This is a genomic window from Mycobacterium montefiorense (assembly GCF_003112775.1).
Classification (GTDB): Bacteria; Actinomycetota; Actinomycetes; order Mycobacteriales; family Mycobacteriaceae; genus Mycobacterium; species Mycobacterium montefiorense.
Genome location: NZ_BFCH01000018.1, coordinates 1187077 through 1244747 on the forward strand (window position 1 = coordinate 1187077; position 57671 = coordinate 1244747).

49 protein-coding genes, 1 pseudogene and 1 riboswitch (1 of these 51 running past the window's edge) are annotated in these 57671 nt (G+C 65.0%); of the genes and pseudogenes, 23 read left to right on the plus strand and 27 right to left on the minus strand.

Annotated elements, in window-relative coordinates:
- Nucleotides 1-389, minus strand: partial view of an FxsA family protein gene (locus DB708_RS18025; RefSeq protein ID WP_108924055.1) — the 5' portion only. It extends 145 nt beyond the left edge of the window; 389 of the gene's 534 nt are visible here — the first part of the coding sequence; its start codon is at nucleotides 387-389; its stop codon lies beyond the left edge, outside the window.
- Nucleotides 390-462: 73 nt separating this feature from the next.
- Here DB708_RS18025 and DB708_RS18030 point away from each other — a divergent pair, with 73 nt between their 5' ends.
- The 3 genes from DB708_RS18030 to DB708_RS18040 all read left to right on the plus strand — a co-directional run bounded on the left by DB708_RS18030 (nucleotide 463) and on the right by DB708_RS18040 (nucleotide 4452).
- Nucleotides 463-1155 carry a dienelactone hydrolase family protein gene (locus DB708_RS18030; RefSeq protein ID WP_108924057.1) on the plus strand — a complete coding sequence of 231 codons (693 nt, stop codon included), beginning with the start codon at nucleotides 463-465 and terminating at the stop codon, nucleotides 1153-1155.
- Between the two features lie 325 nt (nucleotides 1156-1480).
- Complete coding sequence (locus DB708_RS18035) at nucleotides 1481-2707, plus strand: PPE family protein (RefSeq protein ID WP_108924059.1); 1227 nt, start codon at nucleotides 1481-1483, stop codon at nucleotides 2705-2707.
- 347 nt (nucleotides 2708-3054) lie between these two features.
- Nucleotides 3055-4452 (plus strand): PPE family protein, encoded by a 1398-nt coding sequence (locus tag DB708_RS18040; RefSeq protein WP_108924397.1) that lies wholly within the window; start codon nucleotides 3055-3057, stop codon nucleotides 4450-4452.
- A gap of 99 nt (nucleotides 4453-4551) precedes the next feature.
- Here DB708_RS18040 and DB708_RS18045 read toward each other — a convergent pair whose 3' ends face one another.
- Together DB708_RS18045 and DB708_RS18050 are read right to left on the minus strand one after the other, a co-directional pair.
- Nucleotides 4552-5421, minus strand: a complete 870-nt coding sequence (locus tag DB708_RS18045) for a type 1 glutamine amidotransferase domain-containing protein (RefSeq protein WP_108924061.1) — start codon at nucleotides 5419-5421, stop codon at nucleotides 4552-4554.
- A 22-nt stretch (nucleotides 5422-5443) separates the two neighbouring features.
- A complete protein-coding gene (locus tag DB708_RS18050; protein WP_108924063.1) occupies nucleotides 5444-5839 on the minus strand; it encodes a PPOX class F420-dependent oxidoreductase in 396 nt (131 codons plus the stop codon).
- 145 nt (nucleotides 5840-5984) lie between these two features.
- Here DB708_RS18050 and DB708_RS18055 point away from each other — a divergent pair, with 145 nt between their 5' ends.
- From DB708_RS18055 to DB708_RS18070, 4 genes are read left to right on the plus strand one after another with little or no spacing between them, the layout of a single operon-like run.
- Nucleotides 5985-7184, plus strand: coding sequence for a hypothetical protein (locus DB708_RS18055; protein WP_108924398.1), 1200 nt, complete (start codon nucleotides 5985-5987; stop codon nucleotides 7182-7184).
- The gene (locus DB708_RS18060; protein WP_108924065.1) at nucleotides 7184-8338 is read left to right on the plus strand and encodes a sulfotransferase family protein; all 1155 of its coding nucleotides are present in this window, start codon (nucleotides 7184-7186) and stop codon (nucleotides 8336-8338) included. The genes DB708_RS18055 and DB708_RS18060 overlap by 1 nt, the downstream gene beginning before the upstream one ends.
- Nucleotides 8335-8985 (plus strand): TetR/AcrR family transcriptional regulator, encoded by a 651-nt coding sequence (locus DB708_RS18065; RefSeq protein ID WP_108924067.1) that lies wholly within the window; start codon nucleotides 8335-8337, stop codon nucleotides 8983-8985. Before DB708_RS18060 ends, DB708_RS18065 begins: the two co-directional genes overlap by 4 nt.
- 14 nt (nucleotides 8986-8999) lie before the next feature.
- Complete coding sequence (locus DB708_RS18070; protein ID WP_108924069.1) at nucleotides 9000-9803, plus strand: SDR family NAD(P)-dependent oxidoreductase; 804 nt, start codon at nucleotides 9000-9002, stop codon at nucleotides 9801-9803.
- Nucleotides 9804-9811: 8 nt separating this feature from the next.
- On the opposite strand, the gene cobN is transcribed toward DB708_RS18070, so the two are convergent.
- Nucleotides 9812-13411, minus strand: coding sequence for a cobaltochelatase subunit CobN (gene cobN / locus DB708_RS18075; protein ID WP_108924071.1), 3600 nt, complete (start codon nucleotides 13409-13411; stop codon nucleotides 9812-9814).
- 164 nt (nucleotides 13412-13575) lie between these two features.
- Here cobN and DB708_RS18080 point away from each other — a divergent pair, with 164 nt between their 5' ends.
- Nucleotides 13576-15030, plus strand: a complete 1455-nt coding sequence (locus DB708_RS18080; RefSeq protein WP_108924073.1) for an EspA/EspE family type VII secretion system effector — start codon at nucleotides 13576-13578, stop codon at nucleotides 15028-15030.
- On the opposite strand, the gene DB708_RS18085 is transcribed toward DB708_RS18080, so the two are convergent.
- Nucleotides 15009-15374 carry a hypothetical protein gene (locus DB708_RS18085; protein ID WP_235616811.1) on the minus strand — a complete coding sequence of 122 codons (366 nt, stop codon included), beginning with the start codon at nucleotides 15372-15374 and terminating at the stop codon, nucleotides 15009-15011. The genes DB708_RS18080 and DB708_RS18085 overlap by 22 nt on opposite strands.
- A gap of 101 nt (nucleotides 15375-15475) precedes the next feature.
- Nucleotides 15476-16933 carry a flavin-containing monooxygenase gene (locus DB708_RS18090; protein WP_165839855.1) on the minus strand — a complete coding sequence of 486 codons (1458 nt, stop codon included), beginning with the start codon at nucleotides 16931-16933 and terminating at the stop codon, nucleotides 15476-15478.
- 121 nt (nucleotides 16934-17054) lie between these two features.
- On the opposite strand from DB708_RS18090, the gene cobG reads away from it, so the two are divergent.
- From cobG to DB708_RS18105, 3 genes are read left to right on the plus strand one after another with little or no spacing between them, the layout of a single operon-like run.
- Nucleotides 17055-18182, plus strand: coding sequence for a precorrin-3B synthase (gene cobG, locus DB708_RS18095; RefSeq protein WP_108924079.1), 1128 nt, complete (start codon nucleotides 17055-17057; stop codon nucleotides 18180-18182).
- 4 nt (nucleotides 18183-18186) lie between these two features.
- Nucleotides 18187-18813, plus strand: coding sequence for a precorrin-8X methylmutase (locus DB708_RS18100; RefSeq protein WP_108924081.1), 627 nt, complete (start codon nucleotides 18187-18189; stop codon nucleotides 18811-18813).
- On the plus strand, nucleotides 18810-20297 hold the full coding sequence (locus DB708_RS18105; RefSeq protein WP_108924083.1) for a precorrin-2 C(20)-methyltransferase: 1488 nt from the start codon (nucleotides 18810-18812) through the stop codon (nucleotides 20295-20297). The genes DB708_RS18100 and DB708_RS18105 overlap by 4 nt, the downstream gene beginning before the upstream one ends.
- A 4-nt stretch (nucleotides 20298-20301) precedes the next feature.
- On the opposite strand, the gene DB708_RS18110 is transcribed toward DB708_RS18105, so the two are convergent.
- Complete coding sequence (locus DB708_RS18110; RefSeq protein ID WP_108924085.1) at nucleotides 20302-21873, minus strand: PPE family protein; 1572 nt, start codon at nucleotides 21871-21873, stop codon at nucleotides 20302-20304.
- Between the two features lie 172 nt (nucleotides 21874-22045).
- On the opposite strand from DB708_RS18110, the pseudogene DB708_RS27765 reads away from it, so the two are divergent.
- Nucleotides 22046-22666: pseudogene (locus DB708_RS27765) on the plus strand (DUF2275 domain-containing protein); the annotation flags it as partial.
- Nucleotides 22667-22849: 183 nt separating this feature from the next.
- Nucleotides 22850-23404: an RNA polymerase sigma factor SigC gene (gene sigC, locus DB708_RS27770; protein ID WP_235616845.1), complete on the plus strand. Its 555-nt coding sequence runs from the start codon at nucleotides 22850-22852 to the stop codon at nucleotides 23402-23404.
- Here the strand turns inward: sigC and DB708_RS18120 are convergent.
- From DB708_RS18120 to DB708_RS18135, 4 genes are read right to left on the minus strand one after another with little or no spacing between them, the layout of a single operon-like run.
- Nucleotides 23401-24126, minus strand: a complete 726-nt coding sequence (locus tag DB708_RS18120; protein ID WP_108924087.1) for a cobalt-precorrin-6A reductase — start codon at nucleotides 24124-24126, stop codon at nucleotides 23401-23403. The two genes, sigC and DB708_RS18120, sit on opposite strands and share 4 nt — an antisense overlap.
- Nucleotides 24126-24881 (minus strand): precorrin-4 C(11)-methyltransferase, encoded by a 756-nt coding sequence (gene cobM, locus DB708_RS18125; protein ID WP_108924400.1) that lies wholly within the window; start codon nucleotides 24879-24881, stop codon nucleotides 24126-24128. The genes DB708_RS18120 and cobM overlap by 1 nt, the downstream gene beginning before the upstream one ends.
- Nucleotides 24878-26059, minus strand: a complete 1182-nt coding sequence (gene cbiE / locus DB708_RS18130; protein WP_108924089.1) for a precorrin-6y C5,15-methyltransferase (decarboxylating) subunit CbiE — start codon at nucleotides 26057-26059, stop codon at nucleotides 24878-24880. Before cbiE ends, cobM begins: the two co-directional genes overlap by 4 nt.
- Nucleotides 26056-26805: an SDR family NAD(P)-dependent oxidoreductase gene (locus tag DB708_RS18135; RefSeq protein ID WP_108924091.1), complete on the minus strand. Its 750-nt coding sequence runs from the start codon at nucleotides 26803-26805 to the stop codon at nucleotides 26056-26058. The genes cbiE and DB708_RS18135 overlap by 4 nt, the downstream gene beginning before the upstream one ends.
- Before the next feature lie 35 nt (nucleotides 26806-26840).
- Between DB708_RS18135 and DB708_RS18140 the strand changes: the two genes are divergently transcribed.
- The gene (locus DB708_RS18140; protein ID WP_108924093.1) at nucleotides 26841-27251 is read left to right on the plus strand and encodes a F420-dependent biliverdin reductase; all 411 of its coding nucleotides are present in this window, start codon (nucleotides 26841-26843) and stop codon (nucleotides 27249-27251) included.
- Between the two features lie 23 nt (nucleotides 27252-27274).
- On the opposite strand, the gene DB708_RS18145 is transcribed toward DB708_RS18140, so the two are convergent.
- On the minus strand, nucleotides 27275-27811 hold the full coding sequence (locus DB708_RS18145) for an Imm61 family immunity protein (protein WP_108924095.1): 537 nt from the start codon (nucleotides 27809-27811) through the stop codon (nucleotides 27275-27277).
- Entirely contained in the window at nucleotides 27808-30357 is a 2550-nt protein-coding gene (locus tag DB708_RS18150; RefSeq protein ID WP_235616846.1) for a TNT domain-containing protein, read from the minus strand. The genes DB708_RS18145 and DB708_RS18150 overlap by 4 nt, the downstream gene beginning before the upstream one ends.
- A 373-nt stretch (nucleotides 30358-30730) precedes the next feature.
- Between DB708_RS18150 and DB708_RS18155 the strand changes: the two genes are divergently transcribed.
- The 3 genes from DB708_RS18155 to DB708_RS27065 all read left to right on the plus strand — a co-directional run bounded on the left by DB708_RS18155 (nucleotide 30731) and on the right by DB708_RS27065 (nucleotide 34876).
- The gene (locus DB708_RS18155) at nucleotides 30731-32305 is read left to right on the plus strand and encodes a putative alpha/beta hydrolase (protein WP_108924099.1); all 1575 of its coding nucleotides are present in this window, start codon (nucleotides 30731-30733) and stop codon (nucleotides 32303-32305) included.
- A 915-nt stretch (nucleotides 32306-33220) separates the two neighbouring features.
- Nucleotides 33221-34147, plus strand: coding sequence for a hypothetical protein (locus DB708_RS18165; RefSeq protein WP_235616812.1), 927 nt, complete (start codon nucleotides 33221-33223; stop codon nucleotides 34145-34147).
- A 279-nt stretch (nucleotides 34148-34426) separates the two neighbouring features.
- Nucleotides 34427-34876 (plus strand): hypothetical protein, encoded by a 450-nt coding sequence (locus DB708_RS27065; RefSeq protein WP_133251023.1) that lies wholly within the window; start codon nucleotides 34427-34429, stop codon nucleotides 34874-34876.
- Between the two features lie 678 nt (nucleotides 34877-35554).
- Here DB708_RS27065 and DB708_RS18170 read toward each other — a convergent pair.
- A complete protein-coding gene (locus DB708_RS18170) occupies nucleotides 35555-35758 on the minus strand; it encodes a hypothetical protein (protein WP_108924103.1) in 204 nt (67 codons plus the stop codon).
- 1197 nt (nucleotides 35759-36955) lie between these two features.
- Here DB708_RS18170 and DB708_RS27330 point away from each other — a divergent pair.
- The 4 genes from DB708_RS27330 to DB708_RS18190 are packed head-to-tail and all read left to right on the plus strand — an operon-like array spanning nucleotide 36956 to nucleotide 40464.
- Nucleotides 36956-37690 (plus strand): DUF5631 domain-containing protein, encoded by a 735-nt coding sequence (locus tag DB708_RS27330; RefSeq protein ID WP_165839856.1) that lies wholly within the window; start codon nucleotides 36956-36958, stop codon nucleotides 37688-37690.
- A gap of 49 nt (nucleotides 37691-37739) precedes the next feature.
- Complete coding sequence (locus DB708_RS18180; protein ID WP_108924402.1) at nucleotides 37740-38054, plus strand: DUF2563 family protein; 315 nt, start codon at nucleotides 37740-37742, stop codon at nucleotides 38052-38054.
- Nucleotides 38036-39916 carry a putative alpha/beta hydrolase gene (locus DB708_RS18185; protein ID WP_108924107.1) on the plus strand — a complete coding sequence of 627 codons (1881 nt, stop codon included), beginning with the start codon at nucleotides 38036-38038 and terminating at the stop codon, nucleotides 39914-39916. The genes DB708_RS18180 and DB708_RS18185 overlap by 19 nt, the downstream gene beginning before the upstream one ends.
- 20 nt (nucleotides 39917-39936) lie before the next feature.
- Nucleotides 39937-40464, plus strand: a complete 528-nt coding sequence (locus DB708_RS18190; protein WP_201263542.1) for a hypothetical protein — start codon at nucleotides 39937-39939, stop codon at nucleotides 40462-40464.
- A gap of 5 nt (nucleotides 40465-40469) precedes the next feature.
- On the opposite strand, the gene DB708_RS18195 is transcribed toward DB708_RS18190, so the two are convergent.
- On the minus strand, nucleotides 40470-41597 hold the full coding sequence (locus DB708_RS18195; protein WP_108924111.1) for a M24 family metallopeptidase: 1128 nt from the start codon (nucleotides 41595-41597) through the stop codon (nucleotides 40470-40472).
- 48 nt (nucleotides 41598-41645) lie between these two features.
- Here DB708_RS18195 and DB708_RS18200 point away from each other — a divergent pair, with 48 nt between their 5' ends.
- Nucleotides 41646-42602 (plus strand): 5'-3' exonuclease, encoded by a 957-nt coding sequence (locus tag DB708_RS18200; RefSeq protein ID WP_108924113.1) that lies wholly within the window; start codon nucleotides 41646-41648, stop codon nucleotides 42600-42602.
- A 4-nt stretch (nucleotides 42603-42606) separates the two neighbouring features.
- On the opposite strand, the gene DB708_RS18205 is transcribed toward DB708_RS18200, so the two are convergent.
- From DB708_RS18205 to pafA, 7 genes are all read right to left on the minus strand, one after another.
- On the minus strand, nucleotides 42607-43386 hold the full coding sequence (locus tag DB708_RS18205) for a DUF4333 domain-containing protein (protein WP_108924115.1): 780 nt from the start codon (nucleotides 43384-43386) through the stop codon (nucleotides 42607-42609).
- A gap of 55 nt (nucleotides 43387-43441) precedes the next feature.
- On the minus strand, nucleotides 43442-46198 hold the full coding sequence (locus tag DB708_RS18210) for a DEAD/DEAH box helicase (RefSeq protein ID WP_108924403.1): 2757 nt from the start codon (nucleotides 46196-46198) through the stop codon (nucleotides 43442-43444).
- A 24-nt stretch (nucleotides 46199-46222) separates the two neighbouring features.
- Nucleotides 46223-47191: a twin-arginine translocase subunit TatC gene (gene tatC / locus DB708_RS18215; RefSeq protein ID WP_409347604.1), complete on the minus strand. Its 969-nt coding sequence runs from the start codon at nucleotides 47189-47191 to the stop codon at nucleotides 46223-46225.
- Nucleotides 47192-47234: 43 nt separating this feature from the next.
- Nucleotides 47235-47501, minus strand: a complete 267-nt coding sequence (gene tatA / locus DB708_RS18220) for a Sec-independent protein translocase subunit TatA (RefSeq protein WP_108924119.1) — start codon at nucleotides 47499-47501, stop codon at nucleotides 47235-47237.
- A gap of 72 nt (nucleotides 47502-47573) precedes the next feature.
- Entirely contained in the window at nucleotides 47574-48545 is a 972-nt protein-coding gene (locus DB708_RS18225) for a helix-turn-helix transcriptional regulator (RefSeq protein WP_108924121.1), read from the minus strand.
- Entirely contained in the window at nucleotides 48542-49540 is a 999-nt protein-coding gene (locus DB708_RS18230; RefSeq protein ID WP_108924123.1) for a helix-turn-helix transcriptional regulator, read from the minus strand. Before DB708_RS18230 ends, DB708_RS18225 begins: the two co-directional genes overlap by 4 nt.
- A gap of 98 nt (nucleotides 49541-49638) precedes the next feature.
- Complete coding sequence (pafA, locus tag DB708_RS18235; protein ID WP_108924125.1) at nucleotides 49639-50997, minus strand: Pup--protein ligase; 1359 nt, start codon at nucleotides 50995-50997, stop codon at nucleotides 49639-49641.
- 206 nt (nucleotides 50998-51203) lie between these two features.
- Here pafA and DB708_RS18240 point away from each other — a divergent pair, with 206 nt between their 5' ends.
- Nucleotides 51204-52151, plus strand: a complete 948-nt coding sequence (locus DB708_RS18240; RefSeq protein WP_108924127.1) for a phosphodiesterase — start codon at nucleotides 51204-51206, stop codon at nucleotides 52149-52151.
- Nucleotides 52152-52175: 24 nt separating this feature from the next.
- Here DB708_RS18240 and DB708_RS18245 read toward each other — a convergent pair whose 3' ends face one another.
- The 5 genes from DB708_RS18245 to dop all read right to left on the minus strand — a co-directional run bounded on the left by DB708_RS18245 (nucleotide 52176) and on the right by dop (nucleotide 57516).
- Nucleotides 52176-53687 carry a stealth family protein gene (locus DB708_RS18245; protein WP_108924129.1) on the minus strand — a complete coding sequence of 504 codons (1512 nt, stop codon included), beginning with the start codon at nucleotides 53685-53687 and terminating at the stop codon, nucleotides 52176-52178.
- A gap of 78 nt (nucleotides 53688-53765) precedes the next feature.
- Nucleotides 53766-53939, minus strand: a riboswitch (M-box (ykoK) riboswitch).
- A gap of 132 nt (nucleotides 53940-54071) precedes the next feature.
- Nucleotides 54072-54836, minus strand: a complete 765-nt coding sequence (prcA, locus tag DB708_RS18250) for a proteasome subunit alpha (protein WP_108924131.1) — start codon at nucleotides 54834-54836, stop codon at nucleotides 54072-54074.
- Nucleotides 54833-55714, minus strand: coding sequence for a proteasome subunit beta (gene prcB, locus DB708_RS18255; protein WP_108924133.1), 882 nt, complete (start codon nucleotides 55712-55714; stop codon nucleotides 54833-54835). The genes prcA and prcB overlap by 4 nt, the downstream gene beginning before the upstream one ends.
- The gene (locus DB708_RS18260) at nucleotides 55711-55905 is read right to left on the minus strand and encodes a ubiquitin-like protein Pup (RefSeq protein ID WP_066814536.1); all 195 of its coding nucleotides are present in this window, start codon (nucleotides 55903-55905) and stop codon (nucleotides 55711-55713) included. The genes prcB and DB708_RS18260 overlap by 4 nt, the downstream gene beginning before the upstream one ends.
- Before the next feature lie 102 nt (nucleotides 55906-56007).
- Nucleotides 56008-57516, minus strand: a complete 1509-nt coding sequence (gene dop / locus DB708_RS18265) for a pup deamidase/depupylase (protein WP_165839857.1) — start codon at nucleotides 57514-57516, stop codon at nucleotides 56008-56010.
- Nucleotides 57517-57671: the final 155 nt, after the last annotated feature.

Sequence of the window (57671 nt, forward strand, 5' to 3'; positions counted from 1 at the left end):
GTCGTCGTGTAGCTGACCAGCGGTGCGCGGCGGTGCAGACTCCGCAGTGCGATCCCAGTCAATCCCGGACCGGCGGCGGCACGCACCGGCGGAAGCAGCAGCAACGCACCCAAAACCGTGGTAACCAATCCGGGAACCAGGACCAGCCCCGTGGCCACGGTGACCAGAGCGCCGTCACCCAGCGTGCTGCGCGGCTCTTTGAGACCGGAGCGCATCTGCCCGATGTCGCGAATCAGCTGCGATCCCGCCATCGGGGCCAGCAGGCCCCATCCAAGGATGAAGGTGCCCAGCAGAGCCAGCAGGGTCCAGCCCCAGCCCACCGCCCATAGCAGCGCGAAGATCGCCGCCAACTCGACGACGGCGTACACGAGTAACAACCGGCTCACCATGCGATGTCAACGTCGGCGAGTTGCTCCCCAGTTCCCCTAGTGATCGGGATCGCGGCTGCAGTTAGATGACGATATGACCACGATTGAGATCGACACCCCGGACGGACCGATCGATGCACTGCTGAGCCTTCCGCCCGGCACAGGCCCCTGGCCGGGTGTGGTGGTGATCCACGACGCCTTCGGCTACGGCCGGGACAAGCAGCAGGTCAACGACCGCATCGCGCAGGCAGGCTATGTGGCGCTGACTCCGAACATGTATGCGCGGGGCGGGCGCATGCGTTGCATCACCCGAGTCATGCGTGAGCTGATGACACAGCGTGGCCGTGCTCTTGACGACATTCTTGCTGCGCGCGATCACTTGCTGGGCAGGCCGGACTGTTCCGGGAAGGTGGGGATCGCCGGCTTCTGCATGGGCGGACAGTTTGCACTCATTATGTCGCCCAAAGGTTTTGGAGCCTCCGCTCCGTTCTACGGCGCTCCCCTGCCGCGCCACTTGAACGAGACGCTGGAGGGGGCGTGCCCGATCGTGGCGAGCTTCGGCGCGCGCGACCCGCTGGGCAAGGGCGCACCCGAGAAGTTGCGCGAAGTGATTGCGGCCAAGCAGATCACCAATGACGTCAAGGTCTATCCGGGCGTCGGGCACAGCTTCGCGAATGCCCTTCCCGCCCAACCACTGCTTCGCGTCGCGGGTTTTGGTTACGACGACGCCGCGACCGAGGACGCCTGGAGCCGCGTCTTCTCGTTCTTCGGTGAGCACATGCGCTAGGAAGCGACAACGCGGGGGCCTTACCCAGAGTTCTTAATACGTCGCAGCGACGCCCGATGTCTTGAGCGCAAAGATGTCAACGTTCGAGCCGACCGCTGCTTGCCCTCAAAATGAGTGGTCGCAGCGCCTATTGCAGCGATGAGTGTGACGGCGGACTGTGCCGGCGCAAATGGTGACATAGTCGATAGTTGCCTATAGAAATATTCACTGCTTACAATAGTGGCATGTTGCTATGTTTCCTGGGCCGCCCCGCGGCGCCCGCGATTGAGGCGTCACTCGATGCGATCACCGACGCGTGGCGCGCGGTCTAGTTAACCGTCTAGCAATGGATTTCGGAATGTTGCCACCGGAGGTTAACTCCGGTCGGATGTATGCCGGCCCCGGTGCGGGCCCGATGCTGGCCGCCGCAGCGGGCTGGGATGGATTAGCTGCCCAGCTGCACTCCACGGCGGCGTCTTACGAGTCGACAGTCTCTAACTTGACGAGCGCATGGCTTGGTCCGTCGTCGGCCATGATGGCAGCCGCCATCACGCCTTACATGGCGTGGATGACTGCGGCAGCCGCGCAATCCGAGCAAACCGCTAACCAGGCAAGGGCGGCGGCAGCCGCCTACGAGGCCGCGTTCGTCGCAACGGTGCCACCACCAGTTATCGCCGCCAACCGTGCACAGTTGACGGCCCTGATCGCGACCAATGTTTTCGGGCAAAACACCCCGGCGATCATGGCCACCAATGCCCAATACACCGAGATGTGGGCCCAAGACGCCGCCGCAATGTACGGCTATGCCGGTTCCTCGGCGACCGCCGCGCAGGTAACGCCATTCAGCCAACCGCCGCGAACCACCAACCCCGCCGGGACAGCCGACCAGGCCGCCGCGCTCGCCCAAGCCACCGGCACAGCGCCGGCGAACGCGCAATCGACCTTGGCACAGGCAATGTCGGCAACTCCGCAAGCGCTGCAGAGTCTGACAGCGCCGGCTGCGGCCGCTGATCCGTCGCTCGCAGGACTCGACTCGTTCATCACGGGCCCGTTAGGGCCTGCCTCGTTGTTCGGCATTGGCGGCAGCCCGTATCTCCTGGGAGTAGAAAATTATCTGCTGCCCCAAAACGTGGCGAACGTGGACAGCGCCTCCCAACGGCTGTCCAAGATCCAACGCGCGGCGGTCGTGGCGCTGCCCGAAAGCGAGCTTGGTTCGGGTCCGCGTGTGGCGGGCTCACCAGGCGGGCCCGGATTGTCGGCGGGCATGGGCCGCGCCGGCTTCGTCGGAAGCCTCGCGGTGCCGCAAAGTTGGACCGCGGCCGCCCCGGCGGTCAGGTCGCTCGCCGCAGTGTTGCCGGAAACCACCCTCGGCGCCGCCCCGGCGGCGCTCGCTGCAAACGGCCAGGGAAGCCTGTTCAGCAATTTGGGTTTGTCCGGTTTGACCGGACGCGCCATGGCCGGTACCGGTGGTGCCGCTGCCCGGTCCTTCTCAGTAGGCGGCGGCGCCGGATTGGGGAGGGCGGCCACGACCGCCACCATCATCGTGATCCCCGCCGACGAGGCGGAGGAATAGCCGTTGACCTTCGACCACAACATCGACGTCGTGCCTGCACCTTTGGGCTCGGCAGCCATGGCGTCGAAAACGAAGGGGCAGGCAATCATCGCAATTTGCTTGTCGCTCAGGCGTTGCAGACATTGCGGGTTCAACAGCAGCGATTCGCATATGCCGACAGCACAACTTCCGATGCCTATGGGAACCATCGGGAGCCGACTCCGCCAGCGCGCTCGGCTCCAGCCCGGCCCACACCATGACACACGAAGGACACATGTCTGTGGTGACTACACAGAAAAAGGGCTGTCGGTAGCGACAGGGCGTGCACCCAGGCCAATGACGCGATCGCGGACAGGTGAGGGACAGTGATAGATTTTGGAGCCTTGCCGCCGGAGATCAACTCCGGTCGCATGTACGCGGGCCCCCGATCAGGGTCCATGGTGGCCGCGGCCTCGGGGTGGGACGGGTTGGCCGCCCAGCTGCGTTCGACCGCAGCCTCCTACTCCTCGGTGATCTCGGGACTAAGTGCTGAATGGCATGGTCCGTCGTCGGCGATCATGGCTGCCGCCGCCGCACCGTATGCGGCTTGGATGAGGGCCACCGCCGCGCAGGCCGAGCAGGCCGCCAGCCAAGCCAGGGCGGCCGCGACTGCCTATGACACCGCATTCTCAGCGTCGGTGCCTCCGCCGGTGATCGCCGCCAACCGCAGCCAGCTGGAGTCGCTAGTGACAACCAACGTTTTGGGCCAGAACACCGCGGCGATCGCAGCCACCGAGGCACAGTACGGGGAGATGTGGGCTCAAGACGCCGCCGCAATGTACGGCTATGCCGGTTCCTCGGCGACCGCCGCGCAGCTGACGCCATTCAGCCAACCGCCGCGAACCACCAACCCCGCCGGGACAGCCGACCAGGCCGCCGCGCTCGCCCAAGCCACCGGCACAGCGCCGGCGAACGCGCAATCGACCTTGGCACAGGCAATGTCGACAACTCCGCAAGCGCTGCAGAGCCTCGCAGCGCCCGCGGCGGCTGCCCCGACGTCGTCGCTGTCCTCATTGTCGACTTCGTTGAGCGCCCTGAATTCATCCCCTTTGGCGATGCTCGCCGCAAATATCGAGTTCGTCACCAAAAGTCTCCGCCCGTTCAACGACACAGCGCTCAGTCTGGCCATGGGCTTGGTGATAACGGCTCGGCACACCAACGATGTTGCAACAACACTCAGCAACGAGGCTGGATTACTGGCGACGGGGCTTGGGTCGAGCACGCAGGCATTGGGAACCGCCGGCCTGGCGGGCGGGGCTGCAGTATCGGCGAGTGTCGGCAGCGCGGGTTTGGCGGGAGCCCTATCGGTGCCTCCGAGCTGGGCCGCGGCCACTCCAGCCATCAGACTGGCTGCCAGCGTCTTGCAGGGCACCAGCACGGTTGCCACACCAGTGGTCATGGATACCGCGGGAGGACTTTATGGCCAGATGGCCCTGGCAAGCCTGGCCGGAGGCGCCCTGGGCGGTGCAGGTCCCCGCGCGATAGCCGGAGCGACCCGTCGAGTGGGCGGTTCCCCGCCGGGCAAGGAGAGTAAGACCGCGGACAAACTCAAGCGTGTCCTCGCCGAACTATCGCAGCAGCCTGAGTCGGTGCAGCACTGGCACACTGACGACGCGCACCTTGAGGGTGTGTTGGAGCAGCTGTCCAAGAAGCCGGGCGTCCACGCAGTGCACTTGTCTTCGAACGAAGAGTCCAATCACAGGCGAGCTAAGCCCACGTGGGGATAGCCCCCGACGGGCGTGATCGTGGACGCACCCAAATTGCGCGAAGTAACCTCGCTCACCTATCTTCGCATTCTTCGGCGAGCCGCTACGAGCGAGCGAATCCTACTGTGGTTCTAGATATTTCAGCTTCTCCGACACGACGCCGGCGAAGGTGTGCGTGTCGCCGGGCCAGCGCGCCGAGACGTAGTTGCCGTCGTCGACGACAAATGCGGGCCGCGAGTCGGTCGCTGTGTCTCGCGCCATCCCGGAGGACTTGAGGCGCCAGTGCGGCGTGCCGCGCGCGACATCGCAGAAATCCGTCGATTGTTCAAGCGCCCGAGTGACTTCCGACTGCACCGACATATAGCCGCCGGGCTCGCCGGGCTGCTCGGTGTAGGTCCGGTAATAGTCGCGATCCCAGAATCGGGTGATTCGGGTGAGCCGCCAGGCCAAGCGCTCCATGGCCCAGGTGAGCGACGTCGTCTTGCGTCCGTAGAGCACCGAGCGTCCGGTTCCAGGGTCGACGCTGCGCGCGGCCAGCAGCACACCGTGACAGATCGCACCGACGATGATTTCGCGGGCAAACGCGTCGATCACCAGGCGCTGCAGGATCTCGCTGTCGATATAGCTGCGCATTCCGCGGGCGCGATGACCGCCTGGCAGCAGCAGCGCATCTGCGCCGTCCAGCGTGGCTTGACTCCAGCTGATGGGATGCTGATACTCCTGCGAACTGACCATGGCGGTGTAAGCGTCGCGGCCATTCCTGTTGGCGCGCAACACCATTCCAATGAGCGACAGAGAGCCCAATATCGGTAGTGCAGACCAGAAGTCCAGGCCACGACCGGTCACCATGATGTCGTCGGCCATGCCGGGGGTGCCGCTTTCGGTCGTAAAGATCACGCGGTGACCGTGGTCGGTCAATACCCGCCAGCTGACCGCGACCTCGGTCGGGTCGAAGTCACGGTCGGGAATCGGAATCAGCACCGTACTCATCAAGCGCCCTCCCGGCCAAGCTCTAGCCTTGCGCCACTCGGAGTTCGAGGCCGATGTTATTTTCCATGCCGCCGCGCAGCTTGCTGAAGAAGTTGAAGACCGTGCCCACGATGCCGTAGCGCTTACCGATCGCGTCGTAGACGGCGCCCGTGTCGGACTTGGCAAGCAGGGCCGCGGTGCCCTCGACGGCCTCGCCCGTCGGGCGACCGCGCATGGTGCAAGTCGCCATCGTGACGCGGGGCGTATTGCGAATCCGCTTGACCTTCCAGGAGGTTTCCTGGGTGATCACCAGCAGCCGGTCGCCGCGCTCGGTATCCACGGCCGTCCAGATTGGGGTCGGCTTGGCTCGGCCGTCCTTGGTGAAGGTGGTCAGCAGGATGTATTGCGCCTTGGCGAGGTCGGCGAAGGTGGGCGTCACGGTCTCAACCTACTACTCGCGGACGTTGACATTCACTGCAATCGGCTGCATAGTCAAGTTGCGTTAAATGAAAACATTGTTTTCGTTTAAGCGACCTGTAGCTGCGACCGGAACGGGGAGACGCGTGGGCGATCCGAAGAACCCGATGGCCTGGCTACCGTTCTCGATCGCCGAAGCAGCGCTGACGGGATCTGGCGACGACGCGGACCTTTCCCAGGCATGGTCGTACTTGCAGGAACGGCTGCGTGACGCAGCGCAGCTCGTCGGATCGGACCCGGCTAACCGAAATCACATCGATCTCGCCGCGGGAATGCGGCATCTGTTGGTGCTACTCACCGCGGGGATCGATGAGGTGCTGCGGTTCGACACCGATCCAATCCTGTGTGTTCAGGCCACCAGCACCGACGACCTCGTGACGTGGGGAATGGAGTGTCCAGACTGCATTTACACCCGTGCCGTACTGCGCGGCGGGGAAAGTTACCGGCTGTTCGGCAATCGAGGCACCGCACGCTACGTCGGGTTGCAGACGATGAACGGCATCGCCTCAACGGCAAACGAACTGGTCGACGAGCTCGAGGTGGATGCCGACGGGAATTTCGAGGTAATGCTGTCGCCCTCCGAGCAGGCCGGCAATTGGATGCGGCTGGAAGGCGATCACCCGACGTTGACGGTGCGCCACTTCTTCTACGATTGGGATACCGAAGTGGCATCGTCGCTGCGCGTTGAGCGGCTCGGCGATGCGGCTGGCACGCAAGGCCGTTCGATCGATCCAGCCGTGGCAATGTCGCGGCAGTTGGTCGCTCTTGGCGACTTTGTCCAGGACAATCTGGCGTTTTTTCTGCAATTCGGCGCGGCGGCGCCGACGAACGGGTTCCTGCCGCCGATCGACCGCACCGATATAGGTGCGGCCGCGGAGAACCGGCCGGTGATCGGTCGATGGGAGCTACGTCCCGGCGAGGCGCTGATCGTGGAATCCGAACCGCCCGAAGGGATTTACCGGAGCTTCTCCATCGGCAACCCGTGGTGGGAAACCATTCATTACGGGCGCCATCAGTCCAGCCTCAATGCCCATCAGGCGGTGGTGGATTCCGACGGCCTGGTGCGAGTGGTGCTGTGCGCGCAGGACCCCGGCGTCGCGAATTGGCTTGACACCGCGGGCTTCAGCAATGGGCCCATCATCCTGCGCTGTGTGCGAACGAAAACGGCGCCGACCCCGTCGGCGCGCGTCGTGTCATTCGACAAGATTCATGCCCAGCTGCCCTCGGACACCGCGACGGTCACCGCCGAGCAGCGGGCGGCCGTCATTGCGGCGCGCCGCAACGCCGTACGCGAAAGGTTCGCCTGATGTCGTTCAATGCCGACGAATTGGAGAGCGGCGCCAGTGCGGCAACCGGCCTCGACGATTTCGGGTCCTCGTACTACCGCGAGGGACTCGACCACATTGTCGAAGCGCTGAACAACGAGGCGGATCTCAACGAAATCGGCCAGGTCATCCAGCACGCGACCATCAGCAATGCGCTGATTCAGCGCCTCAAGATCGAGGACGCCTACCGACAGCATCCCGAGATCGATGACGAGGAGGTCGGCGGCCCCGTCTTCGTGATCGGGCTACCCCGCACGGGCACCACGGCATTGAGCCAACTCGTGGCCGCCGATCCGCAATTCCGGTCGCTGCGGATGTGGGAATCCCAAGCCCCAACACCGCCGCCGGAGGCCGCCACCCAACACACCGACCCGCGGATCGACCAGGCTGAAGCGGGCCTGAAGATGCTCGACGACATGTTCCCGTTGATGAAGACAATGCACAACTCTGAAGCAACGGCCGCGACTGAATGCCAGGATCTGATGGGAATGAGCTTCCGCACCTTTCACTTTGACGGCGCCGTTCGTGCCCCCGGATATCTGGCGTGGCTGATGGACTGCGACATGCGCGAGACGTACACCTTTCACCGACGGGTCCTGCGGCTGTTGCAATGGCACTGCCCGCCGACGCTGTGGCATCTGAAGACCCCGGTGCACATGTTCGCCCTCGATGCGCTCGTCGAGGCCTACCCGAACGCTAGATTCCTGTGGAGCCATCGTGATCCGGCCAAGGTAATGGGCTCGGTGTGCAGCCTCATCCAGTATGTCCGCAGCTGGAGCAGCGACCGCAACGATCCCAACGAGCTGGGCACCGAGCAGGTCGACAGTTGGGTCGAAGCCGTCCGGCGGGCCATGGATTTCCGTGCCCGGATGGGCGACGACCGCTTCGCTGACGTCTCCTTCGCCGACTTGCAATCCGATCCGATACGGACGGTGCAAGCCGGCTACGAGGACCTGGGCCTGAGCTTCACCGAGGCCACCTCGGACGCGGTGAAGCAGTGGGCCGAAGGGCACAAACCCGGCTCGCGTGGTGCACACGACTACGACCTGGCCGAGTACGGTCTGACATCGGAAGGGGTCCGTGAGCGGTTCGCGGACTACCTCGCCGCCTATCAGGCAACCGCCTGGCTCCCATGAGTGCTCCTCGGACGCGGCGACGCGAAAAACTCGAACCCGATCCGGCAGTCCGCAGCGAGATCCTGGCGGCCGCGTCAACCACCCTGCGCGAGCGTGGAGTTCGTGGACTCAGCATTGCCGCGGTGCTGGACCGCGCCAAGTTGAGCACCCGCGCCTTCTACCGGCATTTCGACTCCAAGGATGAATTGGTTGCCGCGGTCTTCCTGGAGACCGCGCGCACCGAAAGGCGCCGTCTGCAGCGCCGAATGGCCATTGCCGCAACAGAGATCGAGGCCGTGGCAGCGTGGATCGACGGGCGACTCGACTTGGCGTTCGACGACAGTGTCAAGTCTGATTTGCGGCGGCTCTCGCTGGAAGCTCAATCGCAGACATTCGCCTCCCCCGGTCTGATTCAGCCCGCATACGCCGAAATGCTCAAACCGCTCAGCGAAGCGCTACAGCGCGGCCTGAAGCGCGGAGTGTTCCACCGCATCGACCCAGTGACCGACGCGGAGTTCATCCAGGGTGTGGTGTGGGCGAGCACCAACCGGCAGTGGCGGACCGGCGATTGCGATCGCGTTGAAGTGCGCGAAGACGCGCTCCGATTCTGTCTGCGCGCGTTGGGCGTGACACCCGAAGCGATCGATCAGATCTGCTCAAACGACTGACCAAGGGAGTATCCATGGACCTGGGTTTCGCCGGCTCGACAGCGGTGGTCACGGGTGGGAGCAAAGGGATGGGACTGGCCATCGCCGAAACCCTTGCGGCCGAAGGGGCCAGCGTGGCGGTGATGGCTCGGAACCGAGAAGCGCTCGACGCCGCGGTGAACTCGCTGCTAAAGGCGGGTGCTCCTGACGCGATGGGAATCAGCGTCGATATGGGCGACCCGAAGTCGATCGCCGACGGCTTCGCGGCAGTCGCCGAGCGCTGGGGTCGACTCAACAGCTTGGTCCACACGATTGGGCCGGGTGACGGCTACTTCGAGCAGATGGACGACACGCAGTGGGATGAGGCGTTCGCGCTGGGCACCATGTCGGCTGTGCGGTCGATCCGCGCCTGCCTGCCGCTGTTGCGCGCGGCGGAGTGGGCCCGCATTGTGACGCTGTCCGCACACTCCATTCAACGGCAGAACCCGCGCATCGTCGCCTACACGGCGTCAAAGGCGGCGTTGGCCAGCATCACCAAGAACCTCTCGAAAAGCCTTGCCAAGGAAGGCATTCTCGCAAACTGCGTGTGCCCGGGGACGATAGTGACCGCCAGCTTCACCGAAAACCTCAAAGACATCCTGGCGGCCGACGGCCTCGACGCCACCGACCCGCACGATGTCATGACCTGGATAGACAACAACTTTCATCAACCCTGTGACCTCGGTCGCGCCGGGCTTCCCGAAGAGATCGCGTCGATGACCGCATACCTGGCGTCCCGCCGAAACGGCTACGTCACCGGCGCCACCGTCAATGTGGACGGCGGGTCCGACTTCATCTGAGGGGTTGGTCAGCCCTCCAGGTCGCCTTCGGTTTCCAGCAGCGCCTGCCGTAACCCGTCCAGGGTTTCGGGTTGCGGCTCGGCCCACATGCCGCGACCGGCCGCCTCCAGCAGTCGTTCGGCCATGCCGTGCAACGCCCACGGATTGGATTCCGTCATGAACTTCCGGTTCTCCGGATCCAGCACGTAGCGGTCGGTGAGCTGCTCGTACATCCAGTCGGCCATCACCCCCGCGGTGGCGTCATAGCCGAAGAGGTAATCGACGGTGGCAGCCATCTCGAATGCGCCCTTGTAACCGTGCCGGCGCATCGCGGCCATCCAGCGCGGATTGACCACCCGGGCGCGGAACACCCGCGTGGTCTCCTCGGACAGCGTGCGGGTGCGGATCGCGTCGGGTCGGGTGTTGTCACCGATATAGGCGGCCGGCGCCTTGCCGGTCAGCGCTCGTACCGTGGCCACCATGCCGCCGTGGTATTGGAAGTAGTCGTCGGAGTCGGCGATATCATGTTCGCGGGTGTCGGTGTTCTTGGCCGCCACAGCAATTCGGCGGTACTGCCGGTTCATGTCGTCGACGGCCTCGCGGCCGTCCAGGTCGCGCCCGTAGGCGAATCCGCCCCAGGCGGTGTACACCTGGGCAAGGTCGGCGTCGTCGCGCCAGTTCCGGCTGTCGATCAGCTGCAGCAGCCCGGCGCCATAGGTGCCCGGCTTGGATCCGAAAATCCGTGTGGTTGCCCGCCGTTGATCGCCGTGCTGGGCCAGGTCGGCCTGCGCGTGGGCGCGGACGAAGTTGGCATCGGCGGGCTCGTCGAGTTCGGCGACCAATCGCACCGCGTCGTCGAGCATCGTGACGACGTGCGGGAACGCGTCGCGGAAGAATCCGGAGATCCGGACGGTGACGTCGATCCGTGGGCGTTGGAGCTCGGCCAGCGGAATCGGCGTCAGGCCGACGACGCGGCGTGATGCGTCGTCCCACACGGGCCGAACGCCGAGCAGCGCAAGAACTTCGGCGATGTCGTCGCCGGCGGTGCGCATCGCCGAGGTGCCCCACACCGACAGCCCCACCGATTGCGGCCATTCACCGTGGTCGCTGCGGTACCGGTCTAACAGTGAATCAGCAAGCGCGACACCGGCTTCCCAGGCCAGCCGGGAAGGTATCGCCTTGGGATCGACGGAGTAGAAATTGCGGCCGGTGGGCAGCACGTTAACCAGGCCGCGCAGCGGCGACCCCGATGGGCCCGCCGGGATGAACCGGCCGTCCAGCGCCCGGAGCACCTGGTCGATTTCGGCAGCGGTACCGGCCAGCCGCGGTACCACTTCGGTGGCCGCGAACCGCAGCACCGCGGCAACATCGGCATTGTCGGTGATCGTGTCGACGGCGTCGGGGTCCCAGCCGGTGGCCTGCAGCGACGCGACCAGCCCGCGGGCAATGGCCTCGGTTTGATCGACCTTGGTCCGCTCGTCGGTGCCGTCTTCGGCCAGGCCTAGCGCTTGTCGCAATCCCGGCAGGGCATGCTCACCGGCGAATAGCTGCCGGGCCCGCAGGATGGCCAGCACTAGGTCGAGTTCCGTCTCCCCCGTTGGCTTCTGGCCGAGGATGTGCAGGCCGTCGCGGATCTGGACGTCTTTGATTTCGCAGAGCCAGCCGTCGACGTGCAGGATCATGTCGTCGAACGAGTCTTCTTCGGGCCGTTCGGTCAAGCCGAGGTCGTGGTCCATCTTGGCGGCCCGGATCAGCGTCCAGATCTGCTGACGGATGGCGGGCAGCTTGCCAGGGTCCAGGGCGGCGACGTTGGCGTACTCATCGAGCAGCTGCTCCAAACGCGCGATGTCTCCGTAGCTTTCGGCGCGGGCCATCGGCGGGATGAGATGGTCGACGAGCACCGCGTGCGCACGTCTCTTGGCCTGGGTGCCCTCGCCGGGATCGTTGACCAAAAACGGGTAGATCAGCGGCAGGTTGCCCAGCGCGGCGTCGGATCCGCAGGCCGCCGACATGCCCAGCGTCTTTCCCGGAAGCCACTCCAGATTTCCGTGCTTGCCCAGGTGCACCACCGCGTGCGACCCGAATCCGGTGTCCAGCCAGTGGTAGGCGGCCAGGTAGTGATGGCTGGGCGGCAGGTCCGGATCGTGGTAGATGGCGACCGGATTCTCGCCGAAGCCGCGGGGTGGCTGCACCAGCAGCACCAGATTTTCGGATTGCAGTGCGGCCACGACGATCTCGCCGTCGGGGTCTTTTGTGCGATCGACGAAAAGCTCTCCGGGTGCGGGACCCCAGTGGGTTTCGACGGCGTCACGGAATTCTTCGGGCAGTGTGGCGAACCAGGCGCGGTAATCCCGTGCAGACACCCTGATCGGGTTGCCCGCCAGTTGCTCTTCGGTGAGCCAGTCAGGGTCCTGCCCGCCTCGTTCGATCAGCGCATGAATAAGGGCGTCACCGTCGTTGGCCTCGACCCCGGGAAGATCGCCCACCCGATAACCGTGGTCGCGCATCGCCCGCAGCAGCGCCACCGCGCTCGCTGGAGTGTCCAATCCGACGGCGTTGCCGATGCGGGCGTGCTTGGTGGGATACGCCGAAAACACCAGGGCCACCCGCTTGTCGGCAGGGGCGACGTGCCGCAGTTGCGCGTGCCGGATAGCCAGGCCCGCGACCCGTGCGCAGCGCTCCGGGTCGGCGACATACGAGATCAGCCCGTCGTCGTCGATCTCTTTGAACGAGAACGGGACGGTGATGATGCGCCCGTCGAACTCGGGGACCGCGACCTGACTGGCGACGTCCAGTGGGGACAGGCCGTCGTCATTTTCACGCCACTGATCGCGCGGGCTCGTCAGGCACAGACCTTGCAGAATCGGAATATCCAGGGCCGCAAGATGTTCGACGTTCCAGCTATCGTCGTCGCCGCCAGCCGACACGGTCGCGGGCTTCAGTCCCCCGGCGGCCAGCACGGTAACCACCATGGCGTCGGCGTTGCCGAGCCGTTGCAGCAGTTCGGGTTCGGCGGTGCGCAACGACGCGCAGTAGACGGGCAGCGCTCGGCCACCCGCGTCTTCAATGGCCGTACACAGCGATTCGATGTACCCGGTGTTACCGGCCAGGTGTTGCGCGCGGTAGTACAGCACCGCGATTGTCGGGCCGTCGATGTGCTGCGACTGCGCCCGCTCCAGTTCACCCCAGGTCGGGGTCACCACCGGCTCGGTGAAGCCGACGCCGGTCATCAGCACGGTGTCGGACAGGAAGGCGTGCAATTGGCGTAGGTTCTCCACGCCGCCGTGCGCCAGGTAGATGTGCGCCTGCACCGCGATGCCGGCGGCCAACGTGGACAGTCCGGTCAATTCGGCGTCGGCGGCCTGCTCGCCACTGACCAAAATCGTCGGAATGCCACTGGCGATCACGGTGTCGATGCCACTTTGCCAGGCTCGATAGCCCCCGAGGATCCGGACGACCACGATCGCCGCGTCGGCCAAGAGGTCCGACAATCCCCCGCAACCGGGAGGTGCCCCCACCTCGTCGGACAACCGCGCGGGGTTGGCCCATCGATAGTTTTTGCCGCTGGAGCGGGCACTGATCAGGTCGGTGTCGGATGTCGACAGCAACAGGATGGTCGGCTCAGCCACCCCTCATTCGTACCGTAGCGTCGCCGCGATGCAAGCGGCGACCTCGCATTCCGCCGCCCCAGTAGGAGCGCTGATGACGGAAAAATTGGTGACGGTTGCGTACCTTAACCGATGTTAGCGTTGATCAATAACAAAGAGCGACAAGCTAACCCCAGGATGCCGTTATGTCTATTTTTGCCGATGCCGCCCGCCTCCTCAGCAATTTGGCCAACGTGGGATCGCAGTTCATCGGCCTGGACGCCAATCTCATGCCATCCACGTCGGACTCGGGAGCTGGCGGCGAATATCTTGCGGGCAGCGTGACCGGCATGACCGGAGGCCTGGGAAGCTCGCTGAGCTCGGGTCAAATTCTCGGGGGGATCTTCAAGCCCGCAGACGCGCTCGCAACATGGGATCGCAATGCCAACCTAGGCAGCCAAGATCTTCGACAAAAATACAGTGCCGACATGTACTACAAACCTGCCCATCGGCTGCAGGTTGCCCGCAACGGCGAGCGAACTTCCAACGTGAAACCGGCGGGTGCGGCCGTCAACATCCTCCCGTGGACTGCCAGCGTTATCGGATATTTAGAGCTGTTGCTGGGATTCGGGCCACCGAACGAGGGTGACGATCTGGAAGTCGGCGCACAGCTTTGGAGCACATTGCGAGATGAGCTCGCGTCGGCCATTCCGAACGAGGACTGGCAGGGAGAGGCCTCGGATACCTACGCGGGTCAGGTGGCAGCAGTGCAGGACATTGCGCAGACGCTGGCCGAACTGGACGGTCAGCTGGCAGAGATCGTTGTGGAGCAAGCGGAATGGGTCACCCATATTCGTCTGGGTTTCGGGATTTTGCTCAACCTACTTACCACGGCAATCGTCATTGAAGTCGCTCTCCGAATAGCCCTGGCTATGGTCCCGGGCGGACCGGCGTGGGCAATGGGTTGGGCGATCTTGGCTTCTTCGCTAGCAATGGCTGCCGCCCTCGGCATGCTCGGCGCCTTGACCGGATTATCGGTAGAAAACGGCAAGAAAGCCCACCATGTCACCTCCGAAATCAATCGGCTGGGCGAGGCCGCGACGCAACTAGTAAATGAGTCGATGGCTCATAGCGTCGGTTCCGTAGCGCCTCAGTCGCGGGTCTCCGAATTCCAGGCTCCTCCCCAGGGCACGCCCACTACCTTCGCCGGGCCCACCGGCGGCCAGCCAACACAGCCGAAGATGACCAAGGCGAGGTCTGAATACGAGCAGTTTGGCGCAAGTGCGACACCGCATAGCCCGCAGGGTGAGGATGCCGAATGCGATGAAAAGCAGAACGTGACGATTCCGGCCCTCGATGAATCGATGCGAATGCTGAAACAGCAGGGACCCAACTACTCCGGACAAGCCCCTCGACGAGCGGGCTCGCGCAACCCGGTGATCGGAGAAAAACGCCAGCTCGACGCCGCCGAAGCCGATGGAGCGGCTGCGGGCACCGACGCTGTCGACCGTGCGCCCATCGATCGTGAACTACGTCAGGGTGTTAATGAGAAGCTGGCACAGGCCACTTCCGGATTGAACCGCGACACAGAGGCTTACGCGGATGCGACAGCGGACAGGCGCCATTCACCGGGCAGGGTCTATTCCGCCACCATCCAGTAGGTCAGAACCATCGACCGGTCGCTAGTCGGGAAGCCGACTCCCTCGAAAGCGATTTCGCCGGGCGTGGGATTGTGGTCAGCGCGGTTCCGCCAGGTCAGGCAATACATGTCGCCGACCGATTTGATATGCAAGTCGAAATCGCCGACCAACTCGTCTTCGATGCCGAAGTACTGAACATGGTAGTTACCGGGAAAGCCATTGGACGTGTCGCCAGTTGCCCGGCCCCGGCAGATCGCGCGGTCCTCCTCGACCGCGTTAGAAGAGATCCAGCGCGCATCGATGACGTCTGTTTCCTCAGTATTGAACCGATATTCGGCAACCCCGATCACCGCGGTGTGAATCATGTCGGGCATCTTATCGGTTGCGGCTGCTCACTTCTGAGCTCCAACCATTGACTACCGGCCGGGCGCCCGCGCGCGGTGCGATGATGCCCAACCCCGCCGTTCTAGGCGGTGCTCACGTCGAAGTCCGCGAGCTCGGGTCTGCGTAAGAGTGCGCTATGGGTCTCCGGCGCCCAGGGGAACAGCTCGGGCAAGCCATCCTTGCCCAGATACCAGTTGTTGCAGCCCGACGCCCAGATTGTCTGCGGCAAAGCGGCTTTCAAGGTCTCGTTGTAGTCCTTGGTCGCCGCTTCCGTCGGTGCTGCGGTATGCACCACACCATTACGGATCTGACGGATCCACCACAACGCGTAGTCGGCTTGATCCTCGGCGATGGCCATGAAGGACTGCTGACCAAGCGGCGAATGCGGCCCCATCAGCATAAAGAGATTGGGAAACCGCGGTACCGCGACCGACCGATACGCGATCGGACCGTCGGCCCAAACCTCGTCCAGGGTGATGCCACCCTCCCCGATCAGCTTCAGCGGCCGCACGTAGGCCCTGGCGTCAAACCCCGTGGCGTAGACCAACAGATCGAGTTCGTGCAGGGTGCCGTCGACGGTCACGATGCCTCGCGGCTCGATGCGCTCGATTCGATCGGTGACAACGTCGACGGTCGGATGCTGCACCGAACGGTAGAAACGTCGCGAAATCGCCAGCCGCTTGCAGCCCGGCTGGTAATTCGGGGTGAGTTTGGCGCGCAATTCCGGGTCGCGCACCGACAGCCGCAGGTTCCAACGACACGTGGCCTGCACCAGACGGCGGCGCAATCCCGAATGGATCAGGGCGCCTCCGAAGACCCGCCGGAAGAACGTTCCCCAAAACCAGTGGCCCAGAGCGTTGAAACCCGGCAAGCGCGAAACTACGTGTCTGGTCAGCGCCGAGTAGCGCGGGTTGGGCAACGGGTAGACCCACTGCGCGGTGCGCTGAAACAGCGTCAATTGGCGCACCTTGCCGCCGAGCTCCGCGATGATCTGCACACCGCTCGACCCGTTTCCGATCAGACCGATTCGCTTGTCCGGCAAAGAAATCGAGTGATCCCACCGCGACGAGTGGAATACCGCACCGGCGAAGGTCTCCCGCCCGGGGATGTCGGGATAGTTCGGTATCCGTAGCACGCCGGTTGCAACGACCATGACATCGAATGTCTCTTCACCGAATGTCGTGGTGAGATGCCATCTCCCGTCGTTGTATTCGGCTCTGGTGACGTCGCAACCGAAACGGATGTGTCGTCGGATGCCACGTTCGTCGGCTACCCGCCGGAAGTAGGCCTGCAGTTCCGGGCCTGGAGGCAGCAAACTTGTCCACTTCGGGTTGGGCGCAAACGTGTAGGAGTAGTACCGCGACGGAACATCGCAGGTAAGACCCGGATACGTGTTGTCGCGCCAGGTGCCTCCGACCTCATCGGCTTTTTCGAAAACGGTGTAGGAATCGATTCCGGCATCGGCCAACTTGGCTGCCATGCAAAGACCCGACACCCCGGCACCGATTATCGCGACTTTCACTTGACGCTGCTGCGACATGACCATCACCTACTTCCCCCGATATGACGCCGAGGGTAGTGACGCGGCGCCCGCCCGTGGTCTCGAGAAGCGGCCAGACAATACGTGTTTTCACCGCCGTGTTCTGCCTTACCGTGGACTCATGGCCCGAATCCGCGACATCGACGCCTGCCCGGGTGCGCTGCAGGTGCATCAGGCCGCTGACGGCGCACTGGTGCGCGTGCGATTGCCGGGCGGGATGATCACCGCCGCGCAGCTGGCGGCACTGGCCGCCCTGTCCAGAGACTTCGGCTCGGGAACCTTAGAGCCGACCGTGCGCGGCAATCTGCAACTGCGCGCGATCACCGACGTGACCGCGGTCGCCCAGGGAGTCGCCAAGGCCGGGCTGCTGCCGTCGGCGACGCACGAACGCGTACGCAACATCGTCGCGTCGCCGCTGTCCGGTCGCTGCGGCGGACGCGCGGACGTGCGCGCGTGGGTGGGCGCACTGGATGCGGCGATCTGCGCCGAGCCCAAGTTGGTGGAGCTGGGCGGCCGATTCTGGTTCAGCATCGACGACGGCCGCGCCGACGTGTCCGGGCTGGGCGCCGACGTCGGGATTCACGTCTGCGAGGACGGCTACGCCCTGCTACTGATGGGGCGCGACACCGGTCTGCGGATCGCGGCCGACGATGTGGTCACGACGCTGGTCGAAGTCGCTGTCCGGTTCACCGAAATTCACGGAAAAGCCTGGCGCATAAGCGAATTAGACGACTTAGACGGCCTGCTTCCCGGTGCTGATATCGCCGCCGCCCCCTTTGTCCCCGTCACCAAACCGCCGGTGGGCTGGATAGCCCAGGACTGGCCCGGGCAGGTAGACCGGGTTGCGTTGGGCGCCGCGGTGCCGCTGGGTGTGCTGCCCGCGCAAGTCGCGGAGTACCTCGCCGTGATCGAAGCACCGTTGGTGATCACGCCGTGGCGCTCGGTGCTGGTGTGCGACCTCGACGACGGTGTCGCCGACGCCGCGCTGCGAGGGCTGGCGCCGCTGGGCTTGGTGTTCGACGAGAACTCCCCCTGGCTGGACGTCAGTGCGTGCACCGGAAGCCCCGGCTGCGCCCACTCGGCCGCCGACGTGCGGGCGGACGCGGCGGATGCCGTCGGGACGGAATCCGCGGGGCGTCGCCACTTCGTTGGCTGTGAACGCGCGTGCGGCAGCCCGCCGACTGGTGAGGTGCTGGTCGCCACCGGGGACGGATACCGGCCGCTTCGCGATCGTGGGGCTTTAGGGTAGGCAGGTGCTCGACTACATCCGCGATGCGGCGGAGATCTATCGCCAGTCATTCGCGGCTATCCGCGCCGAAGCCGATTTGGCACGATTCCCCGCCGACATAGCGCAGGTCGTGGTCCGGTTGATCCACACCTGCGGGCAGGTCGACGTCGCCGAGCACATCGACTTCACCACCGACGTGGTTGCGCGGACCAGCGTCGCGCTGCGAAATGGCGCTCCCGTGCTGTGCGATTCGTCGATGGTGGCCGCCGGGATCACCAAGGCACGGCTGCCTGCCGGCAACGAGGTGGTGTCGTTGGTGGCCGACCCCCGCTCACCCGAGCTGGCCGCGCGAAGGCAGATCACCCGCTCGGCCGCGGGCGTGGAACTGTGGGCTGACCGGCTCGAGGGCGCGGTGCTGGCGATCGGCAATGCGCCCACTGCCCTGTTCCGGCTGCTCGAACTGATCGACGAGGGCGCCGCGCCGCCGGTGGCTGTGCTGGGCGGCCCGGTGGGATTCGTCGGCTCGGCGCAGTCCAAGCAGGAGCTCGTCGACAACCGACGCGGAATGTCGTATCTGGTGGTGCGGGGTCGCCGCGGGGGCAGTGCGATGGCCGCCGCCGCCGTCAACGCGATCGCGAGCGATGCCGAATGACGGACTCCCTAAACCAGAGAGGCACGCTGTGGGGGGTCGGCCTGGGGCCCGGCGACCCGGAATTGGTCACCGTCAAAGCCGCGCGGGTGATCGGCGAGGCCGACGTCGTGGCTTACCACAGCGCCCGGCACGGCCGCAGTATCGCCCGCGGCATCGCCGAACCGTATCTGCGGAACGGCCAGATCGAGGAGCACCTCGTCTATCCGGTGACCACCGAGGTGGCCGATCATCCCGGCGGCTACGCCGGTGCGATCGAGGACTTCTATGTCGAAGCCACCCAGCGCATCGCCGCCCATCTCGACGCGGGACGCAATGTGGCGCTGCTTGCCGAAGGCGATCCGCTGTTCTACAGCTCATATATGCATCTGCACACCCGACTGACGGAACGGTTCGACGCCATCATCGTGCCGGGAGTGACATCGGTGAGCGCCGCCTCGGCCGCCGTCGCGACGCCGCTGGTGGCCGGCGACGAAGTGCTGTCGGTGTTGCCGGGGACCCTGCCCGTTGCCGAGCTGACCCGGCGGCTCGCCGACTCGGACGCCGCCGTCGTGCTTAAACTCGGGCGCTCTTATCACACTGTGCGGGAAGCTCTTTCGGCATCCGGGCGGCTCGATGAAGCGTTCTATGTGGAGCGGGCCAGCACTCCCGCGCAACGGATATCGCCGGCCGCGGACGTCGACGAAGCCAGCGTGCCGTACTTCTCGCTGGCCATGTTGCCGGGCGGACGACGGTTCGAACAGCCGTCCGTCGGGGCCGTCGCGGTCGTGGGCCTGGGTCCCGGCGACAACGACTGGATGACACCGCAGAGCCGACGTGAACTGGCCGCCGCGACCGACCTGATCGGCTACGGCAACTACCTGGATCGCGTCCCCGTTCGCGACGGTCAGCAGCGTCATCCCAGTGACAACACCGACGAACCGGCACGGGCGCGGCTAGCGTGCGCGCTGGCCGAGCAGGGCCGCGCCGTGGCGGTGGTGTCGTCGGGCGATCCGGGAGTCTTCGCGATGGCCACCGCCGTCCTCGAAGAGGCCAAACAATGGCCGGGAGTGCAGATCCGGGTGATCCCGGCGATGACCGCCGCTCAGGCCGTCGCCAGCCGGGTCGGCGCTCCGCTGGGCCACGACTACGCCGTGATTTCGTTGTCAGACCGGCTCAAGCCGTGGGACGTCATCGAGACACGCCTGGCCGCCGCGGCCGCCGCCGATTTGGTGCTCGCCATCTACAACCCCGCGTCCAAGACCCGGACCTGGCAGGTCGGCGCCATGCGCGACATCCTGCTGACCCATCGCGAACCGGGAACGCCGGTGGTGATCGGCCGCAACGTGTCCGGGCCCGACGAGGATGTCCGCGTGGTGCGATTGGCCGATCTGGACCCCGCCGATATCGACATGCGCAGCCTGCTGATCGTCGGGTCTTCTCAAACCCAGTGGCACTCAGATGATTCCGGCGACAGGGTGTTCACCCCCCGGCGTTATCCAACCTGAAGGCCTACGAGTCGTGGTCCCAGCTGCTCGGCAGCATCGGCGCCGCGGGGCCATCGCTCAACCTGCTGCCGGTCAGCGTCGTCAGCCCGGCCGCGTTGTCCACACCGGATTTCGCTGCGGCCCCGGCAAATCCGATCGGCCCGGCGGCTTCGCCGGAATCTGCGACCGTCGTGATGGGCTCGTCGTCCGGTCCGGGAACCGCGTCCTCGAGGTCCATGTATTCGTAGCGGTAGGCCTTGTCCTTGACGGTTGCCCCCCGACGCCGCCGCGCCTTGAGCCGCTGCTTGGCCGATGCCGCCGCGACGGGGGCCGGGGCGGCAGCGTCGTCGGGCGCCTGCGCCTCGGATTTGCGGCGCGCGCGACTGCTGGAGCTGGCGCGCCCTGACAAGCCCGACAGACCGACGGCATAGAGCGCGTCGGACAAGCCCGCGCCGAGCCCGGTCGTACTGGTGGGTCCGAAACCAACCCCAGGGCCGCCACCGACCGGCGGGGCGCTGCCTGCGGGCGCGGCCGTCGCCGTGGCGGGTGCCGGCGCAGGTGCGCTCACGCTCGAGGTGGTCGGCACATTGCCGAATCCCGCCGGGGCCGGCGCGGCGGGCATCGGCGTAGGCACCGTTGCGGGCAATGGCGGCTGGATCGACAGGGGAACCGCGGTGCCCACAGCGATTGCCGCCACGCCGGCGGCTGCACCGGCGGCACCTGCAGCGGCAATGACCATCATGGCGGGGAGCGCGACGACGGCCAACTGAATCGCGGTCGTGATGAACGGCCAGAAGATCATCAAGGTGTGGAAGATGGCCCAACCCATGGCGGTGGCAAGGGCCGGCGACAGTCCGAGCTGCCCGAAGAATGAGGCGAGACTGTTGACCCACGGCACCGGCGGGAAAGGCCAGCCGCCGGGATTGAGCCACTTCGACACCGGCCACGCAAAGCCACTGGTGTACTGCTGCAGCCACTGGGCGAGCTGGTCCATCCAGGACGGATACTGCTGCGTCGCCGTGGTGGCTTGCTGGGTCGTGGTCGTCGTGGTGGCGGCCGCCGACATGATCTGCGGCGCTGGTGTGCTCGGCGGAACCGCGGCAAGCGCGGACTCGCTGACCGCCTCATAGGTACTCATCGTCGTGGCGGCCTGCACCCACATGCGGGCGTAGTCGGCCTCGTTGACAGCGATCGGGATGGTGTTGAGGCCGAAGAAGTTAGTCGCAACCAAGGCGCCGTGAATGGCGTGATTCGCCGCGAGTTCCCCCAGCGTGGGCATCGCGGCCAGCGCGGCCACGTAGGCGCCGGCCGCCGCCTCGTGCAGTGCGGCCGCGGCCGTGCTGTCTGCGGAGCTGGCTAGCAGCCAGGTCAGATAGGGGGCGTGGGCAGCGATGTACTGCTCTGCGCTGGGACCTTGCCAAGCGCCGGCCTGGACCGCGCTCAGCAGCCCGGTGAGTTCATCTGCGGCGTCGGCGTATTCGGTGCTCAACGCCGACCACGCCCCCGCGGCCGCCAGCAGCGGCCCGGGGCCGGGGCCGCTGGTCAGCAGCGTCGAGTGCACCTCCGGCGGAAATGCGAGCCAGATCGGGGCGGTCATTGCAGCGGGCCTCGCGGGACTGACGGCGACACGAATACCTCTTCGGTGGCCTAGTGACGGTGTGGGCTGGCGGTGCTTGTCCCTAGTGGTCGTTGCATCGCGCGGTTTAGTTCCCACCGGGTTTGTCGCCCAGGTCTTTGCGCGTGGCGCACGCATGCGCAACGATGCAGGGATGCGGTGCGACGTTGCGCGTGAGGCACTTTCCGCCAGATTGGATGGCGAGCGCCCAGAAGTGCTCGCGCAGCAGGTCGATGCCCACCTGGAGACGTGCCGCGGTTGTCGCACCTGGCTAATCGGCGCGGCCGCGCAGACTCGGCGGCTGGCCACGATCGAGCCCGGCGATGGACCAGACCTAGTCGCCCAAATCATGGCGAGCATCGACGACGAATCCACCCGGTCTCAGCGCTGGATGCGGGCGCTGAGGTCGCGGTATCGACGGTGGGGACTTATCGCGGTGGGTGCGTTCCAGGTGGCGATCGCGGCCGCTCAAATCGGCGGCGTGAATTTCGGCATGGTGTCGCACCACCAGATGCACGGGGCAATGTCCGGCGAACACCTGCTGCACGAGTCCACAGCCTGGGTGCTCGCATTAGGGGCAGCCATGATCGCGGCCGGGATCTGGCCGATCACCGCGATCGGCGTCGCGGCGATTGCCGGTGGGTATTCGCTGGCGCTGATAGGTTACGTGGCCGTTGACGTCGTGGACGGACAGGTGACCGCGACGCGCGTCGCGAGTCACGTGCCCGTGTTGCTGGGCCTGGTGTTCGCGGTGTTGGTGGTGCGCGAACGCTCGGGAGGGCGCAGGCCCCGGGAGTCCGATTTCGACGCGTTCGGTGCGGAGATGCCCGCGAGGTCTTTCGCTGATCGGCGGCGAGGCCATCTGAGGCCGATCAACCGATCCTCGGCGAACCCTGCCGCGAACTCTACGACGGCCCGTCGTAGACTCATCGAACCTGTGGAACTAAGGTGGTTGGCCATGACCGCGTCCAGCGACGACAAGGCCGTTACCGAATTGGCGTTGGCGGCGGCACGCGGGAATGAGCGAGCCCTCGAGGCATTCATCAAAGCCACTCAGCAGGACGTGTGGCGATTCGTCACATACCTGTCCGATGCGGGCAGCGCCGACGATCTGACTCAGGAAACCTTCCTACGGGCAATCGGAGCAATCGAGCGGTTCTCCGGACGCTCCAGCGCTCGCACGTGGCTGCTGTCCATCGCGCGGCGCGTCGTCGCCGATCACATTCGTCACGTCAAGTCGCGGCCGCGCACCGCCCCGGGGGCCGACCCCGAGCAGGTGCGCAACGGCGACCGGCACGCGCGTGGGTTCGAGGACCTGGTCGAGGTGACCGCAATGATCGCTAACCTCACCGCCGAACAACGCGAAGCCTTGTTGCTGACCCAGCTGCTCGGACTGCCTTACGCCGACGCCGCCGCGGTGTGCGGCTGCCCCGTGGGCACCATCCGATCCCGCGTCGCCCGCGCTCGCGACGCACTGCTGGCCGACGCCGAACTCGACGACCTGACCGGTTAGCCCAGTCCGGCAACCCAAACCGCAGCCTCACCGACGGTGCCCACCGCGTTGACTCCGGGCGGGAGCTGCGGGCGAGCCACCATCACCACCGGAATATCCAGCGCCGCAGCAGCATCCAGCTTCGCCCTGGTCATGTCACCGCCGCTGTTCTTGGTCACCAGGGCATCGATCCGGTGTTCACGCATGATGGCGATTTCGCTGTCGTAGTGATACGGCCCCCGGGATAACAACACCTGGTGATGGCGCGGCAATGATTCGGCATCCGGGTCGGTGACCGCGCGAATCAAAAACCACACGTCGCTGCCCGCGAAGGCTTTGGTTCCCGAGCGGCCGGTGGTGAGAAATACCCGCTCAAAGCAGTGCTTTGTAACGGCTTGCGCGGCTTCGACATCCGAGGCGACAACGATGGCGGCGCCGGGATCCCAGGCCGGGCGGGCCAGCACCAGGTGCGGTATGGCGAGTTCTTGACACGCCGTCGCCGCGTGCGCAGTCATGGTCGCCGCGAACGGGTGAGTCGCGTCGACGACAGCGCCGATGCTTTGCTCCTGCAGCCAGCTGCGTAGCCCTTGGATGCCGCCGAACCCCCCGATGCGCACCGGGCCGACCGGTAGCGCCGGGGCGGGCACCCGGCCGGCCAGCGAGCTGATGATGTCGACTTCTGCGTGCAGGGCTTTGGCGAGCACTCGCCCCTCGGCGGTGCCACCGAGCAGCAGCACCCGCATCAGTGTTGGCTCCCCCGGACCCGCCCGGTCGAATACAGGTAGCTATCGGTGAAACCCTCGGCGGCCAGCACGTCGCCGACCACGATGACAGCGGTCTTGGTGATATTCACCTCGTGCATTTGGTCGGCGATGTCGGCCAGCGTGCCCCGCAGGGTTATTTCTTGCGGCCAACTCGCGAAAGCCACTACTGCTGTAGGTGTTTCGGGCCCGTAGCCGCCTTGCAGCAGTTGCGGAACGATGGCGTCGATCTGGGCGGCGGCCAGATGCAGCACCAAGGTAGCGCCGGATTGGGCGAGGGTTTTCAGGTCTTCGCCGGGCGGCATGGAGGTCGACAGCGTCGACACTCGGGTCAGCGTCACGGTCTGCGCCACTCCCGGGAGGGTAAGTTCGCGATTTAGGGCGGCGGCTGCTGCGGCGAAAGCCGGTACGCCGGGCACGATTTCGTAGCCCACGCCCAGCGCGTCGAGTCGCCGGCACTGTTCGGCAAGCGCGCTGTACAACGACGGGTCACCGGAGTGCAGCCGCGCGACGTCGTGGCCTGCGGCATCGGCGCCGGCGAGTTCGGCGACGATCTGCTCGAGCGTCAACGGGCCGGTGTCGACGATTTTCGCACCGGGCGGGCAGAATGCCAGCAGGTCGTCGGGCATGATCGAACCCGCGTAGAGACATGTTTTGCATCGTTGCAGCAGTCGCTGACCACGAACGGTGATCAGGTCGGCGGCACCCGGTCCGGCACCGATGAAGTACACCGTCACTTCGTCATCGCCCACTGGGTGACTGGGTATTGCGGGCGCCAGCCGGTGAAGGCGCCCAATGGCTCGCCCTGGTAGAGCTGAAAGCGCCGCAGCTCGCCACCGAGACGCGAATATGCTTGTATCAGCAGCGATTCCGATTCGACAGTGACGGCGTTGACGACCAGACGCCCGCCAGCTGGCAGATTGTCCAGACTGGCGTTGAGCAGTCCGGTGCGGGTCAGGCCGCCGCCGATGAAAATGGCCGACGGCTCCGGGACATCGTCGAACGCTTCGGGCGCTTCGCCGCGTACCTCGATATTGACGCCGAAGGCTGCGGCGTTGAATTCGATGTTGTGGCGGCGTTGGTCGTCTTGTTCGAAGGCCACCGCGCTGCAGCCGCGCCAGCTGCGGCACCATTCGACGGCGATGCTGCCCGAGCCGGCGCCGACATCCCACAACCGCTCGCCGGGCCGTGGGGCCAGTGCGGCCAGAGTCACCGCCCGGATGCCGTGCTTGGTGATCTGGCCGTCGTGGGTGAACACGTCGTCGGGCAAGGGCGCGATGCGCTCGTCGGGCAGGTAACGAACGGCGATCACGTTGAGGTCGTCGATGTCGGCGGCGGTGTCGTCGGCCCACTGGCGCGCGGTGCCGTTGCGGCGGCGTTCGGCGGGACCGCCGAGTTGTTCGAGCACGCTGAACTCGGAATCGCCGCGCCCGTGCGTAGTGAGCAGTGCGGCCAAGACTTTTGGCGTGGACCGGCTTTGCGACAACACCACTGCCTGGCCGCCGCGGCGTACCGCGGTGCTCGGCGCCGCAGTGACCAGGCTTATCACCTCGGTGTCGTGAACGTTCCAGCCCATCCGGGCGCAAGCCAGTGTCACCGCCGACACATGCGGCAGCACTTTGACTTTTGCGGCGCCGTGGAGCCGGATCAGGGTGCCGCCGATGCCGTGCATGAGTGGGTCGCCGCTGGCGACGATGTGGATTTCGCCTGGGGCGTCGACGGGCAGTGTTTGCAGCGCTTGCAGGGCGGGCAGCATCGGCGACGGCCACTCCCGACGTTCGGCGGTCACCGTGTCGTCGAGCAAACCGATTTGTCTCTTTGCGCCGTAAATTATTGAGGCCGTTTGCAATTCATTTCGCGATGCCGCCGAGAGGCCGGCCATACCGTCGGCGCCCATACCGACCACGATGATCATCGCGGCATCCTGCGCCAGACGAACTGCGGTAGTAGCCGCATGACGAATGCTGCGGGCCCCAACGCCCAGGGGATCCACACCGTGCGCCGGCCCTTTGCCAAAGCACGCGCGGTCGCGGCGGCCACCTGCTGCGGGGTGCTGGGCAGTGGCGCCGGCGTCATGCCCTCTGTCATACGCCCAATGACGAATCCGGGACGCGAAATAAGCAACTGCACCCCGGTGCCGTGCAGCGCATCGGCCAAACCGCTGGCGAAGCCGTCCAGGCCGGCCTTCGCCGACCCGTAGACGTAGTTGGCGCGGCGCACGCGCGCACCGGCGATCGAGGAGAACACCACCAGCGATCCCCTGCCGGCCGTGCGCATGGCGGTGGCCAGATGGGTGAGCATGTTGACCTGGGCGACGTAGTCGGTATGCACGACGGCCACCGCGTGCGCGGCGTCGGACTCGGCGCGGCCCTGGTCGCCGAGGATCCCGAAGGCGAGCACCGCGGTGCCGATGGGCCCGTGGTCGGCGACGATCGAGGCGACCAGCGGACCGTGCGAGGCCAGGTCGTCGGCGTCGAATTCCCTGGTGTGCACAGCCGTCGCGCCGGCTGCCGTGACCGCGGCGACCTGCTCGTCGAGCTGATCGGCCCGGCGTGCGGCCAGCACCACCGTCGCGCCGGGCGCCAGCAGCCGCGCGAGTTCGATGCCGATCTCGCTGCGGCCACCCAGAATTACAACTGGACCTGCGCCCGTGTCGTCCACGGCTGCGATTATCACCTGCGCTAGCGTGAGCGGTAATGGGGAACACCACGACACGGCTAACCAATGACGCTTTGGCGTTTCTGTCCGAACGTCACCTGGCAATGCTGACCACGCTTCGGGCGGACAACTCGCCGCACGTGGTGGCCGTCGGTTTCACCTTCGATCCGGTGACTCATATCGCGCGGGTGATCACCACCGGGGGCTCGCAGAAGGCCGTCAACGCCGACCGGGCCGGGATGGCGGTGCTCAGTCAGGTCGACGGCGCACGCTGGCTGTCGCTTGAGGGCAGCGCCAAGGTGAACAACGACGCGGACGCCGTGCGCGACGCCGAGCTGCGGTACGCGCAGCGCTACCGCACGCCCCGGCCCAATCCCCGACGCGTGGTCATCGAAGTTCAGATCGAGCGTGTGCTGGGCTCGTCAGATCTGCTCGACCGCGGCGACTAGCTCACGCATCAGGCTATTCGAGATTATCGGAGCTCGAACAGAGGCTTTCCGTCTTCATCGAGGGCCGACGTAAAGATCTCTTCAATTGTTGCCGTCAGAAAAAACGACAGCCTTACAAGGTCCGCTGTACCCGTTATCTGATCCGTACTGCCAATAGCGACGAGAGCGCCATCTGCGGTAACCAAGGCCCAGTGCTCAGCGTCACCAAATTGTCTCACGTCGATACTGAAGGCAGGAGGTAATTCCTCTGCCGAGATCGGCACCCTTACGCGGGGCAAATTTTGCTGATTCCTAATGGCCAGACCCAGTCTCCCGATGAAGTACCGCTCGATGGTGGTCATCAAGGGTGCGGCTAATATAAACTGCTCCGGACCCAGCCGATCAGAATCCGTGATGATAAACAAGCCATTCTCACTTCGACCTATCAAGAGGCGAATCTCGCCTAAAGATGCTGAGAATACTGCTCGGCCATCAACCGTCTGCGAGCCGTGGGTAAGCGTGTAGCCGGCAAGCTTGCCCCATTCTTCTAGTTCTGGTGAGATTTCTACGCGTTCCATCATTTCAACACGCCACCGATCTCAATTAGTTCTTCGACTGTCATCGCCCTTCCCGCACTATCGAGTATTCGAACCTGAATAGAACCGCCAGGTTGGCCCATCCCGGGAGCGACCTTCGAAACTTCGATCTTCCAGCCTTCGGGAAGATTTTCGAGGACGAAAGAGTGATATGAATCAGCGAGGCTATTGACATGTAGTGAGCGTTCCTCCCAAGATGCGGGCATCCCGTCTTCCATTACTGCTAGGTACTTGCCAGAGTCGCTACCAACTCGGTCCAACAACCTGCCGTAGAACTTGGCGAACTGATCCGCGTTCGTAAAAGCAACTTTTGTACCCGGTACAGCGCCATCGTTCCCAGGAAAATTCATCCATTCGTCGCCGTAGGGACTCAAGTTATTGAAACGCTCGGCATACTGCTGCTCACTATATGCGTGTCCTAGCGGATCGCGCCCGAAAGGCGCCCCTGGATCCCTGATCAGCTTTGCAATCGACGGCAGGATGGTGTTTGGATCGGCGGGTTTACCCGCAAAGTCCCAGTGCGCCGACAAAGGCTCGCCGAAATGCGGATCAGTCGGTTGATCCGGCAACCGGTGCCATCCGTCACCCGAAGGCTCATGAGAATGCACTGGATCCTGGCGGCCGCCGCCGTCGCCAGGCGCGTCAGGTGTGCCATCGTTTGGAGACCCAGGCGGCCCACTGCTGTCCTTCGACCCTCCGTACCCGCCTCCGCCTGGTGGGCCGCCGTCCGGCGTGGCCCCACGTGGACCGCCACCCGTCGGGCCGCCCTCAGCGGGCCAGTGCCAACCATTGCCCGGCGCTGACAGTTCAGGCGGCCGACCACCAGTCGGAGCCGTGAAATGTGGAGCTGGCCCGATGGGTGCCGCCGGCGTGGAGGCGGCTTGCGATGCGCGCGCGTCGTCAACCAGTGGGTCAGTCAGTGATGCGCTAGAGGGCGCATACACCGGAACGGGTTCATGCGCAGCGGCGGTGGGCGCGGGCGACGGTTCGTGAGGTGCGAGTGTGGTGGCGGACCGACTGGGCGCCACCGACTCGTGCGACACGGTCGGCGATTCGGGTACGCGCGTGCCCGGCGGCGCGGCTTCGACGGGGTGCGGCGCGGGCTCCGCGGGCGCCTCAATTGTCCTTCCGGGCTGCCCGCCGACCGGACGGCCGCCGGGCAGCGGATCTGCTTTGGGCAGTTCCAATTTGAGACTTTCGAGGTCTTTGGTCAGACCATCGCTCGCCTTGCCGATATCGCGCAGGGCGCCGCTTGCGCGGGCAATATCTCCAAGCTCGCCGGCCCGGCCCATGGCGCCCGCCGAGTCACCGCCAGCTTCGGCAACCCGTGCGGCTCCCCTTGCGCCATCCGCCACCGCACCGGCTTCCCCACCTCCGAACAGCATCACCGCTTCAAATATGTCTCCTCCGAGCCCCAACCCCGGCCGATCACTACGCCAATCATTCAGGTGCAGAAGTGATTTGAATGATTGCAGATTGGCTTCGCCAGCCTCCTGGGGATTGATCAGCGCGTTAGCTAAACCTGTCTTGGCCATGCTGCCCCAAGGGGCTGCCGCTCCCTCAGGATCGATGAGGAACCAGCGCGGGTCGAGGTCTACCACGGATTGCAGCGCCCCGAACGCAGCCTTGACTACTCCCTCATTCCCGTTGACCAAGGTGTCGAAGACAGTCGCGACCGGATTTCCGATCTCATCACCCAAAAATTGAGTGAACTCGCCACGCATGTACTTCTCGAAGTCGACAATCGAGTCGTCGGCGCGCTGCATCAGCAGTTGTGCGCCCTGCTCGAGAGACCGGGCTTCGCGACCCAGGTTATGCAAGACAGCGTTGATGTCTTTGCCGATTCTTTTGATTTCGTCAAGCGCCTCACCATCGAAAATCGAGACCACGTCATGCCATAGGTCGGTCAGCAACTCGAGGCGATGCAACAGATCCCGAATAGCGTTCTGGGCGTGCGACAGCTCGTTGGCGAAGTCATCAAGAACGCGGGCCATTTCGGCGCATTGGGCATCCAAACGTCCTATGTCGGAACTCATTTTCGACAGGACCCGAGTTACTAGATCCCCTTCGGGGATCTGCTGTGTCCCGACCAGCGCCTGCGACGCCGAAAGCGCGCCCTGCATGCCGGTGGCCGCCGACCCGAATGCGCGCCAACAACCTGCGGCCGCATGTAATGCCGCCACATCGCCGTCAGGCCATACATCGTCGACGAACGATTGCACCAACGCCCATAGCAAGGGCGGTGGTTCTCCAGGACCCAATGTGCCTGGCGGCCCGGGTGCCTCGATTCGGGCCGGCTTGCCGGGCGCCGACAGCACACCGCCACCGCCGCCCAGCCTGGACGCCGCTTCGGCTCTCGAATAGTTCGACGCGCCAACCTGAATCGCGACGCCGTTGTAACGACAGGCGTTAACCGCCGCAGTCGCCAGCTTCAGCAGCGACTCGGCCGCCGACTGGTATCCAAGCCCGAACACCATACCGCTGGCATCCAGACCGGTGTTGGCTCCGAAGCCAGCCGTCACTACAGCCATCGCGGCGGCGAGCCCATCGCCAGTAGCAACCACTGCGCTGCCCGAAGCGGACAGCGCCTCTGGGTCCACCGCAAGGACTGGCATGCGCGAATTGTCGCCTGGGCCGCCCGTAACCGCTATTCACCTGCGGGTCGCCGAGCGCAGACTAACGCGGAAGACCGTGAATTGACCGGCGCAATTGCTGCGATTAGCCTCGCGATCAGGGCATGTGGGGGCACGAGATCCTCAATGGTTTGCAGGATTTGGGACAGACAGAGCGGAACGGGGCCGCCTGTCGCTACCCGATGAGAAATGGAGTAGCCATGTTCATTGCCATCGGACATTTGCATTCCGAAGAGCACCCGTCCACTCCCACAAAGCAGCAGGTATCACGGTGCAGCTCAGTTATATAAACGTCCCGCAGTTAGTCGCCGAAGCCGGCGGTGACCCGTGGGCGATCAATCAAGGCTTGCAAGTCGGCCGCCCGGCGCAGATCTCCGACTTGGCAGAGGCATTCCATGCTGCAGGCAGGTGCACGACCGAGTCCAGCAATGCGTTCGATGAAGCGCGTCGCCGCTTTGAGGCTTCGTGGAATCGCAACAAGGGCGACAATCCGATCAATGACTCCGCCGAAGTGCAGCGCGTGGTCAACACACTCGGGACGCAGTCGTTGCAGTTGCCCAAAATCGGGGCGGAGTTGGAACGGATTGCCGCCGAGTTGGCCGAAGCGCAGCGGACGGGCGCGGTGTTCATCTCGAACTTGGAGATTCAGTTACAAGTCATTGATCGCGGACTCGGTGCCGCCCTCGCGCAGGAGAGCAGTGGACATCTCACCGACGCAGAAATAGCCGTCGTTACCCAACACGTCATTGACCTTGAAGATCTAGCGATTGCCGACACCAAGTCGGCACTGGGCCAGCTGAAATCAATCCGCGAGGGATACTCCGGCTACCTTCAAGGTGCACTGAACACGCTGCGCACGGAGGGCTACGACGCGACCGGCATGCAGGCGTTGGATACGTCAGGGTCAGGCCCAGACGCCGGCGCCCAGGCCGGCCAGCGGCAGAACCAAATCGATGCTTTCACAAAGGTTTTCGGCCGAACACCACGCTCAGCCGCTGACTGGGAAACAGCTGCAGCACTCGATCCGCACAGCTATGAACCCAAGAACGGCGGCTGGCCTCCCAACATTGTCGTCGGGCGCATCAAGCCGGTACCGGGGCAGGGGGTGGTGCGGACAAACATGTTCATTCCGGGCCGCGCAGTATGGGACCCACAGGCTGATTGGCCGCCGTACCATGACAATCTGGGTGATAACCGAGGTTTCTCTCCTACGGCGAGCCCCGAGGAGTCGCGAGTGTCGATATATGTCGATTACGAGAACGGCATCATCGTTGCCCGGCAGAACCCGTCAGTCGACGAGACCACCGGTCAGGTCCGGGTCGGAACACCTAGCATCTCGGCGGTCCAACAGAGCAATGGCTCAGTCTTGGTCAAGTACAGCGCTGCCGACCCATTTTCGCCAGGAGGACAAGATCTCGCCAAGGCAGCCTCATTCGACGTGAATGGCGCCATCGCGATTGAACCTACGCCCGAAGGACCACGCGTAGGCGGCACGGTAACAAACTTTCCTGCGATTGAGGTCTACAGCGATATGCCGGGCGGAACAACTACACCACTAGTCCAGTCGTGGCCTCTGTTCGTGGATGACGCCCGCGGTCCCGCGGCGGGTCTCTGGTGGCACAAGCCAATTGGTGACGCAGCTCTTGAGCTGTCCTTCAACGATCAGGGTCCGGCTCCCAGGATTCCGGCCCCTCCGCATAGTGGCCACTTGCCCCCCGTGGTTCCGATCGGCCCGGCCCTTGTCGCGAGCCCATCGGGTACCTATCCTCTTGGACCTGCCGATCACCCGCCCGAAATCGGCGTGCACGATCCCATTCTAGTTTTGCCGCAGCTGCCGGCCAGATAGAAAGAGTTGACTGAGTCGAATGAAGGGGCAAATTGACTGGATACGAACAGTCTTTTTCGGTGCAATCTCTGGCGGCTTCCTCTGGGCGATCATGTTAACGCTGCCGCTTTCAGTGATACACGGAGTTACGACGACACGCGATTTCTACACATTTGTCTCTGCTACGTCGATCGGTATCGTCATCGTTGGATTCACCCTGTACTCCAGGGCAACAACGTCGCTCTGGCGCAGCACAGCGGTCGGAATTATTTTGGCCCCTCTGACCGGATGGTCGATTCTATTGTTCGTTACTTTGACCGTAGTGCTGCCCAGGCATGGGATGTACTGAAGTGGGATCCGCAGAGCGCAGCGACTCGTTCAAGTACGCCCAGGATCATCCGATTCAGCTCCTCACCGGACTATTTACCGGTGTCATGTCCACGCTGCTCACATTCGGTTTGTTCTGGTTCTTCGCACCCGTGCTGCCCCTAGCGCTATGCGGAATTACTGTGCTGTTCCGTCGCACAAAAGCATTCTCTATAGGTGCCCTAGCCGCGTTTGCAGGCGTTGTTGCTTTCGTCGGGTCGTTCGCAATCTTGACCGTCATATTATCGCTAGCAATTGGATCGACACCTCCGCCGTCTGCAGGTTTGCGCTGAGGGTGTGGTCGTGGATGCCCAAGTTGAATTGACCAGCATCGATGCCAGGGTTAGCCTCGCCATCAGGTCAATAGGGGGCACGGCGGACGGGCCGGAACGGCGACGTTGGTGAAACCGATTCTGTCGAGTGGCCGTGGCGACGTTCGTTGGGGAGGCGAGATGTTTACCGGCGCTGGTTCGCTAATGAGGCGGTCCAGTGTTGCTGCACGGGAACGGCTGCGTTTTATCCCCAACACGGCTTCGCCTCGTTCCACTCAGCGGTGCACGGGAGGACACCATGAGCGGTGACGATGAAATTCGAATTATTCTCGAGCGCCTCGCCCAGCTGACTGGGCATCCACCGCCGCCAGGGATCACACCTGATGCGCTGGCGACGGGCACAGTTTCCATGAGTCAGCTGCTGAGAGCCCTTGGGCTTTCTGCTAATAGCGGCGATCCCAGCGACATGACCGACGCCCAAACGGGGTACGCCGAGCGCAGTGCGAAAACCGGCGACGCGATGGCGAAATTCCCTGCCAACGAAGCAGAGTCGGCCGGGAAGATGTCCGGTGTCGGTAGCCCTGCCGAGATGGCTCAGCAGATTCCGCAAATGATCTCTGGCGTCGCCGGCGGAATCTCAGGTGCCATGCAAGGTTTTCTCCAACCCTTGAGCCAGCTTCCGCAGCAGGCCGCTCAGATCGGACAGCAGATGATGCAAGCCGGCATGGGCGCAATGCAGCACGGCGCGGAAGGAGCTCTGGGGGCTGGTGAAGCCATTCCCGGGGAATTGACGGGGTCCACGAGCGGGGCCGGTGCCGGTGGTGGCGGTGTCGGCGGCCTGGGCGCCACCACACCGACATCGGGCCTCAGTCCTCTTCCCGCTCCATCAGCCGGTACTGAGCCCGCGTCGTCCCGTACCACCTCTACCCCACCACCGAGTGCGTCGGCGCCTACTGGCGCGTCGCGGGGTGGGATTGGCGCGATGCCGATGATGCCGCCGGGCGCTATGCACGGCGCGGGCGCCGGAGCCAAGGACGAGAAGCCTGACACCAAACGCATTGTGCCGCCAACAGTTAGGAATGGCGCACCGGTCCAGGGCCGTATCACCACACCGCCGCCAGCGCCTGAGGTCGTCAAACGTGTTGAAGGCAAACCGGTTGCGAGCCGACGCATCATCTTGCCCGACCAAAAGCGAGACGACGACGATAAGAATGGGAACAGCTAACGAGCGGGAGCCACACAGGACCGCTCGGCAGATCCGAAAGGCATCAAACGCTCTGCCTAGCATTGTCTTTCGATCAATCGCGACCGCGCTTTGGGGTTAGCCGCCGGGATGCCGTGATCACCTACCCTGAGCTGGCTGGATTCAGTCGAGAGAATTTCCGCAATCGCTACGGAGAGGTACGCTCGCGGCGTGTCAAATCTAACTCCGCCACCACTGCCACCCGCCTCCGCGTACTTGCCCGGAACGCGGTCGACGCCAACACGTCCGTCAAGGTGGCTCTTGATTTCTTCAATAGCGATTGCGCTGGTTGCCCTTGGCGTCGCGATCGGTAGTTGGCTCCGACCTTTGCCGGAAAACAAATCAACTGCACCAAGTTACACGACCCAGCAGGTAGCTGATGCCAAATTAAAGGTATGCGCGCCGTTTACAAAAGCGAATAACGCCGTACGGGCCGCTACCGCCCGGGACAAAGGCTCAGATTACGCCACGCAACTAGCTTCGGCGGTGAACGTCCGACAAGCACTACTCGCTGCCAGCCAGTCCTTAACATCGACCCTGAACCAAGAGCCAGCGGCTCCCGCCGATATCGTGTCGAACACCCACAGTCTCGCGGATGCTTACCAGGCTCTTACTATTGCTTTAATTGCCGATGCAACAGAACCAGAGAAAAGCCCGATCTTGCATTCTGGCGACGAGGCTACTTCATCACTTGAGAATCTCTGTAAATGAGATGCGGAAACAGCCGACACGTACGCACCCAGATCATCCATAATTTCTGTATCCAGCCGGCCAATTGCTACATTGCCCCGGATAATGGGTGACTGGCATTATCTCCAATGGACGATACGATCAGTGTGTGCCGGATCTGCCCCCGTCCCCCATTGCTGATGGCCCACTCCCATGGCTGCCGCGGCTAGTACCTGCACGGTCAAGACCGTGGCTCACGTTCGCACTGGTAGGCACTGCTCTGCGGGTGATCTTTGGGGGCATTGCCGTCGTCGGCTGGTTTCGACGTGGACAGCTCAAACGCCCACAACCTCAGACTTACACCACCCAACAGGCCGCGGCCGTCAAAACGAAGGTCCGTGCTGCGCACGAAAAATTCCACAATACGATTAATTCGAGTACGTCCCGCGATACGACCTCCCAGCTTGCATTCGCAATAAATGGGCAGCAAGCAGTTAACTCCGGTAGCGACCATCTCCGGACCACGGTTGCCCAACAGCCCGCAGCACCGTGCGACCTCGCAACTGCAATTCGACAACTTAGTGATGTCTTTCAGGAACTCGTAGGCGAGTACCAAAATAAGCTGTCAGATGCAGAAGAGGAGCCGACGATACACGCTGCTGATGAAACAACGTTAGCTATCGAAAGCTTTTGCGCATAATGTTGCCACCAGGAGAATGGTCAGGAGCCATCGTCGGTGATCAATGGGTGGATGACCAGGATTTGATGGCACTTGTGCATGGCAGGACTAATCGCCGAAACATCAAAACTGAATTTACAAATTTTGGAGACATGCTGCATAGCGCCCAAACTGGGCCACTCGGAGAGCAGCAAGGCTTTACGGCTGATGATCTTCGCCAAGCCTTTCGCCGGGGTGAAGAACAAGCACAGAAGGTGGCCGAAAAGAATGGCGTCAAGGAGAACGCCTACGACAGCGCCTACGACAGCATGGTGAGCCTTCGCCAGGATCTGACCAAACTCGCCGAGGAAGGCAACCAGCGGATCACTGAGATTCAGAATTCCAAGGAGCCCGTAGCCGTAAGGGTGCCGCAGATGGTCGCTGCGATAAACCAGTATCGAGCGCTCGCCAACATCACCGCAGCGAAGTACGCCGGCAACGTACTTGATGCCATGCAGACGATCCTCGAAGCAGAAGGAGCTGGCATGTCAGCGCGTCAGTTCGCGCAGTCGCACGGCGTCGACATCGGCAGTATGTTTCGACAGCCTAGTGACGAAGAGGGTCTGACCGCACGCGTCCAAGGCGTCCTCAACAAATCTGGCTCACCTCTGGATTCGGCGTCCGCCTACGGAAACAACCCACCGCCACTAACACAACCAGAGCCCGCGCCTGACACTATGTCCGCCATCAACGAAGGCGGTAGCATTCCTCAACCAAACACGGTGGTGCCCGACCCAGCATCCGCTAATGGGACTCACCCGTGGAGTGCTATCAACCAAGCCGGCGTGGGCCCAAAGCCACCTCTGGTACGAGGCCCGCAAGCGGCACCCTTGCCTATATCGGGGCCAAGCGTCGCTCGCTCCCCAGCAGGAGCGGCTTCGTCGATGGCACTGGCCGCGAAGCCCTCGCTGCCAACCGCACCACAACTGTCGTCCGGACCCCTAACCGGCGCACCGGCGGCACCGACCAGCCCGGTCCAGCCGGTGACACCGGCCGACTTGATGCACAGCTTCGACAAGGGAATGCAGGCAGGGACACCACTTTCCGCGACTGCTGGCGCGATGCCGCCCCCTCACTCCACAGACCCTCAGATACCGACGACCCCCACCGCAGGCACGGGCGCTGTCCCGGTCAACGCACCGGCATACGAAGCACCGCCCGTCGCGCATGCGGCAGCCCCCGACGCAACCCCGCCACCACAGGTCGTCGCGGGATCGCCAAGCCCAGCCGCGGCTGCACCCGCGCCCGCGGGCCCGCTGCCCGCTTACGCCTCCGACATACGGCCGACGATTCCCGCGGCGTCCGCCCCTGTCCTTCCATCGAGCCCACCGCCCTCGGCGATGGCAAGTTCTGCGCCGGTGCATCCCTCAGCCGCGCAAGGTAGCCCGGCTCAGCCCACAGTCGTGCGCCAATCGCCCCCTCCACCAACGCCATCCGCGCCGTCGGGTCTGGGAACCGAGGCCGTCGCGGCCACCGCTACCGGGGCGCTCGCCGGGGCCGCATCGGCCAACGCCACCGAGCGTGCACGACTAGAGCGACTGGTGGCCGCGGTTGCCCGCCAACAACCTCGGCTGTCCTGGGCGGCCGGAAATCGCTCTGACGAAACCACCCTGCTCACAACAGATCTCGCCAGCGGCTGGATCCCGCCGGGCATCGAACTCCCGGCCGCGGTCACGCTGCTGTCCCCCGAACGACGCCGCGGCGACCTGGAAACCCTGCTCGGCGCGGTCACTGTCGCCGCGGGATACACCCCGATCCACCACGTTCCGGAGGAAGACGAGCCCACCCCCACATCGCCACGGCCCCGCCGCCTGCCCGAGATCGACGAACTCGGCTGGGAGCTCAACCAGGCAACCCAATGGCGCGACGGTCTGCCGCGACTGGCCCACACGCTCGCCAAAGCCGCCACTGGCGGCACCGGGGTGCTCGACAAAGAGGTCGATCTCCTGCAAACGCATCTGCGTAAGATCAGCACCCGCGTTCTGGACAGCTACCCCGAGAACGTCGACTTGCACGACGTCGGAAACTGGCAGCTGCTGGCAGCCATCGAGGCACTGGTGGCAGACGACAAGACGGCCGCCAATTATCACCTCGCCTGGTTCCAGGCCTGCAGTACAACAATCCACAAGGTGAATTGACGGCCAAAACCGCGGTAGTAATCTTTAGTCCAGCTCGGAAGGGGTGGCGGTGTTCGTCGACACTGGATTACTGCACTCGGGGGGAAGCCAGTCTCACCGCGCGGGCGGGCACGCTCAAGACGCAGCCGATCGCCTGTCGCGGGGACCGCTGATGTCGGGGATGTTCGGTGACTTCTCCGCCGCGGAGCAGTTTCACGAAGCGGTGAGCGTAGCCCACGGCAAGCATGTGAAAGACCTGCAAGCCCACGGGGAAACGCTGGCCACAGTCGGCGGTAAGGCCCACAAAGCCGCCTCGGGGTTCACCGACATGGAGGAGCACAACGCCGCGAAACTGCGGGCCGTGCGATGCAACTCCGCTACATAAGCATCCCCCAGCTGATCGCCGAAGCCGGCGGTGACCCTTGGGCGATCAACAACAGCCTCCAAAGTGGCCTTCCCGCACAGATTTCCGATCTCGCGCAGGCATTTCACAACGCAGGCCGCTGTACTACCGAGTCCTCCAACGCATTCGAACAAGCCCGCAATCGCTTTGAGGCATCCTGGAATCGCGAGCACGGCGAGAACCCGATCAACGACTCAGCCGAGGTGCAGCGCGCTGCCCAGCAGCTTGGTGCACAGTCCTTGCAATTGCCCAAGATCGGCGTCACCCTGGAAAGTATCGCCGCCGCACTGGCCGAAGCGCAGCGAACCGGCGCCACGTTGATCTCGACGTTGGAGAGCCGACTACAGCAGATTGACAACCAACTCGGGCAAGCACTGGACCTGGAGAAAGACCCTCACCTCAGCGCCCCGGATAGATCGGCGGTAGATACGCTCATCGACTTGTTGGAACAGCAAGCCATCGACGACACCAAATCGACCCTCGCACAATTTCGCTCGGTTCGCAGCGGCTACTCCGACTACCTGCAGAAGTCATTGACGACCCTGCGCACCGACGGATATGACGGCGCGGCCATCCAAGGCGTGGATGCACCGGAATCGGCTCCCAGACCCGAAGATTCGATTCCGCTCCCAGCCCCGGGAACAAGCACCGACGGCGTAAACCGGTGGTGGAAGTCGCTCACCAAGGAACAGCGGGACCGACTGATCGCCCAGCATCCCCCGGATCTGGGCAATCTCAAGGGGATTCCCGTTGTGGCTCGCAGTCAGGTCAACATGGCGGTGATGAACGACGACCTGCACCGCGTCGAGCACCTCGCCAACAACGGGGTATCCGTCAACGACGTGCTCAGCGATCCGGGCAGGTACGGGCTGTCGCCCGCCGAAGTCACCCGCTACACCAACGCCTCTCGCGGCAAGGAAGGCTTGGCCAAATCCGCAGAGGCGGTGGACCTCTGGAACAGGCACCCGGACATATTCCTGGTGAGGTATCAGCCTGACGCATTCGGCGGCGAGGGTGTGGCGGCCATCGCAATGGGCAACCCCGACACCGCCGCGAACACCGCAATCCTGGTCAAGGGCCTAGGAAGCGGTGTGTTCGAAGGAACTCTGGCCAACCCCGACGGTGTGCGTCTCTATGACGAAACGGCACGCGCCGCTGGGGGCAAGCCGACTTCGGTGGTGATGTGGATCGGCTACGACGCCCCGAACAATGTGACCGACCCCGGCCTGTACGAGCCGAACATGGCACGTACCGGGGGCCAGCTGCTGGCCTCAGATGTCAACGCGTTCGCGGTGACTCACGAGGGTGCGCCGACCCACATGACCGTGGTCGGCCACTCCTACGGATCCACCGTCGTCTCGGACGCGGCGGCGGGCTATGGCATGCATTCCAACGATGTGGTGCTGGTCGGGTCACCCGGCACGGATTTAGCCCACTCCGCGGCCGACTTCCACCTATCGCCGGGTGGACATCTTTACGTCGGCGCGGCCTCGGGCGATGCGGTGACCTGGTCACCCGGTCAAGTGACGGGTCCGGGCGTCTTCGGTCCGACGCTGGGCGGACTCGGCGACGATCCGTCCGTGGACGGCTACGGGTCCACCCGATTCAAGGCCGAAGTCCCCGGCTATACCGCCAACCCGATTTACGACCATTCCCACTACTTCGATAATGGGTCAGAGTCGCTGTTCAGCATCGCCGACGTGGTTTCCGGCCACGGTGACGCGCTGGAACACGACGGCATGACGGCACCGCACCGCGGCGAATACGGAATAGGTGATTGGTTTGACCCAGAAGCCCTCCGCTCGGCGACCACCGGGCACACCCACAGCGCCCCGACAGGCTAACCGCAGAAAGGAAGTGACGAGTGTGGACTCTCACAATCAGGATCGCCGTCGCGGCGTCAATAGTCGGCGTTGCACTCACGGGATGTGCTGAGACCGTGCATGATCCGATATCTCCGCAACAAGACCGCGCCCAGGTCCTCAACGCTGCCCGCGACATCGTGACTACCCTGCACAGCCAAGTGACCGAGGCGACATTCAGCTATGAGTCGTGTAACGACCAGGGAGAGCCGCCATTTCGTGGCGTTGCGAAGGTGGCGTTCTGGCTGCCAGACATCCCGCACAACGAACCCGCCGACGCCCAGGCGCTGATGAAGGGACTCGTCGCCGACGGGTGGAGCACCGATTCCGATTTCAAATCTCACTCACCGACCTTGCGGAAAGACAACGTCAACATCATCCTGACCGTGCCGCCGCGCCCACCCGCCGGCGTCGAACTCAACAGCCACGCTCGCGTCGACGTCAATGGTGAATGCCGCGACACCACCGATCACCGCACCGACGGCTCGATCGTGCCGGCCGATATCAGCAAGGAAATCCAGCAGCCGTAAGGCTATTAGGACACCGGTACCACGACGAGGTCGTGCGGTCGGTTGTTGAAAGCCAGCGCGCCGTCCTCGGTCACGACGACGATGTCTTCGATGCGCGCACCACAACGGCCCGGAAAGTAGATGCCCGGCTCGATCGAAAATGCCATCCCCGCAGTCAATGGCAGATCGTTGCCACTGACGATGTAGGGCTCCTCATGCACCGAGAGTCCGATGCCGTGGCCGGTGCGGTGCACGAAGAACTCCGCGAGTCCCGCTTCGGCTAGCACGTCGCGGGCGGCGGCGTCGACCTGCTCGGCGGTCACCCCCGGACGAACCACCTCAAAGGCCGCCCGCTGGGCCCGCTGCAGCAGCGAATATTGCTGCGCAACATCGTGATTAGGCTCTCCGATGCTGTAGGTACGCGTCGAGTCGGAGTGGTATCCCGGCTCGTAGGCTCCCCCGATGTCGACAACGACAATGTCACCGGCCTGCAGTTCGCGGTCCGAATAACTGTGGTGCGGGTCGGCGCCGTGCGGGCCGGAGCCGACGATGATGAACGACACCTCCGAATGCCCTTCGGCGACAATAGCTTCGGCGATATCATCGGCGACGTCGGCCTCAGTGCGGCCCGGAATCAGGAACTCCGGCACCCGGGCATGTACCCGGTCGATGGCCGAACCGGCCTTGCGCAGCGCGTCGATCTCGCACTCCTCCTTGACCATCCGCAGGCTGCGCAGTATGTCGGTAGCCAACACCGGGGGCACGCCGAGCAGACCGGCCAGCGGCAACAGATGCAGGGCTGGCATGGAGTCGGTGACCGCCGTCGCGGCGGGAGCGCCGCCCAGCGCCGCAAGAACCAATTGGTAGGGGTCGTTGCCGTCGACCCAATCGCGCACCGGCAAACCCAATTCGGCAATGGCCGATCCTCTGAGCGAGGCCAGCTCCAGCCGCGGCACCACCACCGTCGGGTCACCGGAGGCCGGCACCACCAGCGCGGTCAGCCGCTCGAACGTCTGAGCCCGCGACCCGCTGAGATAGCGCAGGTCGTATCCCGGGGTGATCACCAGGCCGTCGAGTCCGGCGTCGGCGGTCGCGGCGGCCGCCGCTGCCAGGCGACGGGCATAGACCGCGGCATCGAATCGGTGAGAATCCATGGCAGCCAGGCTAACCGCGTCGGCGGCGGCGCTGGCAGGATAGCCCGCATGCCTGCACCTGTGTTGCTGCTCGACGGCGCCAGCATGTGGTTCCGCTCGTATTTCGGGGTGCCGTCGTCGATCACCGCTCCCGACGGTCGGCCGGTGAACGCCGTGCGCGGGTTCATCGACTCGATGGCCGTTGTGATCACCCAACAACGACCGAAAAGGCTGGCCGTGTGCCTCGATCTGGATTGGCGCCCGCAGTTCCGGGTGGACCTGATCCCGTCGTACAAGGCGCATCGGGTGGCCGAGCCGGAACCGGAGGGCACGCCGGACGTCGAGGAAGTGCCCGACGACCTGTCGCCGCAGGTCGACATCATCATGCAGCTCCTCGACGCGTTCGGGATCACGACGGCAGGCGCGGAGGGCTTCGAGGCCGACGACGTGCTGGGCACGCTGGCAGCGCAGGAAAGCAACGACCCGGTCGTCGTGGTCAGCGGAGACCGCGACTTGATGCAGGTGGTCACCGACGATCCCGTCCCGGTTCGGGTGCTCTATCTGGGCCGCGGCCTGGCCAAAGCCACCCTGTTCGGGCCCGCCGAGGTGGCCGAACACTATTCCGTGCCGCTGGACCGCGCCGGACCGGCCTACGCCGAACTCGCGCTGTTGCGCGGTGACCCCTCCGACGGCCTGCCGGGGGTGCCGGGCGTCGGCGAGAAGACGGCCGCCACGCTGTTGGCGCTGCACGGCTCGCTGGAGCAGATCCTGGCGGCCGCGCACGACCCGAAATCCAAGATCGCCAAGGGATTGCGGGCAAAGCTGTTGGCCGCCGCGGACTACATCGAGGCCGCCGGTCAGGTGGTGCGGGTGGCCACCGACGCACCGATCACGCTGTCGAGACCCACCGACGAGCTACCGCTGACGGCCGCCGACCCGCAGCGCACCGCGGCGCTGGCCACGGAATTCGGCGTGGGATCCTCGATTGCCCGCCTGCAGAAAGCGCTCGACTCGCTGCCGCAGTGACGCGCTACTGCGGCCGGCCGACCTCGTAGGTGCCCTTGTCGTCCTGGAAGGTCACCGTCACGCGCTTCTGAGCGCCATCGATGCTGACGGCGCAGTCGAAGGTGGCGCCCTTCGTCACGGTCGGGTCGGTGCCGTTGTTGCACTTGACGTCCTTGACGTTCTTCGCGCCGTAGCCGTTGGTCTCGTCGGTCAGAACCTGCTGCACGCCGGTCTGAGCCTTGTTGACGTCCAGCTTGGTGGTGACGAAAAAGCCGGGCTCCCAGAAGCCGAGCACCAGCACGATCGCGATCAGCAGAAACGCGATCGCCCCGCCCACGCCGCCGATCAGCGCCATCGACCGCTTTTTCTTCGGCTGCTCGTAGCCCGGGTACTGCTGCGGGTACTGGCCGGGCTGACCGTATTGACCTGGCTGACCGTACTGGCCCGGCTGCCCATATTGCCCGGGCTGTGCGTACTGGCCCGGCTGGCCGTACTGGCCCGGCTGGCCGTACTGACCGGGCTGCCCGTACTGGCCCTGCTGGCCGTACTGCTCGGGTTGCCCGTAGCCGGGCTGCTGCTGGGGGTACTGCTGCTGGTAGGCGTGCTCAGCCGGCTGCTGGTATTGCGGGTACTCGGCGGCTGCCGGGTACGCCGGGGCCTGCCACGTTCCCTCTTGGGTCGGCGGTTGCTGCTGTTGCCAGGGTGAGCCCACCTGACCCACCTGAGTCGGTTCCTGGGAACGATCGCCACCCTCGCCGGGCGGTTGCCATTGCTGGCCCGGGTCCGATCCGTGCGGTCCGCTCATCGTTTCTCCTCAATCGCCTTGTGTCATGGCCCTGTAACGGTAGCTCGGGCCCAGCCTACCCGGCGTCAACTGCGACGACGCCGCGCCGGACATCGTTGATCGCACGCTTTGCCGTCGCCCGCAGTTCAGCATCCGGCGCAGCATTGCGCACCTGGTCCAGCAGATCGAGCACCTGACGGCACCACCGCACGAAATCCCCGGCCAACAACGGTGAACCGCTACCGGTCGCGTCGGCCGCGGCTAGTGAGCCAGCCAGATCGCCGCTCCGCGCCCACCGGTACATGACGGTGACGAAGCCGTCGTCAGGTTCGCGGGCGGGCGCGATGCGGTGGGTTTGCTCGTCGGTACGCAGCGCGAACGAAAGCTTCGCTGTCTGCTGCAGGGCCTGCCGCAATTTAGGGGTCGGCGCCTCGGCGGCAAACGGAACGCCGGGGCCGTCGCTACCGCGCGTCTCGTAGAGCACCGACGAAACCACCGCGGCCAACTCGGCGGGCTTCAGTTCGGCCCACGCGCCGGTGCGCAGACATTCGGCGACCAGCAGGTCGCTCTCGCTGTAGATCCGCGCCAACAACCGGCCGTCGTCGGTGACTCGGGGATCAGCCACGGAGCCCTGGATGAACTCACGCTCGGTAAGCAGCCCGACGATTCGGTCGAACGTGCGGGCCAGCGAGTTGGTGGCAGCGGCGACCTTTTTTTCCAGCTGCGCGTTGTCGCGTTCGATGCGCAGGTAACGCTCGGCCTCACGGACTCCAGCCTCGACGCCCGGGCTGTTGTGTGCCGGGTGGCGACGCAGCTCCGCGCGCAACGACGTCAGCTCCGGGTCGTGGAAACCGTCATCGGAGTCCGCGGCGCGACGGCGCGACGGCACGTCCAGCTCAGCGGTAGCCGACCGCAGCGCCGAGGCCAGATCGCGGCGCACCCGGGGCTGACGGTGTTCGACTCGCTTGGGCAGCGGCATCGTCGCGACGGGTTCGGCGGCACCGGAGTAGTCAGCCGACGAAATCCGGCCCGCCCAACGATGTTCGGTGAGGACCAGCGGTCGGGGGTCGTCGCCGTCGCGTGCCGATTCCAGCACCACCGCCAGCCCGCTGTGCCGGCCGTGGGTGATGGTGATGATGTCGCCGCGGCGCAGCCCGGCCAGCGCCTGGTTGGCCGCCTGCCGCCGGTGCAGCCGCGACGCCCGGGACTGCGCGCGCTCCATCTCCGAAATTCGCGCACGCATCCGGGCGTATTCCAGGATCGGCGCGTCCGCCCCGCCGAGTTCGGCGGCGATCTCGTCCTGCAGCCGCTTGCCCCGGTCAATGCCGCGGACCAAGCCGACGACGGAGCGGTCGGCCTGATACTGCGCAAAGGACTGCTCGAGCAGCTGATGCGCCTGCTCCGGACCCATGTGCTGCACCAGGTTGATGGTCATGTTGTACGACGGCGCGAACGAGCTGCGCAGCGGGAACGTCCGGTTGGACGCCAGCCCCGCCACCGCGGACGGGTCGGAGGTTTCCTCGCCCGGATGCCAGAGCACCACTGCGTGCCCCTCGACGTCGATGCCACGCCGCCCGGCCCGGCCCGTCAACTGGGTGTACTCCCCCGGCGTTAGCGGCACGTGCGCTTCGCCGTTGAACTTCACCAGCCGCTCGAGCACCACGGTGCGGGCGGGCATGTTGATGCCCAGGGCCAGGGTTTCGGTGGCGAACACCGCCCTGACTAGGCCTGCGGTGAACAGCTCCTCGACCGTGTGCCGGAAGGCCGGCAGCATGCCGGCATGGTGGGCCGCCAAACCACGCAGCAACCCCTCCCGCCACTCGTAGTAGCCCAGCACCGCGAGATCGGCTTCGGCGAGGTCTCCGCACCGGTGCTCGATCACCTCGGCGATCTGAGCGCGTTCCTCTTCGGTGGTGAGCCGCAGCGGCGAGCGCAGGCACTGCTGGACCGCGGCGTCGCAACCGGCCCGCGAGAACACGAACGCGATCGCCGGCAACAGCCCTTCGGAGTCCAGCGTGGCGATCACGTCGGGTCGCGCGGGCGGCCGGTAGAAGCGTGGCCGCTCCGGCCTGCCCCTGCCCGACTGCCGGCGGGGACCACGCCAATCGCCCATCCGGTCCGCCTCCCGGCGGTGCGCAATATGTTGCAGCAGTTCGGGATTCACCCGAGGATGACGATCGGCGGCCGGCTTCTCGTTCTCGTAGTCGAACAGGTCCAGCAAGCGCCTGCCGACCAGGACGTGTTGCCACAGCGGCACCGGCCGGTGCTCGTCGACCACTACCGTCGTGTCGCCGCGCACGGTCTGGATCCAGCCGCCGAACTCCTCGGCGTTGCTCACTGTCGCCGACAGACTCACCAACCGCACCTCGTCGGGCAGATGCAGGATCACCTCCTCCCACACCGGACCCCGCATCCGATCGGCGAGGAAATGCACCTCGTCCATCACCACGTGGGAAAGCCCTTGCAGCGCAGCCGAATCGGCGTACAGCATGTTGCGCAGCACTTCGGTGGTCATCACCACCACGGGCGCATCGGCGTTCAGCGACACGTCGCCGGTCAACAGCCCGATTCGATCGCGGCCATAGCGTGCCGTCAGATCGGTGTGCTTCTGGTTGCTCAGCGCTTTGAGCGGCGTGGTGTAGAAGCACTTACCGCCGCCCGCCAGCGCCAGGTGCACGGCGAATTCGCCGACCACCGTCTTGCCGGCTCCCGTTGGCGCGCAGACCAGCACGCCGTGACCCCGTTCCAGTGCCGCACAGGCCCGCGTCTGGAAGTTGTCGAGCGAAAAAGGCAGCTCGGCGGTGAACCGAGGCAGCTCGGTCAACTCGGTCACGCCGCCGTCAGGTGCCACCGCCATCTACGTCACGTCGTCGTGTTGCCCGGCGATAAACGACGGTTCCGGCGCCGACTGGGACATCGGCTGAGCCGGCTCGATGACCGATGCTTCGTCGTCCGAGATTTCAGTTTGGGCTTCGCGCTTGGCTTTTCGCTTGTCGTGGATTCGGGCGATCTGGATGGCCAGCTCTTGCAGCACGGACAGCGCGATTCCCAGCGCCGTCATCGAAAACGGGTCGGAGCCGGGCGTGAACACCGCCGCGAACACGAACATCGCGAAAATCAGGCCGCGCCGCCACGACTTGAGCTTTTCGTAGGTCAGCATGCCCGCCATGTTGAGCATGACGATCAGCAACGGGAATTCGAAGCTGACGCCGAACACCACCAGCAGATTGATCAGGAAACCGAAATAGCGGTCCCCGGACAGCGCGGTCACCTGGACGTCGCTGCCGACCGTCAACAGGAAGCCCAGCGCCTGCGACAGCACGAAGTAGGCCAGCACCGCACCGCCGATGAACAGCACCGCGGCGGGGATCACGAACCCGACCGCGAAGCGGCGCTCCTTCTGATACAGCCCCGGCGTGATAAAGGCCCACAGCTCGTAGAACCACACCGGGCAGGCCAACACGATCCCGGCGGTCATCCCGACCTTGAGCCGCAGCATGAACTGGTCGAACGGCGCGGTGGCCAGCAATCGGCACTGCCCGTCGGCGCTGATGTCCGCACGCGCCGACTGCGGCAGCGAGCAATAGGGATGGCGTAGCCACTCGCCCAGGCTCTGAAGCCCGAACAGCGGATGCCCGTACCAGACGAACCCGAGAATCGTGGTGGCCACGATCGCGGCCAGGGAGACCAGCAGCCGGGTGCGCAGTTCGGTCAGGTGATCGACCAGCGACATCGTCGCGTCGGGATTGGTCCGACTGCGCCTATTGCGCGGATTGAGATGCTTCAGAAACGCAGCAGTACGCGCTGAAGTTTTGAGTGTTTTCACAACGCTCGGTCAGTGGCGCTCGGGCACCGCGGCCGATGCCCGGCTAAGCGGGGCGCGCTTCGGTGTGACCCTGCTCGGAGGTCGCCGACGGGTCGACCCGCTGCGACTGCACGGGCTGCGGGGCCGCGGCAGGGGTTTCAATGGAAGGCGCTTCGGGCTTGCCTTCCGTCTGCATTTCACGCATCTCGGATTTGAAGATGCGCATCGATTTGCCCAGCGAGCGCGCTGCATCCGGGAGCTTCTTGGCACCGAACAGCAGGATTACGACGACCGCGAGGATCGCCCAGTGCCACGGACTAAGACTGCCCACTTTGATTACCTCCAGACGTCCACCCGATGCTACCGCAGCACGGGCAACTGCCGGTGTGCCCGCGCCGTGCGATCAGGACGTCACTGCCTGGTAGGACTCCAAGGCCGCCGCCGCGGCATCCCGTATCCGCTGCGCGAGCGACTGGGGTTCAACCACCCGAACGTCCGGCCCGAATCCCAGCACCAGGCGTGTCATCCAGTCCTCCGAGGCGTAGGTCATGACCGCCTCACACGATCCGTCCGGCAACTCGCGTACGTCGCGCATCGGGTAGTACTCGAACATCCATGACGCCGAGGGCGCTACCCGCAGCCTGGCCGATGGCAGGGACGGATCGCCGTCGAACAGCGATGTGTCCGGGCGCGCCTGCAGCGCCGGCATGGGTGGGGCGGCCGGCTCGCCCAGCTCGCTGGCCTCGACGATCCGGTCGAATCGGAACAGCCGCACACCTTCGGCTTCACGGGACCAGGCCTCCAGGTAGCTGTGGCCGCCGATCAGCAACACCCGGATGGGGTCGACGGTTCGGCTGGTCAGCGTGTCGTGTGAGGCGGAGTAGTAGTCGATAGCCAGCGCGTGCTTGTACTGCACCGCCGTACGCACGGTAGCCGCGGCCCGGTTCTCGATCGGCGCCGGCTCGTCGATCGCCGTCACCGAACTCGTTGCGTCGTGTCCGACAGCGCCGGCCGCCGCGGCGATCTTGGCGATCGCGGTACGCGCCGCCTCCGGATCGACCACGCCCGGAATGTCGGCCAGCGCCCGCAGCGCGACGAGCAGACCGGTGGCCTCCGGAGAGGTGAGCTTGAGCGGCCGGTCGATGCCCGCCGAGAACGTCACCTCGATGGTGTCGCCGGAGAACTCGAAGTCGATCAGATCACCCGGGAAGTAGCCGGGCAGCCCACACATCCAAAGCTGGTTGAGGTCTTCTTCCAGCTGTTTGGCCGACACCCCCAGCTTGGCGGCGGCTTCCGCGCGGGTGATCCGCGGATTGGCCTGGAAATACGGCACCATGTTGAGCAGCCGAACCAGGCGGGTGGACACGGGGGTCACGCGGGCGCTCCCGCGTGGGCACGCAGCCGGGCCAGCACGTCGTCGCGCAGCGGTTGCGGCTCGAGTACGACGGCGTCGGCCCCGTATCCGGCGATTTCGCGGGCCAGCCGGTCGGTGGAGCTGATGTCGACTTCGAGTACTTCACCGTCGCGGCCACCCAATTGCCGGGCGCCGGTGGACCGTCCGGCGCGGCGCAACGCGGTGGCCCGCCCGTCGGCAACCCACACCTGGGCCCGCCCGCCGGTCGGCGTCTCGGCCACCGTCTGGGCGACGATCTTGCGCAGGTCGATGCCGTCGGGGACGGTGACGGCGCCGGACGGACCGATCGGCGCGACCTCGGCGCCGATGCGGGAGAGCCGGAAGGTGCGGGTGGCCTCGCGATCACGGTCGTGGCCGACGAGATACCAGCGGCCCTTCTCGGTGACCACACCCCACGGCTCGACGGTGCGCATGGTGTAGGGCTCGGCGCGTGACGGCCGATGCGGGAACTGGACGGCCTGCCGGGAATCGATGGCGGACAACAGGATTCCGAGCACCTCCTCGGACCCGCGCAGGCCCGGCACTCCCTCCGGGGAGGCGATCGCCACCGGGGTCCCGTCGTCGAAGGGGTCGACGTCGACGCCGGCGGCGCGCAGCTTCAGCAACGCGCCCTGGGTCGCGGTGATCAGCTCGGGCGACTCCCACAGCTGCGTGGCGACGGCGACCGCGGCCGCCTCATCCGCGGTCAGCTCGACCGCCGGCAGTGAGTATGCGTCGCGGTTGATCCGGTAGCCCTCGGTCGGGTCCAGCGCCGATACCCGGCCGACCTCGAGCGGGATGCCGAGGTCGCGCAGCTCGTTCTTGTCGCGTTCGAACATCCGGGAAAACGCCTCGAGGCTGGGGCTTTCCGAATAGCCAGCCACGCTGGACCGGATCTTTTCCGCGGTGATGTAGCCGCGGGTGGACAACAGGGCGATGACGAGATTGACCAGCCGTTCGACTTTCGAGGTCGCCATTTGCTCCAGATTAGATGGCCCGCATCGCGCGCGTGCACCGACTCGCCAGCGTCACTTTGGCCACATGAGCCACCTGATCAGCTGTAGACAGCCGATGGTCACATGCTGGCGATGAGCCGCTTGACCCGCTCATCGACCGCCCGGAAGGGGTCTTTGCACAGCACGGTCCGCTGCGCCTGGTCGTTGAGCTTCAGGTGGACCCAGTCGACGGTGAAGTCGCGGCCGGCCGCCTGAGCGGCGCTGATGAACTCGCCACGCAGCCTGGCACGGGTGGTCTGAGGCGGGTTGTCGACGGCCTCGGCGATGTCCTCATCGGTGGTGACGCGTGCCGCCAGACCCTTGCGCTGCAGCAGGTCGAAGACACCGCGACCGCGCTTGATGTCGTGATACGCCAGGTCCAGCTGGGCGATCTTCGGGTCGGACAGCTCCATGTTGTAACGGTCCTGATAGCGCTGGAACAGTTTGCGCTTGATCACCCAGTCGATCTCGGTGTCGACCTTGGCGAAGTCCTGGCTTTCGACGGCGTCGAGCTGCCGGCCCCACAGGTCGACGACCTGCTCGATCTGCGCGTTGGGCTCCCGGGTCTGCAGGTGCTCGACGGCGCGGCTGTAGTACTCGCGCTGGATGTCCAGCGCGCTGGCCTGACGCCCGCCGGCCAGGCGCACCGGCCGGCGGCCGGTGACGTCGTGGCTGACCTCGCGGATCGCGCGGATCGGGTTGTCCAGCGAGAAGTCGCGGAAGGGCACACCGGATTCGATCATCTCGAGCACCAGCGCGGCCGTGCCCACCTTGAGCATCGTGGTGGTCTCGCACATGTTCGAGTCGCCGACGATGACGTGCAACCGCCGGTATTTCTCGGCATCGGCGTGCGGCTCGTCGCGGGTGTTGATGATCGGGCGGCTGCGAGTGGTGGCCGACGAAACGCCTTCCCAGATGTGCTCGGCGCGCTGCGATAGGCAGAACGTCGCGGCCTTGGGTGTCTGCAGCACCTTGCCCGCCCCGCAGATCAGTTGGCGGGTGACCAGGAAGGGCAGCAGCACATCGGAAATCCGGGAGAACTCGCCGGCGCGCACGATCAGGTAGTTCTCGTGGCAGCCGTAGGAGTTGCCCGCAGAGTCGGTGTTGTTCTTGAACAGGTAGATGTCGCCGCCGATGCCTTCGTCGGCAAGTCGCTGCTCGGCGTCTACCAGCAGGTCTTCCAGCACCCATTCGCCGGCCCGGTCGTGGGTGACCAGCTGCACCAGGCTGTCGCACTCGGCGGTGGCGTACTCGGGGTGGCTGCCGACGTCGAGGTACAGGCGGGCGCCGTTACGCAAGAAGACGTTGGAGCTGCGGCCCCAGGACACCACCCGGCGGAAAAGGTAGCGGGCTACCTCGTCCGGCGACAGGCGGCGATGGCCGTGGAACGTGCAGGTGACACCGAACTCAGTCTCGATGCCCATGATTCGTCGCTGCACACAATTGAGGGTACTTGCTGTGTCGCCGCGGCGGTCAGCAAGCCGCCCGGCGAGTGGTGCTAATTGACTAACACACGGATTTAGCCGCCACGCTGGACGAGCCCCAACGAACGATCGTAATCCCGGATGCGAGTCCGACCGCCGTGTACAATTTGTGGTGCTCGTTACCGCGAGCCCAGTCGTTTTAGAAAGGCTTCGTCAGCCCTGTGGACAGATCCAGGGTCGCGGAATACCCGCGGCCGGACCACGTCATCGCACACATCAGCGACACCCACCTCATAGCCGGCGACGGCGACCTCTACGGCGACGTCGACGCGGAGGCTCGATTATCCGAGCTGCTTGAGCGGCTTGAGACTTCCCAAATACGCCCCGACGCAGTCATTTTCACCGGCGACCTGGCCGACAAGGGACAGCCCGGGGCTTACCACAAGCTGCGCTGCCTGGTTGAGCCGTTGGCCGATCGCCTTGGAGCTGAAGTCATCTGGGTGATGGGTAACCACGACAACCGAGCGGCACTGCGCGAGCATCTGTTGCGCGAGGCTCCGACGATGGCGCCGATGGACCGGGTGCACGATATCGCGGGTTTGCGGGTAATCGTCTTGGACACTTCGGTTCCCGGCTACCACCACGGGGAGATCGCGCCGGCGCAGTTGCAGTGGCTCACGGCGCAGCTGGCCGAACCCGCCCCCTTCGGCACCATCCTCGCGATGCACCACCCGCCGATTCCCTGCGTGCAGGACCTCTCCGTCATGGTAGAGCTGCGCGATCAAGGCCCACTTGCCACGGTCCTGCGTGGCACCGATGTGCGCAGCATCCTCGCCGGACACCTGCACTACTCGACCTCGGCGACCTTTGCCGGCATTCCTGTTTCGGTCGCCTCGGCCAGCTGCTATTCCCAGGACCTCCTGACGGCGGGGACCCGGGGTCGCGATAGTGCACAGGCATTCAATCTCGTGCACTGCTACCCAGAAACTGTGGTACACACCGTTATTCCGCTGACCACCGGTCCCACTGTGGGACGGTTCGTACGGCCGGCGGCCGTGAGCCGAGAACTCGCCGACGCCGGGGTGAGTATTCTTCCGGCCAGCCGGATACCGCGCATCGCACATCAGCTCGCGCGCACATGGCCAGCTGCCAGCCGACGCACGGACTAACGCACCTTCACTCGCCGCCGATTTTCAGTCGTCTTCGGCTCCTCGCTCCCACGGCGCGGGCACCGGGAAGTACCGGTCCAGAAACTCGCCGACAACATGCGCCCGCTCGCCCATGCTCACTTCCGGGAAGCTGCCATCGTTGAGGCAGAAGAAGTCGAACTTGCGCTTCCTCAGCAGCTGCGGCAATTTGGCCAGCCCCGACCGCATTGTGGTGTCGACGTAGAGCACCTTTGCGCACTCGTGCTGAACCGCACGGCCAGTCATCAATGCGTAGTAGTGGTACAGCGAATTGGTCACCGAGATGTCGGTGCTGGCGCGAAAGCGGCTCGCTTGAGTGCGCGCGAACTCCTGCGGAAACTCACGCTCGAGTTCCAGCAACACGCTCTTGCGCAGCGGGGCAGCGCTGTGCTCGAGGTGGCGCGTGATGACCTTCCCGAACTTGTCCCACAGCAACTGCCGGTTGACGCGCGCTGCGTTCTCGAAGCCGCTGCGCTCCGGATGGTTGGCGCCAAGTCCGATGCGTGTGCCCGCTTCGATGAACTTCGTGACGCCTCCCGGCGAGAAGAACATTGTGGGTGAAACGGGCCGGCCGAAGAACATGTCATCGTTCGAGTAGAGGAAATGCTCTGCCAGACCTGGGATGTGGTGCAGCTGGCTCTCGACCGCGTGGCTGTTGTACACCGGCAACGCCGATAGATCGGTGAAGTGATCCTCGGCGCGCACGATGGTGACCTTCGGGTGGGCAGCGAGCCACCCGGGAACCGGCGAATCCGTCGCGACGAAAATCCGTCGCACCCATGGTGCGAAGGCGTGCACCGAGCGCAGCGCGTACTTCAATTCGTCGATCTGACGGATGCGCGCATCGGCTTCATCGCCTTCGCCGACAACCTGCCCCGCCATCGCCGCCGCGCGCCGTGCGCAGAACTCCGGGTCGTTGCCGTCCACCCAGGAGAACACCATGTCGATGTCGAACGTCACGTCGCCGGCGTGGGGGGCGAACATCCCGTCGATCGTCCGCCACGTGCGGCCGAACATATCGACGGTGGTGTACGCGATGTCGGCGAGCACCAACACCTTGCGCGTGAGCGAATTCTCGATCGGACAAATCGCCTGCATCCCATCGAAGACCCAGAACTGCAGCTCGACCCCGGCAGATGCGCCGTAACGCAGCCCAAAACGCGAGCATTCCCGGTGGCGAAACACCCGCAGCAACCGCGGGTCCGGGTCTGCCGACAGCAGGCCATCACCCAGGTAAATCGAGCGGCGCCCGGTCCCGTCGAGGATCTTGGCGCGCAGCGGCACTTCAAGACATGCGGACATCAGAGTCTCGGCGACCCGGGCGCGCAACGCGATGTCCACGACAAGCGCCGGGCGGCCGTCCGCACCGCGGATCAGAACGAAAGGGATGCCCGCCATGTTCAGTTCGTCGCAGACGAACAACAGGTCGGCCAACATCGCCTCATACGGAGTCAGGCGCACCTCATCCGCCGAGCTGATTGAGCCCGCCCGGGGGGCGACATCGACCAATCTGGTCATGGGAACACCTGCCTTCCACAGTCAATACGGGTCACGACATGCACAAAGAGGGAACCCGCGAAGCGGAATAGCAGGCGATGCTGCCCCCACACGTTGAGCTTCGGCACTGAGCGACGTATCCCCGGGGAGCCGGGAAAGCCACTTGGGACCACCCCTTAAGCCGGGGAGATCTGTCCTGATCTTGGGCGTCTCTCGACGTCGTCAGATCAGTGGCCTGTGTTCGTTCAGGAGCCTCGCCTAACGAGGTGCCTCAGCAGGCTAGCTCCGTTTCAGGCTTCCGGCAACACGCTTTCGCGTGCGAAGACGCAGCCGAAGCGCGTGGTGCGGCTCAAGTCCCACGTCACGCCCGCCCCCACAGTCGCCTCGCGCTTAGCCGCGCGTCGGCTACTCGGACGGCTCTTCGGGCGCCGAGGTGCCCTTGTCAGGCGACTTGGAGACCGATTTGGGCAGTAGCACCTCGAGGGCGGATCCCGTCATCCGCCGGAACGCGCGCCGCGGCCGGTTGGCGTCCAGGATGGCGACCTCGAGATTGGCTACGTCCAGTGCAGGCTGGTCGCCGTTCGAGGAGTCGGCGCTGCCGGCCCGCAGCGCGTCGATCGCGATCCCCAAAGCTTCGCGCAGGTCGGCGTTTTCGGCGTACGACTCCTTGAGTGCGGTCGTGATCGGCTCTGTGGTTCCGCCCATCACCACGAAGTGCGGCTCGTCGGCGATGGACCCGTCGTAGGTGATCCGGTACAACTCAGGCGGTTTCGTCTCGCCGTAGTGCGCAACCTCGGCGACGCACAGCTCGACCTCGTAGGGCTTGGCTTGCTCGGTGAAGATGGTGCCGAGGGTCTGCGCGTAGACGTTGGCCAGCTGCCGGCCGGTGACATCGCGGCGGTCGTAGGCGTAGCCGCGGGTGTCGGCGAACTGAATGCCCCCACGGCGCAGATTGTCGAATTCGTTGAACTTGCCCGCGGCCGCAAAGCCGACACGGTCGTAGACTTCGCTGATCTTCTGCAGCGAGCGCGACGGATTCTCCGCGACGAAAAGCACGCCGCCGGAGTAGGCCAGCGCCACCACGCTGCGGCCCCGCGCGATGCCCTTGCGCGCGAGCTCGCTGCGCTCACGCATCGCCTGCTCAGGCGAGATGAAATACGGGAAGCTCACTTCTCACCGCCATCCGGACCGAAAGTGTCAGCGCGCGAGCGGCTTTCGATGACCTCCCGGGCCAGTTCGGCGATCCGGCTCTCGGGCACGTCGACTGCTCCTTCGGCACCGATGGTGACCGCCGTGGGGAAGATGCCGCGAACCAGATCCGGTCCCCCGGTGGCGGAATCGTCGTCGGCGGCGTCGTAGAGCGCTTCCACGGCGACTCGCACCGCGGAATCGGCGTCGGTGACTCGGGAATACAGCTTCTTGATCGAGGACTTGGCGAAGATCGACCCCGACCCCACCGACTGGTATCCCTCTTCCTCGATGTTCCAGCCACCCGCCGCGTCGAACGACACTATGCGCCCGGCGCTTTCGGGATCGGCCGCGTGGATGTCGTAGCCCGCCAGCAGCGGCAGGGCCACCAGCCCTTGCATCGCGGCGGCGAGGTTGCCGCGCACCATGATCGCGAGCCGGTTTACCTTGCCGGCGAAGGTGAGCGGTACGCCTTCCAGCTTCTCGTAGTGCTCAAGCTCCACGGCATAGAGGCGGGCGAATTCGACCGCGATCGCGGCCGTGCCGGCGATGCCGGTCGCGGTGTAGTCGTCGGTGATGTAGACCTTTTTGACGTCGCGGCCGGCGATCATGTTGCCCTGCGTGGAGCGCCGGTCACCGGCGATGAGCACACCGCCGGGATATTTCAGGGCGACGATCGTGGTGCCGTGCGGCAGATGCCCGGCGTCACCGCCGGATTGACCTCCACCGCCACCCAGCACTGCGGGTAGCAATTCCGGCGCCTGGCGGCGCAACAGGTCGGCGAACGAGGACGTGTTTACAGCAGAGAATCCGGGTAGTGACGAGTTAGTGGGCAGGCGATCGGGGAAAGACCAGGTCACTGTCCGCCCTTTTGGACGTACGCACGAACGAAGTCCTCCGCGTTTTCCTCAAGGACGTCGTCAATCTCGTCGAGCAAGTCGTCGGTCTCCTCGGTCAGTTTCTCGCGACGCTCTTGACCCGCGGCTGTGGTGCCAACGACGTCATCGTCGTCGCCGCCGCCTCCGCCACGCTTGGTCTGCTCCTGCGCCATCGCCGCCTCCTGCTTCGTCTGGGCTGTTCACCGGCCGCTTAAACATGCCCGCTGGTATCTCTACCCTACCGGTCGAACCCGACGTTCTTCGGTTAACAAGCCTCAGCTCGTCAGTTGTTCCACCAGTTCGACGGCACTGTCAACGGAGTCCAGCAAGGCCCCGACATGCGCCTTGCTGCCCCGCAGCGGCTCCAGCGTCGGAATGCGCACCAGCGAATCGCCACCGAGATCGAAAATCACCGAGTCCCAACTGGCTGCGGCGATGTCGGCCCCGAACCTGCGCAGGCACTCGCCGCGGAAATACGCGCGGGTGTCGGTCGGCGGATTGTCGACCGCCTCGATCACCTGGTGCTCGCTGACCAGACGCTTCATCGAGCCACGCGCCACCAGCCGGTTGTACAGGCCCTTGTCCAGCCGGACATCGGAATACTGCAGGTCGACAAGGTGCAGTCGGGGTGCCGACCAGGCTAGGTTCTCGCGCTGCCGGAAACCCTCGAACAGTCGCAGCTTGGCCGGCCAGTCCAGCAGCTCCGCGCATTCCATCGGGTCGCGCTCAAGCAGATCAAGCACGTGTGCCCAGGTTTCCACGACGTCGGCGGCCCGCGGATCGGGGTCGCGACCGTCGACCAGCTTGGCCACCCGGTCGAGGTACATCCGTTGCAGCGCAAGAGCAGTCAGTTCCCGGCCGTCCGCCATGGCCACCGCGACGCGCAGCGACGGGTCACGGCTGATCGCGTGGACCGCGTGCACTGGCCGGGCCAACGCCAGGTCGCTCAGGTCGATCCCGTGCTGCGGGCCTTCTTCGATCAGGTCCAGCACCAGCGCCGTGGTGCCCAGCTTCAGGTAGGTCGACGTCTCGGCGAGGTTAGCGTCGCCGATGATGACGTGTAGCCGGCGGTACCGGTCGGCGTCGGCGTGCGGTTCGTCGCGGGTGTTGATGATGCCGCGCTTCAGTGTCGTCTCCAGCCCGACCTCGACTTCGATGTAGTCGGAGCGCTGGGACAGCTGGAAGCCGGGCTCGTCACCCGAGGGGCCGATACCGACCCGGCCGGAGCCGGTGACGACCTGCCGGGACACTAAAAACGGGGTCAGACCGGCGATGATCGACGAAAACGGCGTCTGCCGGCTCATCAGGTAGTTCTCGTGCGATCCGTACGAGGCACCCTTGCCGTCGACGTTGTTCTTGTAAAGCTGCAGCTTGGCGGCTCCGGGCACGCTGGCGACGTGCCGCGCGGCGGCCTCCATCACCCGCTCGCCGGCTTTGTCCCAGATCACGGCGTCCAGCGGGTCGGTGCACTCGGGCGCGGAGTATTCGGGGTGCGCGTGGTCGACATAGAGCCGCGCCCCGTTGGTCAGGATCATGTTCGCGGCACCGACCTCGTCGGCGTCGACCACCGGCGGCGGCCCGGCCGAACGGCTCAGGTCGAAACCTCGGGCGTCGCGCAGCGGCGACTCCACCTCGTAATCCCAGCGGGTGCGCTTGGCGCGTTGGATGCCGGCGGCGGCCGCGTAGGCCAGCACCGCCTGAGTCGAAGTAAGGATCGGGTTGGCAGTTGGGTCGGACGGCGACGAAATGCCGTACTCGACCTCCGTCCCGATAATCCGTTGCATCCGTTCAGCGTAGGCCTGGCAACGACGTGCCCGGCGTTGGGGCAACCGCGCGGCCGATACGGGCCTGCCGCCGATCGTCGAAACATCTTCTGGCTGAAGATGCTTCAGGAGCAGACGGGCGCACCGCCCGACGGCCGTGGCGGCACCCGCCGAAC

Bases quoted from the DNA above. Each gene is read 5' to 3' on its own strand.
- DB708_RS18030 (WP_108924057.1), top strand. From the start codon at position 463: ATGACCACGATTGAGATCGACACCCCGGACGGACCGATCGATGCACTG.
- DB708_RS18035 (WP_108924059.1), top strand. From the start codon at position 1,481: ATGGATTTCGGAATGTTGCCACCGGAGGTTAACTCCGGTCGGATGTAT.
- DB708_RS18045 (WP_108924061.1), bottom strand. From the start codon at position 5,421: ATGAGTACGGTGCTGATTCCGATTCCCGACCGTGACTTCGACCCGACC.
- DB708_RS18055 (WP_108924398.1), top strand. From the start codon at position 5,985: ATGGCCTGGCTACCGTTCTCGATCGCCGAAGCAGCGCTGACGGGATCT.
- DB708_RS18060 (WP_108924065.1), top strand. From the start codon at position 7,184: ATGTCGTTCAATGCCGACGAATTGGAGAGCGGCGCCAGTGCGGCAACC.
- DB708_RS18065 (WP_108924067.1), top strand. From the start codon at position 8,335: ATGAGTGCTCCTCGGACGCGGCGACGCGAAAAACTCGAACCCGATCCG.
- DB708_RS18070 (WP_108924069.1), top strand. From the start codon at position 9,000: ATGGACCTGGGTTTCGCCGGCTCGACAGCGGTGGTCACGGGTGGGAGC.
- DB708_RS18080 (WP_108924073.1), top strand. From the start codon at position 13,576: ATGTCTATTTTTGCCGATGCCGCCCGCCTCCTCAGCAATTTGGCCAAC.
- DB708_RS18085 (WP_235616811.1), bottom strand. From the start codon at position 15,374: ATGATTCACACCGCGGTGATCGGGGTTGCCGAATATCGGTTCAATACT.
- DB708_RS18090 (WP_165839855.1), bottom strand. From the start codon at position 16,933: ATGTCGCAGCAGCGTCAAGTGAAAGTCGCGATAATCGGTGCCGGGGTG.
- cobG (WP_108924079.1), top strand. From the start codon at position 17,055: ATGGCCCGAATCCGCGACATCGACGCCTGCCCGGGTGCGCTGCAGGTG.
- DB708_RS18105 (WP_108924083.1), top strand. From the start codon at position 18,810: ATGACGGACTCCCTAAACCAGAGAGGCACGCTGTGGGGGGTCGGCCTG.
- DB708_RS18110 (WP_108924085.1), bottom strand. From the start codon at position 21,873: ATGACCGCCCCGATCTGGCTCGCATTTCCGCCGGAGGTGCACTCGACG.
- sigC (WP_235616845.1), top strand. From the start codon at position 22,850: ATGACCGCGTCCAGCGACGACAAGGCCGTTACCGAATTGGCGTTGGCG.
- DB708_RS18120 (WP_108924087.1), bottom strand. From the start codon at position 24,126: ATGCGGGTGCTGCTGCTCGGTGGCACCGCCGAGGGGCGAGTGCTCGCC.
- cbiE (WP_108924089.1), bottom strand. From the start codon at position 26,059: ATGATCATCGTGGTCGGTATGGGCGCCGACGGTATGGCCGGCCTCTCG.
- DB708_RS18140 (WP_108924093.1), top strand. From the start codon at position 26,841: ATGGGGAACACCACGACACGGCTAACCAATGACGCTTTGGCGTTTCTG.
- DB708_RS18145 (WP_108924095.1), bottom strand. From the start codon at position 27,811: ATGATGGAACGCGTAGAAATCTCACCAGAACTAGAAGAATGGGGCAAG.
- DB708_RS18150 (WP_235616846.1), bottom strand. From the start codon at position 30,357: ATGGCTGTAGTGACGGCTGGCTTCGGAGCCAACACCGGTCTGGATGCC.
- DB708_RS18165 (WP_235616812.1), top strand. From the start codon at position 33,221: ATGAGCGGTGACGATGAAATTCGAATTATTCTCGAGCGCCTCGCCCAG.
- DB708_RS18185 (WP_108924107.1), top strand. From the start codon at position 38,036: ATGCAACTCCGCTACATAAGCATCCCCCAGCTGATCGCCGAAGCCGGC.
- DB708_RS18195 (WP_108924111.1), bottom strand. From the start codon at position 41,597: ATGGATTCTCACCGATTCGATGCCGCGGTCTATGCCCGTCGCCTGGCA.
- DB708_RS18200 (WP_108924113.1), top strand. From the start codon at position 41,646: ATGCCTGCACCTGTGTTGCTGCTCGACGGCGCCAGCATGTGGTTCCGC.
- DB708_RS18205 (WP_108924115.1), bottom strand. From the start codon at position 43,386: ATGAGCGGACCGCACGGATCGGACCCGGGCCAGCAATGGCAACCGCCC.
- DB708_RS18230 (WP_108924123.1), bottom strand. From the start codon at position 49,540: ATGGCGACCTCGAAAGTCGAACGGCTGGTCAATCTCGTCATCGCCCTG.
- DB708_RS18245 (WP_108924129.1), bottom strand. From the start codon at position 53,687: ATGACCAGATTGGTCGATGTCGCCCCCCGGGCGGGCTCAATCAGCTCG.
- DB708_RS18260 (WP_066814536.1), bottom strand. From the start codon at position 55,905: ATGGCGCAGGAGCAGACCAAGCGTGGCGGAGGCGGCGGCGACGACGAT.
- dop (WP_165839857.1), bottom strand. From the start codon at position 57,516: ATGCAACGGATTATCGGGACGGAGGTCGAGTACGGCATTTCGTCGCCG.